The following is a 57,671-nucleotide window of genomic DNA, read 5'->3' as shown; positions in this document are numbered from 1 at the left end:
GCCGTCCTGGAGACCCTGGAGCGGGTCGGTGCGCCCGAGCGCACGGTCTTCCACTGCTTCTCCGGCGGCGCCGAGATGGCGACCGTGTGCGCGGAGCGCGGGTACTACCTGTCCTTCGCGGGCAACGTGACCTTCACCAATGCGCAGAACCTCCGCGACGCGCTCACGGTGACGCCCCGCGACCGGATCCTGGTCGAGACGGATGCGCCGTTCCTGACGCCCGCTCCGCACCGCGGTCGTCCCAACGCGCCGTACCTCGTCCCGGTGACGGTGCGCTTCGTGGCCGCGCAGCTCGAGATCGAACTCGACGAGCTCTGTGCGCAGCTGGCCGCCAACACCCTCGAGGTCTACGGGTCCTTCGCCGACTGAGGCGCTACCGGTCCTCGTCGTCGAGACGTTTCTGCTCCTCGGCCTCGAGGCGGTCCTTCTCCTTCTGCGCCGCCTCGCGCTCTTCGCGGACCTTCTCGTGCTCGGGCTTGTTGTTCGTCATGGGGGCCGCCCTCCCTCTCTATTTCGCAGCCTTCGGAGCCTTCATGGCCCTCGCGGGCTCCGTGTCGGTCATGGACTCGAGGGTGCGTCCCTTCGTCTCGCGCACGAACCTCAGCACGAAGAAGATCGCGACGAACGCGAAGAACGTGTAGACCCCGTAGGCGAGACCGAGTCCCACCGATGCGAGCGCCGGGAACGTGGTGGAGATGACGAAGTTGGCCGCCCACTGCGCCGCGGCGGCGACGGACAGCGCGACGGCGCGGATGCGGTTGCTGAACATCTCGCCGAGCAGCACCCACACCACCGGGCCCCAGGACGCGCCGAAGAAGACCACGTAGAGGTTCGCGGCCAGCAGCGCGGTGGTGCCCGCGGCGCCTTCGAGCATGGGCTCCCCGTTGACGATCGGCGCCGTGGCGAAGATGACGGCCAGCACGGCGAGGCACACGAACTGGCCCATCGCCCCGACGAGCAGCAGCGGTTTGCGTCCCACCTTGTCGATCAGCAGGATCGCCACGATCGTGGTGACGATGTTGGTCACCGAGGTGATGACGGTGATCGTGAGCGAGTCCTGCTCCGTGAAGCCGACCGCCTGCCACAGCGTGGTCGAGTAGTAGAAGATCACGTTGATGCCGGTGAACTGCTGCAGCACGGACAGTCCGATGCCGACCCACACGATCGGGAGCAGACCGAATTTCGACCCGCGCAGGATCGAGAAGCGCGGACGGTCGGGCTTGCCCTCGACGGTCTTGAGGATGTCGGTCGTCGTCTTCTCGACGTTGCCGCCCACGTAGCGAGTGAGGACCTCTTTCGCGCGCTTCATCTCGCCTCGCGCGATGAGATAGCGCGGCGACTCGGGGATCGTCAGCGCCAGCGCTCCGTAGATCACGGCCGGGACGATCTCGGACAGGAACATCCACCGCCATGCCTCCAGGCCCAGCAGCCACGGTGCCGTCGCGCTGCCGGCGACGGCGACGATCGCGGCATCCGTGAGCAGGGCCACGAAGATGCCGCTGACGATCGCCATCTGCTGCAGCGACCCGAGCCGGCCGCGATGCGCCGGCGGAGAGACCTCGGCGATGTACGCCGGTGCGATGACGGATGCCGCGCCGACGCCCAGGCCGCCCACGATGCGCCAGAACGACAGGTCCCAGATCCCGAACGCGAGGCCGCAGCCCAGCGCACTCGCCACGAACAGGATCGCCGCGATGATCATGACGCGGATGCGGCCGTAGCGGTCCGCGATGCGCCCGGCGAACCAGGCGCCGATCGCGCAGCCGATCAAGGCCGAGGCGACCGCGAACCCGAGGAGGAACGGACCGGCGGCGAACTGCTCGCCGATCGCGCTCACCGCGCCGTTGATGACCGCGGTGTCGAACCCGAACAGGAATCCGCCGAGAGCCGCGGTCGATGCGACGAGGATGACGCGCGCGATGGGGACGGAGATGTTGGGATCGGATGTCTGCGCCGAACTCACGGGGGGCCTCCTCGTTCGAACCTGCGGGGACGAGCACCCTCGCCCGCTTGCGCCCACACTTGCGTGCGCGGCGCGGCCCTGTCAAGGGTTGGCCGCCCGAGGCGTGCGCCGACGCCGGACTAGGCTGATGCACATGCCCGTGACACTTCTCGGCGCGGCCGAGATCCGCGTGCTCGCCTCCGAACTGGACCTCACCCCGACCAAGAAGCTGGGGCAGAATTTCGTCGTCGACGCCAACTCGGTCCGCCGCATCGTGTCCGTCGCGCGCGTCGCGCCCGGTGAGCGCGTGGTCGAGATCGGGCCCGGACTGGGCTCGCTGACGCTGGCGATCCTCGAGGCGGGCGCATCGGTGACCGCCGTCGAGATCGACCACCGCCTGGCCGCCCGGCTGCCGCGGACGGCCGAAGCGCACGGCGTCTCGGAAGGGATGCTCGAGGTCGTCGACGCGGATGCGCTGCGGGTCACCGCGCTGACCGGCGAGCCCACGGTGCTCGTGGCGAATCTGCCGTACAACATCTCCGTGCCCGTGCTGCTGCATTTCCTGGAGACCTTCCCGGGGATCCAGCGAGGCGTCGTGATGGTGCAGGCAGAAGTCGGCGAACGGCTCGCTGCGTCCCCGGGATCGAAGATCTACGGAGCGCCCAGCGTGAAGGCCGCGTGGTACGGGCCATGGCGGTTGGCGGGCACGGTCTCGCGTCAGGTGTTCTGGCCCGTGCCGAACGTGGACAGCGTCCTGGTCGCCTTCAGCCGCGACGCCGAGCTGCGGGGGACCGAGGCCGAGCGTCTGCGTACCTTCCAGATCGTGGATGCCGCCTTCCAGCAGCGCCGCAAGATGCTGCGGCAGGCGGTCTCGGGGGTTTTCGGTTCATCGGCCGCGGCATCCGCTGTTCTGGAGCGCGCCGGAGTGGCGCCCACCGCCCGCGGTGAGGAGCTGGGTGTGGAGGATTTCCTCCGCATCGCCCGGGCTTCTTAGATCTCGATTCGGAACTGTTCGCGCGCCGGTCCCCGGGTGTTCACGAAACATGCCGGTAACGTTTGCCTGGGTTCACCACGATGGTGGATGCGCCGTCGGCGCCGAGGGAGAGGTCCCATGCACACCGTGGAGTATCCGGCGCCCGAGCGCGTCCTGCTGCATCTGAGCGATACGCATCTCCGCGCGGCGGGGTCACGGCTGTTCGATGTGATCGATGCGACCGAACGGCTGACGCGCGCGCTCGGTGCCATCGAGGCATCCGGCATCGCGCCGGACGGCATCGTCTTCACCGGCGATCTGGCCGATCTCGGCGAGAGCGACGCATACTCCGCGCTGCGCGCCCTTGTCGAGCCGTTCGCTCAGCGTCTCGGCAGCCGGGTGTTCTGGGTCATGGGAAACCATGACGACCGTGCCCGGTTCCGGACTCGTCTGCTGGACGAGCAGCCGGGCACCGACCCGCTCCCCGTCGATCGGGTGAATGAACTCGACGGGTTGCGGCTGGTGACCCTCGACTCGACTGTTCCCGGCTTCCACCACGGTGAGATCAGCGACGCGCAGCTGTCATGGCTCGCCGGCGTGCTGTCGACCCCGGCGCCGCTGGGCAGCATCCTGGCCATGCATCATCCGCCCGTGCCCAGCGTGCTTCCGCTCGCCGGCAGCGTCGAACTGCGCGATCAGTCCCGCCTGGCCCGCGTGCTCCGAGGCACCGACGTGCGCGCCATCATCGCCGGGCATCTGCACTATTCGACGTTCGCGACCTTCGCGGGCATCCCCGTGTCGGTCGCCTCATCGACGTGCTACGCACAGGATCTGACCGTCCCCGTCGGAGGCACGCGCCCTCAGGACGGCGCGCAGGCATTCAACATGGTGCACGTCTACGACGACACCGTCGTGCACTCCGTGGTGCCGGTCGACGCGCCGCACACCCTCGAGCACATCGATGCGCTCGAGGCGCGGCGGCGCCTCGCCGACGCGGGTGTGGCCCCGTTCAGCGTGCGGCGGTCCGCTCCACCGACGGAGCCGATCCCCGTTCTGCGCTGACGTCCGTCCGCTCCCAGGGAGCGGGAACCGGGAACATGCGCTGCAGAATGTCGGTGAGAGTGCGTACCCGCAGCTCCTCCGGCATCTCCGCCTCGCCGCCATCGTTCAGGCAGAACATATCGATGTCGCGGCGGCGCGCCAGACGTTCCATCCCGGCCAGTGAGGCTGCCAGCGTCGTCTGGATGTAGCGCACGTGGGGTCGGGTGGTGGCGACCGCGCGCCCGGTGAACTGCGCGTAGTAGTGGTACAGGCTGTTGGTCACCGAGATGTCCGTGGCCGAACGGAAACGGGACGCGGCGGTGCGTGCGAAGTCTGCGGCGAACTCCCGCTCGAGCTCGGCGAGCACGCTACGGCGCAACGGGGTCGCGCAGTGCTCCAGGTCCCGCGTGATCGTGCGGCCGAACCGCCGCGCGAGCAGATCCCGGTTGACGCGAAGCGCATTGTCATGGCCGCTGCGGTTCGGTGACGTGCCTCCCGCACCGATGCGCACGCCGCACTCCACGAACCGGGTCAGGCCCGCTGCGGAGAAGAACAGCTCAGGATCGACGGGGCGGCCGAAGAACATGTCGTCGTTCGAGTAGAGGAAGTGCTCGGCGAGTCCGTCGATGCGGTGCAGCTGCGCCTCGACGGCGTGGGAGTTGTGGATCGGCAGCACCGACGTGTCGGCGAAGAACTCTTCGCTGCGCACGATGGTCACCTTCGGGTGATCCAGAAGCCACGCCGGCGCCGGTGAGTCGGTGGCGATGAAGATCCGCCGAACCCACGGCGCGTACATGTGCACGCTGCGCAGCGCGTAGCGGAGTTCGTCGACGTGACGAAAGCGGGCCGGCCCGTCGTCGCCCTCGCCGACCACGTACTCGGCCATCTGCGCCGCCCGTTGGCGCTGGAAGTCGCTCGAGGACCCGTCCACCCACGAGAAGACCATGTCCACGTCCTCGGTGACCTCAGCGGGGTGCACGTCGAACATGCCGCTGATCGTGCGCCACGACCGACCGCAGCGCTCCACGTCGGTGAAAGACAGGTCCGGCGTCGGGGTGAAGCGCCGGGTGAGTGCGTTGTCAAGCGGTGCCTCGACGACCTCGTCGCCGAAACGCCAGAACTCCAGGCGGATGCCGACCTCGTGGTTGTATCGCAGGTCACCGGTCGCGGTGATCCGTGGGCGATACACGCGGATCGAGGTCGGGGCCGAGGATGCGGCATCCAGATCCGCAACCAGCATCGGGCCCTGCGCCTTGCGCTTAACGTAGAGGGGCTCGGGGACGGTGCGCAGCGCTGCCAGTGCGTTCTCGGCATGGTCGAGGTCGACGACCAGCGCGAGGGTGCGCAGGTCGTGACGGATCAGCAGCACGGGGATGCCGGCGGCCTCGAGGGCCTCTGCGGTCAGCAGCAGGTCCGCGGTCCGGGCCTCCTGCGGGGTCGTGTGCTCATGGCGAAGCCGCAGCACGCCCTGATCCAGGACGATGTCGTCGCGCTCGAGCAGAGCGGTCCAGCTGCGGGGGTGAGCGGGCAATGCGGCCAGCGTCGCCATGGGGCCTCCTAGGGGAAGAGATCTACTCTAATCCGCTTCCGTTTCGGTGACGTTTCCGGCAGCAGGGCATTGACACGGCGGCTCCCAGCTGCTTTCGGTGCACGGTCGGGCAGACGCCGGCATCCCCTGACCGCATGGCACTGCCGGGGCTAGGCTCGGGGCGTGACCGATGCACCCCGCTTCCGCTCCGACATCCCGGACATCCACCGTCCCTACGCCGCGGCCGCAGACCGCTATTCCGGCATGGATTATCGCCAGGTCGGCTCGTCCGGACTGTACCTGCCGCCCCTTTCGCTCGGGCTGTGGTGGAACTTCGGCGACAACATCCCGTTCGACCGGCAGCGGGCGCTCCTGCGGCACGCGTTCGACATGGGCATCACGCACTTCGACCTGGCCAACAACTACGGACCTCCGCACGGCAGCGCCGAGACCAACTTCGGCCGCATGATGCGCGAAGACCTCCGGCCGTACCGCGATGAGCTGATCATCTCCTCGAAGGCCGGCTGGGACATGTGGCCGGGACCGTACGGCGACCTGGGCTCGCGCAAGTACATCCTCGCCAGCGCCGATCAGTCCCTGACCCGGATGGGCCTGGACTACGTGGACATCTTCTACTCGCATCGCGTGGATGCCGTCACTCCGATCGAGGAGACGATCGGTGCGCTGGACACGCTCGTGCGGCAGGGCAAGGCGCTGTATGTCGGCATCTCCTCGTACAGTGCCGAGCGCACCGCGACCGCAGCCGCCGTGGCACGCAGCCTCGGCACACCGCTGGTGATCCACCAGCCCGCCTACTCGATCCTGAACCGCTGGGTGGAGGACGGCCTCACCGGCGTGCTGAAGCAGGAGGGCATGGGGGCGATCGCCTTCACCCCGCTCGCGCAGGGCCTGCTGACGGGCAAGTACCTCGGTGACGGCACCGCCGATCGAGCGCAGAAGCGATCATCGCTGCCGCATGCGACGCTGTCCGAGCATGGCCTCTCGACCCTGCGCTCGCTGGATGTCATCGCGAAGGAACGAGGACAGACTCTCGCGCAGCTCGCGATCCAGTGGGTGCTGCGCGACCCGGTGGTGACATCGGCGCTGATCGGCGCCTCGCGCACCGAGCAGCTCGATGAGAACATCGCCGCGCTGGACGGGCCGGCGTTCTCGACCGAAGAGCTCGAGCAGATCGACATGCTCTCGGACGACATCGCCGTGGACCTGTGGGCGGAGTCGACCGAGCTGTGAGTTCCCCCGCCGTCGCCGGCCGCGTCCATGCACGCGCGCCGGGCAAGCTGAACCTCTTCTTCGAGGTGGGCGATGTGCAGGAGGACGGGTATCACGAGGTCGCCTCGGCCTATCAGGCCGTTTCGCTCTACGAGGACGTGTGGGCGGAGTCGGCTGAAGACTTCTCGGTGAGCGTCTCCGGCACGGTCGATGTCTCCGGCGTCCCGGCCGACGACCGCAATCTGGCGCTGCGCGCCGCGCGGCTGGTCGCGCAGAAGATCGGCTATGGCGGCGGCGTGCATCTGGACATCGTCAAGCACGTGCCGGTCGCCGGGGGAATGGGCGGGGGCTCGGCGGATGCCGCGGCCGCACTGGTGGCGTGCGATGCGCTGTGGGGGGCGGACCTCGGCGCCGCGCAGCTGCATCAGCTCGCCGCACGACTCGGTGCCGACGTGCCCTTCGCGTTGATGGGCGGCACGGCCATCGGCACAGGACGCGGAGACCAGCTGAGCCCGGCTCTGGCGAAGGGACGGTTCGACTGGGTCGTCGTCCCTACCGACGAAGGCCTGTCCACGCCCGAGGTGTACGCGCACTTGGATGCGCTGCGGATGAATCCCGACCTCCTTCGCGCCCCTCGGGCGCCCGTCGTGCCTCCGGGCATCCTCCAGGCCCTGCGCGCCGGCGATCCGGTCGCGCTGGCCGAGCGCGCCCGCAACGATCTGCAAGCCGCCGCGTTGTCGCTGCGCCCGCCGTTGCGGGACGCGCTCGAACTCGGCGAGGAAGCCGGAGCCCTCGTCGGCCTGGTCTCCGGGTCGGGGCCGACCCTGGCCTTCCTCGCGAGCGATCCGGAGTCCGCGCTGGAGCTGCAGGTCGTCCTCTCGGCGGCGGGGTACCAGGCTCTCCACGTGCACGGTCCGGTGCACGGCGCACGCCTCGCATAGGTCGCGCCGAGAGCGCGCGCCGGGGCCCCCGGGCCACGGCTCCTGTGCAAACCTGCGTCACTTCCGGCCCGGTGTCCGTGGGGTTCGCTACGCTCGAAGGCGGTCGGGACCCCGGCCGTTGTGACGAGCCACGAATCGCTGCTCCGCACGGAGCATGCGTTTCCCGGAAGGGATCCATGCAGGCGCGACTGAACGGCACCGTGATCGCCGAGGCCGAGGAGCACGAGCTCGCCCGCATCGAAGGCAACCGGTACTTCCCTCCCGGGGAACGAGCACCTCGATGAGACGAGCACCGTGATCGAGTTCCGATCCGCCTCGAAGGAGTTCCCGGACGGCACGCGCGCCGTCGAGGACTTCAACCTGGTCATTCCTTCCCGACGGACCACGGTCTTCGTGGGTTCCTCCGGCTGCGGCAAGACGACGCTCCTGCGCATGATCAATCGAATGGTCGAGCCCACGGGTGGGGACATCGAGATCGACGGTGACAGCATCCTGAAGCGGGATGCCGTCAAGCTGCGTCGCAGCATCGGCTACGTGATGCAGAATTCCGGGCTCATGCCGCATTTCACCGTCCTCGACAACGTCGCCACGGTGCCGGTGCTCAGCGGCGTGCCCAAGAAGCGGGCGCGCGAGCAGGCGCTCGCCCTGCTGGATACGGTCGGACTCGATCGGGACCTGGCCGGACGCTACCCGAGCCAGCTGTCCGGCGGACAGCAGCAGCGCGTGGGCGTGGCCCGGGGTCTGGCCGCCGACCCGAACATCCTCTTGATGGACGAGCCGTTCGGCGCGGTCGATCCGATCGTGCGCGCCGACCTGCAGCAGGAGCTCATCCGCCTCCAGCGCGAACTCGGCAAGACCGTCGTGTTCGTGACGCACGACATCGACGAGGCGTTCCTGCTCGGCGATCAGGTCGTCATCCTGCAGAAGGGGGCGCGCATCGCGCAGGTCGGCTCGCCCAGCGAGATCATCGAGAACCCCGCCGACGACTTCGTGGCCAGCTTCATCGGCACAGACCGCGGCAGGCGCGCGCTGACGCTCAAGCAGACCGAGCGCGGGACGGTGGTGGTCGACAGCGAAGGGCGCACCCAGGGGGCGATCGTGGGGGACCGAACGTGAACTGGGTCGCGGACAACCTCGATCTCATCGGCGAGCTGGCGCTGGTGCACCTGCGGCAGTCGGCGGTCGCGATCGTCCTCGGGTTCGTGCTGTCCGTCCCGCTGGGCTGGCTCGCCTGGCGCTACCGCGCTGCGCGAGGCGGCATCCTGACCGTGACCGGGCTGCTCTACACGATCCCTTCGCTCGCGCTGCTGCCGATCCTGCCCCTGCTGCTGGGGACGCCCATCTTCAGTGAGGTCAATCTCGTGGTGGCCTTGACGATCTATGCGATCGCGCTGATGGTGCGCTCGGTCGCGGACGGACTGGGGTCGGTCGATCCGTCCGTGCGTCTCTCGGCGACCGCAATGGGGTACGGCGGGGCGCGACGTTTCTGGGCGGTGGATCTGCCCCTCGCCGGTCCGGTGATCCTCGCGGGTCTGCGGGTGACCGCGGTCAGCACGATCGCGCTCGCCACGGTCGGCGCGCTGATCGGCGTCACCAACCTCGGGTACCTGTTCACGAACGGCTCGCAGCGCCGCATCATCCCCGAAGTGCTCGCCGGCATCGTCGCGGTCGTGGTCATCGCCCTCGTGATCGACGGGCTGCTGATCCTCGCCGGCCGGGCGCTGATGCCCTGGTCCCGCGTCCAACGGCGCCGTGCCCGCCGGGGGATCCTGCCGCTGGAGGTGAGCGTCGCATGAACCTCCTCGGGGACGCGATCGCCTGGATCTTCTCGGGAGACCCCGGGGCGGGGCTCGCGCCGGTCCCGATCGCGCTGCTGCAGCATCTCTTCTACACGTTCGTGTCCGTGGTGATCGCAGCCGTCATCGCGGTGCCGCTCGGCTGGCTGATCGGACACACCGGAAAAGGCCGCGACATCGCCGTCGCGATCTCCGGCGCCGCCCGCGCCATCCCCTCCTTCGGCCTGCTCATCCTGCTCTTCCTGCTCCTGGGCGTGCTCCGCACCGCGGAGGCGGCCGTCATCACATTCGTCCTGCTGGCGATCCCGTCGATCCTCGCCGGTGCCTACACCGGGTTCGAGGCCATCGACCGCAAGGTGATCGACGCCGCCCGGTCGATGGGAATGACGCAGTGGCAGATCCTGTGGCGGGTGGAGGTCCCGCTCGGACTGACGCTGCTGATCGCCGGTCTGCGTTCGGCCACGCTGCAGGTCGTCGCGACCGTCACGATCGCTGCGTTCATCAACCTCGGCGGGCTCGGGCAGTACATCCTTGCCGGCATCCCGCTGCGCCGCTTCGACATCGTTCTGGGCGGCGCCCTCCTGGTCGCCGCCCTCGCCCTGGTCCTGGATGGCGCGTTCGCGCTACTGCAGCGCGTCTCCGTTCCCGCCGGCATCCGCGCCGCCCAATCCGAGCACCGATCGGGTCCGAAGAGAACAGCAGCCCCGCGCACGGCGGCCCCTGCTCGCGCCTGACAACCGTCCCACCCATCCCCAGAGGAAGAGAATCCCATGTTCACAGCGAAGAAGTCCCGGCTCGCGCTCGCCGCGGCCGCACTCACCGGCATCGCGCTCGTCGCAGCCGGCTGCGCCTCCAACGACCCGCTCGCACCCGAGACCGACGCCCCCGCCGGCGACACGATCGTGATCGGTTCCCAGGCCTATTACTCGAACGAGATCATCGCGGAGATCTACGCCCAGGCGCTCGAGAACGCCGGGTTCGACGTGTCCCGGGATGCCTTCAACTCCGGACAGCGGGACGCCTACATCCCGGCTCTCGAGGCCGGCGAGATCACCCTGTTCCCGGAGTACTCCGGGAACCTGCTGCAGTTCTTCGACCCCGAGACGACGGCGCGCACGTCAGAGGAGGTGTACGCCGCGCTGCCCGACGCGCTGCCTGACGGCCTGAGCGTGCTCGACCAGTCCAGCGCGACCGATCAGGACTCGTACACCGTGACGGCCGCGTTCGCGGACGCGAACGCGCTGGTGCAGATCGGCGACCTCGCGAAGGTCACCACCCCGCTGACGCTGGGCGGACCGCCCGAGCTCGCCGAGCGTCCCTACGGCCCCAGCGGCCTCCTCGAGACGTACGGCGTGACCGTCGCGTTCTCGCCGACCGCCGACACCACCGTGGAGGCGCTGCTCGCGAACACGATCCAGGTCGCGAACGTCTACACCGCCGACCCGCGGATCCAGACCGACGACCTCGTCGTCCTCGAGGACCCCGAAGGTCTCTTCCTCGCCTCGAACGTGGTCCCCGTCGTGAGCGGCGAGCTCCCCGAGGGCGCGGCCGACGTGATCAACGCGGTCAGCGCGGCTCTGACGCCGGAGGGCTTGGTGGCGCTGAACGTCCAGAGCACGGTGGACGAGCTCGGCGCCGACGACATCGCGAAGCAGTGGCTGACCGAGAACGGTCTGATCTAGCGTCCGTCTGACCGCGAGACCGGATGGACGCCACGAGACAGAGGCGAACGCGCTCAGTCTCGTGGCGTCCATCCGGTCTCGCGGTTCAGGAACGGGTGCGGCGGCTCAGTGGCCGAGCGACTCGCCGACCTCGAGCCAGCGTTCCTCGAGAGCCGCGAGATCGGACTTCATCGTCTGCAGCTGGGCGTTCAGCGTGCCGATCGCGACGTAGTCGGAGTGGTCGTGGGTCGCCAGATCGGTGTGCGCTGCGGCGATCCGCTGCGTCAGCTTGGCCATCTGCCGGTCGATCGCGCTGAGCTCCTTCTCAGCGGTGCGCCGGTCCGCACCCGCCAGGCCGGCAGCCGCGACCGACGGCGCCGGACTGCCTGCGGTGGGCGCATCGCGCGCGGCCGCACGGCGGCGGAGGTACTCGTCGACGCCGCCGGGCAGGTGCCGCATGCCTTGGCCCTCGATCGCGTACTGCTGATCGGTGACGCGCTCGATGAGGTAGCGGTCGTGCGAAACGACCAGGAGCGTTCCGGGCCACGAGTCCAGCAGGTCCTCGAGGGCGGCGAGCATATCGGTGTCGAGGTCGTTGGACGGCTCGTCCAGGATCAGCACGTTCGGCTCGTCCAGCAGCACCAGCAGCAGCTGCAGGCGCCGCTTCTGACCGCCGGAGAGATCCCGCACCGGCGTGGACAGCTCCGACGAGCGGAAGCCGAGGCGTTCCAGCAGCTGGGTGGGCGTCAGCTCCTTGCCGCCGGTGACGTAGGAGCTCTTCTGCAGTGCCAGCACGTCCCGGACCCGCTCATCGGCGTACTGATCCAGTTCGGTCAGACGCTGACTGAGCACCGCCACCTTCACCGTCTTGCCGCGCTTGACGCGCCCCGAGGTCGGTTCGACGGCTCCGGCCACCAGCCCGAGCAACGTCGACTTGCCGACACCGTTCGGGCCCAGGATGCCGGTGCGCTCGCCCGGGGCGATGCGCCACTCGACGTCCTTGAGGATCGGACCGGCGCCGTAGTCGACTCCGGCGTCGAGCAGGTCCACGACATCCTTGCCGAGCCGGGCGGTGGCCAGTTTGGCCAGCTCGACGTTGTCGCGCGGCGGCGGCTCGTCCTCGATCAGCTGCGTCGCCGCCTCGATGCGGAACTTCGGCTTCGACGTCCGTGCCGGCGCGCCGCGGCGCAGCCACGCGAGCTCCTTGCGCAAGATGTTCCGGCGCTTGGTCTCGGCCACGTTCGACTGGCGCTGTCGCTCGACACGCTGCAGCACATACGCGGCATAGCCGCCCTCGAACGGGTCGACGGTGCCGTCGTGAACCTCCCACATGCGTGTGCACACGGCATCCAGGAACCAGCGATCGTGGGTGACCAGCAGCAGGCCGCCGGCGTTGCGCGCCCAGCGCTGTGCGAGATGCTCGGCAAGCCAGGCGATGCCCTCCACGTCGAGGTGGTTCGTGGGCTCGTCCAGGGCGATCACGTCCCAGTCGCCCACCAGCAGGCGCGCCAGCCCGACACGCCGGCGCTGACCACCGGACAGTCCGGACACGACGGTATCCAGCGGCACGTCGCGCAGCAGGCCATCGAGCACGTCGCGGACGCGCGCGTCGCCGAGCCACTCGTGCTCGGGACGTTCCCCGACGATCGCGTGGCGCACGGTCTCGTCGTCCGGCAGGTCGTCGTCCTGGGCCAGCATCCCGACCCGCACGCCGCCGCGCATCGTGACGCGACCCGAGTCGGGTTCGAGTCGACCGGTCAGCACCTTCATGAGGGTGGATTTGCCGTCGCCGTTACGGCCGACGATGCCGATGCGGTCGCCGCCGTCGATGCCGACGGTCACGTCCTCCAGGACGATTTTCGCGGGGAACTCGACGTGCAGGTGCTCGCCGCCGAGGAGATGGGCCATCCTCCCAGCCTAAGCGGGTGGCGCGCGTCAGCACGCCGGGGGTGGGGGCGGAGCCCCATTGGGTGGCGCGCGTCAGCACGCCGGGGGTGTGGGGCGGAGCCCCATTGGGTGGCGCGTCAGCACGCCGGGGGCGCGGGAGGGGAACGACGGGGTCGCGCGACCGGGGGCGGCGGTACCGCCTTGGCGGCGATCACGTCCGCCAGCGCGACGGATTCGAGCCCGCGCCGGGTCTCCACGACGATGTGCTCGGCATCCCTCGATCGCAGATAGCCCAGTGCATCCGTCGCGCGGCCGTCCTCCAGTAGGGAGCGGACCACGACGCGCGCGCCGATCGGTGCGCGCCGCAGGAGCTCCGCCGGGTTCACCAGCTGCCGACCGCGTAGTCCTTCAGGAAGACGCCGAAGATGTCTTCACCCGCCTCGCCGCGCACGATCGGGTCGTACACGCGCGCGGCGCCGTCGACGAGGTCCAGCGGGGCGTGGAAGCCTTCCTCGGCCAGGCGCACCTTCGTGGGGTGCGGCCGTTCGTCGGTGATCCATCCGGTATCGACGCTGGTCATCAGGATGCCGTCGGTCTCGAACATCTCGCGGGCGCTCGTCCGGGTGAGCATGTTCACGGCCGCCTTGGCCATGTTCGTGTGCGGATGCCCGGGGCCCTTGTATCCGCGGCCGAAGACTCCTTCCATCGCGCTCACGTTGACCACGTAGGTCCGCCGCGCCGGGCTGGCGGCCAGCGAAGGACGCAGCTGCGAGACCAGCAGGAACGGGGCGGTGGTGTTCGCCAGTTGCACCTCGAGCATCTCCAGCGGGTCCACCTGCTGCACGTGCTGGGTCCACGAGTTCGAGTCGTGCAGGTCGGGCAGCAGGCCCCCGGCGTCGATGGCGGTGCCGGCCGCGAGGCGGTCGAGCGAGCTGGAGCCGGCGGTCATCGCCTGCTCGGTCAACTCCTCGGCGCGGGTGGCCGCCGCGGCCAGGATCGGGTGCGCGCTGACGGACTGGGCGAGGGCGAGGGGGTGGGGGTCGTTCGTATGACCGAACGTCACCAGCTCCGGAAGAGGGCCGTCCGGCAGTGGGGCGAGCTCGGCGTCGACGAGCGGCTGGTACGCACCGGGCGAGCGGCGCACCGTCTGCGTGGCGTTGTTGATCAGGATGTCGAGCGGCCCCTGCGCGGCCACCGAATCGGCCAAGCCGATCACCTGGGCAGGATCGCGCAGGTCGATGCCGACCACCCGGAGCCGGTCGATCCATTCCGCGGAGTCGGGCAGGCTCGTGAAGCGGCGCACCGCATCGCGGGGGAAGCGCGTGGTGATCGTGGTGTGGGCGCCGTCGCGCAGCAGTCGCAGCGCGATGTACATGCCGATCTTGGCGCGACCGCCGGTCAGCAGAGCACGCCGCCCCGACAGATCGGTCCGGGCTTCCCGCTTGGCATGGCTCATCGCCGCGCACGTCGGGCACAGCTGGTGGTAGAACGCGTCGACGTGCGTGTACGGCTGCTTGCAGATGTAGCACGCCCGCGCCTTGATCAGCGTCCCGGCCGAGGACGCGCCGGACGTGATCGCGAGCGGAATCCCGCGCGTCTCGTCATCGATCCGGTCCGGTGCGCCGGTGGCGGTGGCCGCGACCACGGAGCGGTCCGCATCGGCGATGAGCGCACGCTTCTCCAGCCGCCGCACCTTCTTGGCGGACTTGAACATGTTCGCCGTGGCGCGGCGCACCGTCTTGTAGTCGGGGTGCTGCTGGTCGACCTCGTCCAGCTGTGCCAGGACCCGGAGGGCGATCTGCAACTCGACCGGGTCGACGCCGCTGGGACCGTGATCGACGGATTCGGGCTCGCGCGAGGCGGGTTGCTGATCGGAGATGGGCACACAGGATTCTACGCCCGGGCGCCTGTGCGTCCCCTCAGGTGCCTCAGGCGTCGAATCCCAGACTGAGCTTGCGCAGCAGCCCCGCCAGGCGCTCGCGGTCCGAACGCGACAGCGTCTCCAGCAGCAGGGCCTCCGCGTCGACGAGGCGGGTGATCGCGGCATCCACCCGAATACGGCCGTCCTCGGTGAGGGTGACCAGGATGCTGCGCCCGTCGCCCGGGTCGGCCTTGCGATGCACGAGACCGCGGCCGACCAGCCGGTCGATGCGGTTGGTCATGGTGCCGCTCGAGACGAGTGTCTGCTGGAGCAGCTGCTTCGGGCTGAGCTGGAAGGGTTCGCCCGCGCGGCGCAGGGCGGACAGCACGTCCCAATCCCACGGCTCGAGGTCGCTGCGACGGAACGCATCGCGACGGGCGCGGTCCAGATGCCGAGAGAGTCGGTCGACGCGGGAGAGGACCTCGAGGGGCGAGAAGTCGAGGTCGGGCCGCTGCGTCGTCCACGCGCCGACGATCCGGTCGACCTCGTCCGTCTCCTGAGCCATGTCCTCATTATCGTGGTCGGCCGTCGGCACGCCGCCCGACCACACGAGATCCGTCGAGGTGCGGGTCGGCTGCCGTCGAAACTCGGGGAGTTCCTGCGGCCGCGCGCGCCGCGGCTGCCGTGGCGGGCGATATCGCCCCGGCGTTCGACGTCGCGCGGCGCGCAGGCGCAGGACTGCGAAGGCGACACGCGGACGCCGAGCGGGCGTCTGGCAGACTTATCGGGCGGCCGCCCCCTCTGCAGGCGGGGGCCGCGGTCCGCCGTGGTGTAATGGCAGCACGACAGCCTTTGGAGCTGTTAGGTCTAGGTTCGAATCCTGGCGGCGGAGCATGTCCGAGAACATCACCGAACCCCAGCTGGCCGTCGTCATCCTCGCCGCAGGCCAGGGCACGCGGATGAAATCGAGCCTGCCGAAGGTCCTGCACCGGATCGGCGGGCGCCCGCTCCTCGGACACGTGCTGGACACGGCCCGCGCGCTGAACCCGCAGAGCGTCCTGGTCGTCGTGCGCCACGAGCGCGACCTCGTCGCCGACCTCGTCCTGGACATCGCACCGGAGATCGTCGTCGTCGACCAGGACGAGGTACCGGGAACGGGCCGCGCCGTCGAGATCGCGCTGGCGCAGGTGCCCGACTTCGCCGGGGACGTCCTGGTGCTCAGCGGTGATGTGCCGCTGCTGGATGACGACACGCTGGCCCGGCTCATCCGAACGCACCGCGAGAGCGGAGCCGCGGCGACCGTGCTCAGCGCCGTCGTGGCGGATGCGACCGGCTACGGCCGCGTCATCCGCGACTCCGCCGGGGGCGTTCAGCGCATCGTCGAGCAGAAGGACGCCACCGAGGATGAAGCATCCGTCACCGAGATCAACGCAGGTGTCTACGTCTTCCAGGCGGCGCCCCTGCGCCAGCACATCTCGCTCGTCGGCACGGCCAACGCCCAGGGCGAGCGCTACCTGACCGACGTCGTCGCGCTGCTGCGCGACTCGCGCCTCACGGTCGGCGTCTCGCAGGCGACGGATGCGACAGCGGCGCTCGGCGTGAACGACCGCGTCCAGCTCTCCGAAGCGGCGCGACTGCTCAATGCCCGCACGGTGCGCCGCTGGCAGCTCGAAGGCGCGATGATCCTGGACCCCGCCACGACCTGGATCGATGTGACCGCGTCGCTCGCACCGGATGTCACGGTTCTTCCCAACACGCACATCCTCCGGGCGACCACGGTCGCCGCGGGTGCCACCGTCGGTCCGGACACCAGCCTGGTGGACTGCGAGGTGGGCGAGAACGCGTCGGTCACGCGCACCGATGCCACGCTCGCCGTCATCGGCGCCGGTGCCACCGTCGGCCCGTTCGCCTACCTGCGTCCCGGCACCTACCTCGGAGACCGCGGCAAGATCGGCACGTTCGTCGAGACGAAGAACTCCACGATCGGCGAACGCAGCAAGGTGCCCCACCTGTCGTACATCGGCGACACCACGATCGGCACCGGCGTCAACCTCGGCGCCGGCGCGATCACCGCGAACTACGACGACCTGACCAAGCACCGCACCGAGATCGGCGACGAGGTCCACACCGGGTCGCATAACGTCTTCGTGGCGCCCGTTAGAATCGGAGCAGGCGCGAAGACCGGGGCCGGCGCGGTGATCCGCAAGGATGTGCCCCCCGGCGCACTGGCGCTCAGCGTGGCCCCTCAACGCAACGTCGAGGGATGGGTCGAGACCAACAGATCGGGAACCGGCGCGGCGCACGCTGCGGCCAAGGCCCGGTCGGCACAGAAGGCAGACGATGGCGCGCAAGAAGAAGACGGTTGATCTCGATCGCGAGCACGATATCGCCCCCGGACTTGTCGCCAAGACCAAGAAGCGCCTCGTGGTCGCCGGTGGGCGTTCGCACCCCACGCTTTCGGCGGACGTCGCCGCCGCGATCGGCACGGAGCTGGTGCCCACCGAGTACCGCACGTTCGCGTCGGGCGAGATCCTCACCCGGTTCGAGGTGTCGATCCGCGGCTGCGACTTCTTCCTGATCCAGAGCTTCGGCCCGCCGGTCAACGAGTGGCTCATGGAGACGCTCATCATGCTGGATGCCGCCAAGCGCGCATCCGCCAAGCGGATCACCGTCGTCGCTCCGTACTACCCGTACTCGCGGCAGGACAAGAAGAGCCGGGGCCGTGAGCCGATCAGCGCGCGTCTGGTCGCCGACCTGCTCAAGACCGCAGGGGCGGACCGCGTGATGAGCGTGGACCTGCACGCGGCGCAGATCCAGGGCTTCTTCGACGGCCCCGTCGACCACCTCTTCGCCAAGCCGGTGCTTCTGGAGTACTTCCAGCGGACGCTCTCCGCAGAGGACCGCGCGAAGCTCACGGTGGTCTCGCCGGACACCGGCCGGGTGCGGGTCGCCGACACCTGGTCCGACAGCCTCGGCGCTCCTCTCGCGATCATCCACAAGCGTCGCGACCCGAACGTCGCCAACCAGGTGACCGTGAATGAGATCGTCGGTCAGGTCGACGGTCGGGTGTGCCTCCTCGTCGACGACATGATCGACACCGGCGGCACGATCGTCAAGGCCGCGGAGGCCCTCAAGAAGAACGGCGCCGAACGCGTCATCGTCGCTGCCACGCATGCCATCCTGAGCGATCCGGCCGTCGAGCGCCTGCAGTGCGAAGCCATCGACGAGGTCGTCGTGACGGACACGGTGCCGATCCCGGACAGCAAGCTGTTCCCCGCGCTGACGATCCTGCCGATCGCGCCGCTGCTGGCCCGCGCCATCCGCGAGGTGTTCGAGGACGGGTCGGTCACGAGCATGTTCGACGGGGCCGCATAGCCGCGCGGATGCAGCCATGACTCTCCCGGCCGGCGCAACATCCCTCGTCGTCGATCGCCCGTTCGCGCGGGCGGTGCCGGAGGTGCAGAGCGCTCTGCGCACCGATGTCGGCGGCATCACCAGCGCCGAGGCGGCGGCGCGACTGCAGGCCGTCGGGCCGAATGAGCTGCCCCCGCCGCCGCGCAAACCCGCGATCCTGCGCTTCCTGGTTCACTTCAACGACACGCTCATCTACATCCTGCTCGGTGCGGCCGCGATCAAGGCGATCATGGGCGACTGGCTGGACTTCTGGGTGATCATGAGCGTCGCGGTCATCAACGCCGTGATCGGGTTCGTCCAGGAAGGCCGGGCGGAGACGGCGCTGGCCGGCATCCGCGGGATGCTGTCCGTCCACGCCCGCGCCCGCCGGGACGGCGGCTGGAACACCGTGCCCGCCGCGGAACTGGTGCCGGGCGATGTGATCCGCCTCGCGCCGGGCGACAAGGTGCCGGCGGATGTGCGGCTCTTCCAGGCGGCGCAGCTGCGCATCGACGAGTCCGCGCTGACCGGTGAGTCCGTGCCCGCGTCCAAGGGGGTCGACCCGGTCCCGGCCGAGGCGGGCGTCGGCGACCGGGCGTCCATGGCCTTTTCCGGGACGATCGTCTCGGCCGGGCAGGCTCGGGGAATCGTCACGGGGACGGGGGCCGCGACCGAGATCGGAAAGATCCAGGAACTCGTCGGCGATGCCGGCTCGCTGGAAACCCCGCTGACGAAGCAGCTGAACGACTTCGGCAAGAAGCTCACGCTGGTCATCCTCGGCATGGCCGTGCTCATGCTGGCGATCGGACGGTTCGGACATGGGATGCCGTTCGCCGAGCTGATCTCGGCGACGATCGGCTTCGCGGTGGCAGCCATTCCGGAGGGGCTGCCCGCGCTGGTGACCATCACGCTGGCGATCGGCGTGCAGCAGATGGCGCGACACAATGCGATCACCCGCAAGCTGCCGGCCGTCGAGGCGCTGGGCTCGGTGACCACGGTCTGCTCGGACAAGACCGGCACGCTCACCAAGAACGAGATGACGGTGCGTCGCATCGTGACACCCGTCGCGGCCTACCAGGTCACCGGCCTCGGCTACCAGCCCATCGGCGAGATCGTCGCCGACGACGGGCGGGCACCCGGTGCGGATGTCGCGGCGATCCTTTCGGTCGCGACGCTGTGCAACGACGCCCATCTGGTTCGCGACAGCGCCGAGGACGCGGCGTCCGGGGGCTGGAGCCTCGTCGGCGAACCTACCGAGGGCGCGCTCAAGGTCGTCGCGCGGAAAGGCGGGGTCAGTTCCGCCGGCGCGCGCCGGGTGGACGTGGTCCCCTTCGACTCGGCCCACAAGCTGATGGCGACGCTGCACGAGGCGGCGGACGGCTCGCGCGCCATTCTGGTGAAGGGGGCGCCGGACCGGCTGCTGGGGAGATCGACGACGCAACGGGGCACGGCCGGACGCGAGCCGCTGGACCCGGCCCGCTGGGACGCCGTGGTCGCCGAACTCGGCGGCACCGGACTCCGGGTGCTGGCAGCGGCCCGCTTGCCGGTGGACCGAGCCCGCGACCTCATCGCACTGGACGATCTGGAGGGCCTGGAGTTCCTCGGCGTCTGGGGCATCCTCGACCCGCCGAGGCCGGAGGCGATCGAGGCGATCGCGGACTGCCACACCGCGGGCATCCGCGTGAAGATGATCACCGGTGATCACGCCGGCACCGCCCTGGCGATCAGCCGTGAGATGGGCATCGTCGAGGACGCGGATGCGCGCGTGCTCACCGGCGGCGAGCTGGAGGCCCTGACCCAGGAGCAGCTCAAGGACGTGGTTCGCGATGTCGACGTCTACGCGCGCACCAGCCCGGAGCACAAGATCCGGATCGTGCGGGGCCTGCAGGCGCATGGCGAAGTGGTCGCGATGACCGGGGACGGCGTCAACGACGCACCCGCCCTCACCCGCGCGAACATCGGGATCGCGATGGGGATCAAGGGCACGGAGGCGACCAAGGAGGCCGCCGAGATCGTCCTCGCGGACGACAACTTCGCCACCATCCGCGGCGCGATCCGCGAGGGGCGGCGGATCTACGACAACCTGCGCAAGTCTGTCGTCTTCCTGCTGCCCACGAACGGCGCGCAGGCGCTGGTCATCCTCGTGGCGGTCGTCTTCGGGCTCGCCCTGCCTCTCACGCCGGTGCAGGTGCTCTGGGTCAACATGGTGACCGCGCTGACGCTCTCGCTCGCCCTCGCGTACGAGCCGGCCGAGAAGGGCATCATGTCGCGGCCGCCGCGCGCCCCCGGCGGGTCGATCGTGTCGGCGCGCGAGCTCGGCTTCGTCCTGCTCGTCTCGCTGCTGATCGGCGGCGCCACGCTCGGTGTGTTCTACGGCGCTGTGGCAGGCGGCACCGACATCGCCTACGCGCGCACCGAGGCGGTCGCGATGCTCGCACTCGGGCAGCTCGCGTACCTGTTCAACTGCCGCTTCCTGAGCCGGTCGAGTCTCACCCCCGATGTGCTGCGCGGCAACCCGGCGGTGTGGTGGTCGGCGCTGGCGCTGCTCGTCTTCCAGCTGATCTACACCTACGTGCCGTTCATGAACGACCTGTTCGGATCCCGGCCGCTCGCGGTCGGGTCGTGGGGCCCCCCGATCGCCCTGTCGATCGTCATCTTCCTGGCGGTCGAGGTTCTCAAGGCGCTCCGCCGGCGTGGACGGGCATGAGCTTTTCAGCCTGCGTTCAACGACCGCTCATAGGTTGGTCGGCGAGACTCGTCGCGCAGACACCGACATCGACACCACGACCGCCGCGAGGCATCGCAGGAGGACCATGATGATCCGCACCGCCGCCCGATCGCGCCCGATCCGAGTCGGAGCCACCGTCGTCGCCGTGGCGGGCGCCTTCGCGCTCGCCGCGTGCAGCCCGACGGATGCCCCGGCCGACGCCGAGACCGCCGCTCCCGAGCCGCGCAGCACGACCACCGCGGCACCGGTATCGCCGGATGCGGCCCCGTCGCCCGCCGACAGCACCTATGCGGACGGCACGTACACCGCAGAGGGTTCGTACGCCACGCCCGAGAGCGTCGAGACCGTCGTGGTCACGGTGTCGCTCGAGGACGATGTGATCACGGACGTCACCGTGGCGGGCGAGCCGCAGAAGCGGGAGTCCGAGGAGTACCAGGGGCGCTTCATCGGGGGGATCGCCGACGTCGTCGTGGGCAAGGACATCGACGAGATCTCCGTGAGCCGGGTCGCCGGATCGTCGCTGACCAGCGGCGGCTTCAACCAGGCGATCGAGACGATCAAGTCCGAAGCCGCGGGGTAGGCGAGCCACCGGTGCCCGCCCACACCGGCAGCCCGCCCGCGGTCTGGCGATTCGAAGCCATCGGCACCGGGTGGCAGGTCGAGACCCCCGAACCGCTGGGTGCGCGGCCACGGTCGGCAGTGTCCGAGGCGATCGCGGCGTTCGATCGGGAATGGTCGCGGTTCCGCACCGATTCGGTCGTCGCGGCACTCGCTGGTGGGGCGGCCACCCTGCCCGCGCCGGCCGATACCGCGGACATGATGGACACGTTCGTCGCCCTCAGCGCCGCGACGGACGGCGCGGTCAATCCGCTCGTCGGGGCGTCGCTGTCGGCACGCGGGTACGACGCCGACTATGGGCTCGTCGACCGCGGTGCGCTGCCGGCTCCTGCCCGCTGGCGAGAGATCGTCTCATGGACGGGCGGGATGCTGCGCCTATCGCAACCCGCGGTTCTCGACGTCGGCGCGCTCGGGAAGGGACGCCTGGTGGACCGCGTCGTCGAGGTCCTCGCGCCGTGGACCGCCGGCGGGGTGGTGGTCGATGCCGGCGGAGACCTCGCGGTCCGCGGCGCAGCGCAGCGCATCGGGCTGGAGCACCCGTATGACGCGCGTCGCGCGATCGGCGTCGTCGAGGTGACGGATGCCGCCCTGTGCGCCTCCGCCACCAACCGGCGTGCGTGGGGGGACGGACTGCATCATGTCCTGGACGCGCGCACCGGCGAGCCGGTGCGCGCGATCGCCGCCACCTGGGCCATCGCATCCACCGCGATGCGCGCCGACGCGATCGCCACCGCGCTGTTCTTCGACGGCGGCCCTCGACTCGCCGCGGACTGGGACGTGCAGTGGGTGCGCATGACCACGGACGGCCGCGTCGAGTGGTCGCCCGGCAGTACGGCAGAGTTGTTCGTGTGATCGGAACCTTCACCTCCCTGTGGAATCGCGTGTTCGCGGTACTCGGACGCGTCTCGATGTACCGGCTCGCGCTGCTCGCGCTGGGTGCACTCTCGTTCCTGGCGCTGGTCGCCTCGTTCTTCGGACTGGTGGTGCCCACACCGTGGGAACTGCTGGTCACAGCCGTCGTTCTGTCGGTCGTCTGCGTGGGTGTGGATGCCGCAGCCCAGGCGATCGTGCGCCTGCCGTGGCGGCTGGAGTCGTCGTTGATCACCGCGGCGATCCTGCTGTTCGTGCTGCGGCCGACGCTCGACCCGGCGGGGCTGGCCGGTGTTGCGCTCGCGGGAGCCGCGGCATCCCTGTCCAAGTACGTCCTGGCCTGGCGCGGCCGGCACATCTTCAACCCGGCGGCCGTGGGCGCGACGGTTCTGACGCTCGTGGGTCTCGCCGTCCCGAGCCTGGGCGCATCCTCGTGGTGGGTCGGCACGCCGGTTCTCGCGGGGCCGGTGATCGTCCTCGGCCTGGCGGTGCTGGTGCGCACCGAGAAGGTGCGCGTCATCACGGTGTTCGTCGTCGCCGCGGTCGCGGTGGGGGTGCTGCGCACCTCGGCGCAGTATCAGGCCGCGGGCCTGCCGGTGGAGATCGGCGACGTGCTCTGGCCGTTGCTGTGGTCGTCTCCGATCCTGTTCCTGGGCGCATTCATGCTCTCCGAACCCCTCACCCTGCCCCCGCGCCGCTGGCAGCAGTTCACCGTCGCCGGCCTCGTCGGTGTGCTGGTGGGGTGGCCGATCGATCTCGGCGTGATCAGCCTCGGCCAGGAGCGCGCCCTGCTGATCGGCAACCTGCTGGCGTTCGCGTTCGCGTTCTCGGCTCGGTCGGCGGTGAAGCTGGCGCTGGAGTCGCGTGCGATGCTGACCCCGACGGTGCACCTGCTCACCTTCCGTGCGCGTCGTCGCCTCGCCTTCATCCCGGGCCAGTACCTCGAGCTGGACGTGCCGCACCGGCATGCCGATGCGCGGGGGACGCGCCGCGAGTTCAGCATCGCGTCGGCGCCCGAGGACCTGCCGCTGCTGTCGGTGGCGTTCCGCGAGGTGCCCGGCGCCAAGTCGCAGAGCTCGTACAAGAAGGCGCTGGCCCAGTTGTCCACCGGCGATGCGCTGGCGGTGACCGGTGTGTGGGGCGATTTCATCCTGCCGAAGAAGCCGACCAGCTCCGTGCTCATGGTCGCCGCCGGCATCGGCATCACCCCGTTCGTCTCACAGCTTCGGCATCTGCGCCTCGCCGGCGAGGACCGCGACGTCGTCCTCGTGTACGTCGCGGCCGAGGCCTCGGAGCTTGCTTTCCGCGATGAGCTGGAGGCGTCCGGTGTGCCCGTCGTCGTCTTCACGCGGGACCGGCCGCAGGATCTGCCCCGCCACTGGTTGTGGGCGCGCGGCGTCCGGCTCGACGCGGAGGGTCTCCTGCAGGTGGTCCCGGACATCGCCGCGCGGCACGTGTACATCTCCGGCCCCGCGGGACTGATCGCCGACCTGGCTCCCGCCCTGGAACGCGCACGGTCCATCACGACGGACGCGTTCAGCGGCTACTGACCTCGGACGGGGGAGTGGACTCCGGGATGGGCAGCCGCACCTCGAACGTGGTGTCGCCGGGCCTGCTGCGCACCGTGAGAGCTCCGCCGTGCGCCGCCACGATCGCCCGCGCGATGGAAAGACCCAGGCCGGTGCCGCCCGTCTGCCGGGCGCGCGAACGATCCGCTCGCGAGAACCGCTCGAACAGCTCGTCCGCGATCGCCGGGTCGACCCCGGGCCCGTCGTCGTGGACGCGAAGCACGGCATCCGCTCCCTCGCAGGTCACGCTGAGGGTGACGTGGGTGCCGGCCGGCGTGTGCGTGCGCGCGTTGGCGAGCAGATTGCCGACGACCTGGTGCAGTCGCGAAGCGTCACCCCTGATCAGCACCGGCTCTTCTCCCACATCGAGCTCCCACCGGTGGTCCGGCCCGGCCGGCCGCACATCGGCGATCGCCTCGATCGCGAGCCGCGAGAGATCCACGGTGCCATGCACGAGCTCCTGCCCCTCGTCCAGCCTGGCCAGCAGCAGCAGGTCCTCGACGAGCCGGGTCATGCGGATCGACTGCGCCTGGATGCGCTCCAGCGACGTGACGGTGTTCTGATCCTCCGACACGGCATCCGCCTGGCGCAGCGCGCGCAGCGACAACTCGGAGTACCCGCGGATGGAGGCCAGGGGGGTGCGCAGCTCGTGACTGGCATCGGCGACGAATCGGCGCATCCGCTCCTCGTTGCGCTGGCGGGCATCGAGTGATTCGCCGACGTGGTCCAGCAGGGTGTTCAGCGCATGCCCCACGCGTCCGATCTCGGTGTGCTCGTCCGTTTCGTCGTCGGGCACGCGCTCGGTGATCGAGACGGCCCCCTCGGCGAGCGGCAGCGCGGCGACGCGCGTCGCGGTGTCGGCGACCGCGCGCAGCGGCTTCAGGCCGGCGCGGATCACGAACGCGATGGCCGCGGCGAGCAGGAGCAGACCTCCGGCGGTGACGAGGGCGATGGTGGTCAGGGTGGCGCCGATGGTGCTGCGCACCTCCGAGACCGGAAGCCCGGCGATGCCGATGAAGTTGTCTCCCTGCACCAGGCGGATGCGGTAGTCGCCGATGTCATCCCCCAGCGAGATGGTGGTGAACCCGCCGGCGTCGATCGCGCCCACCACGCCGGTGATCTGGTCAGCGGTGAGGCGAACGACTTCGCCATCGCCGCCGATGTACGCCCCGGATACCCCGCTGCTGGCCGACTGGACGACGAAGAGGAAGCCCGGCTCCTGGGGTCCTTCGGCCAGCACGTCGGACGCATCGCGTGCCGCCGGCGGGAACTGAGGTGTCTGCAGCGACTCGCCGGCCTGCTGGGCGGCGTTCTCCAGCCGCGTGTCGAGGTTCGCCTCGAGCACGCGGCCCAGGGCGGCACTGGTCGCGATCGCGACGATGACCAGGATGAGAGAGACGATGCCGATGACCGTCGCCATCAGCCGCGTCTGCAGGCTCCACCGAGGACGTGCGTGGCGCGGGGGGCGCGTCGACGCCTCTTCACGAACGTCGTCGTCGGCATCCGTCGTCGGCGCGACAGCCGGGATGGACCCCGTGGGGGGTGCTGAGGTCACTGCGGCGCCTTGATCATGTAGCCGACGCCGCGGACGGTGTGGATCAGCGGCTCACGGCCGTGATCGATCTTCTTGCGCAGGTATGAGATGTACAGCTCGACGACGCTCGAGCGTCCGCCGAAGTCGTAGTTCCAGACGCGGTCGAGGATCTGTGCCTTCGACACGACGCGGCGCTGGTTGCGCATCAGGAAGCGGAGAAGCTCGAACTCCGTGGCGGTCAGCTCGAACTGGTCGCCGCCGCGCTCGACCTCGTGGCTGTCCTCGTTCAGAGTGAGGTCTCCCACACGCAGGATCGGCTCCGCCTCCGCGGACTGGGCGGTCCCGGCACGCCGCATGAGTCCCCGAAGGCGCGCGACGACCTCCTCGAGGCTGAAGGGCTTGGTGACGTAGTCGTCCCCGCCGGCGGTCAGCCCCGCGACGCGGTCGGCCACGGCGTCCTTCGCCGTGAGGAAGAGCACCGGCACGTCGTTGCCCGAGTGGCGCAGGCGCTGCAGGACGGCCATCCCGTCCAGATCGGGCATCATCACATCCAGAACCATCGCGTCCGGCTCGAAGTCGCGGGCCGCCTGCAGCGCCTCGAATCCGGAGCCCGCCGTGCGGACCTCCCAGCCCTCCATGCGCAGCGCCATGGAGAGCAGATCGGTGAGCATCTGCTCGTCGTCGACGACCAGGACGCGAAGTGCGGAGCCGTCGGGACGGCGAAGTGCAGGGGCAAGAGCGGTGGCGGCCATGCTGCCATTGTGCTCCCGCACCTATGTGGTTGCTATGGAGCCGGCTATGCGCTTGCTGTGAGATCGGGGCAGCGGGCGTCAGCCCGACGAACGGGCGTACGCGGCCAAGCGGTCGAAGAGGGCGTCCCGCTCGGCATCCACGATCTGCTCGGCGGGATGGGCATCGAAGTGGGCGATGATGCGACGCGCGCCTTCGTCGAAGGTGATCGTGGTGCGGAACTCGGGAACGAGCGCCGTCACCTTGCTGACGTCGAAGACCATCGAATGGGACTTGTCACCGAGGAGGCCGGGGCCCAGCTCCGGCGAGCGGGCGGCGATCGCGTCCGACGCGACGTGCACGAAGTCCGCGTCCGGCGCTCCCGCGGCATCGGCGAGCCAGCCGTAGATCCGGTTCCAGGTCGGGGCGTGCGTCCCGGTGATCGTGAACGCTTCGCCGATCGCCGCCGGGTTGGCCAGCAGCCCGGTGAAGGCGACCGCGAAGTCCTCGCTGTGGGTCAGCGTCCACTGGCTCGTGCCGTCGCCGTGGATCACCACGGGCTTGCCCGCCCGCATGCGCGCGATGTCGGTCCACGCGCCCATCGTCGGAATCATGCGCTCGTCGTACGTGTGCGACGGCCGCACGATCGTGACGGGGAAGCCGCGGTCGCGGTACGCCTCGACCAGGACGTCCTCGCAGGCGATCTTCTCGCGGGAGTACTCCCAGAAGGGATTGCGCAGGGGAGTGGATTCGGTGACCGGCAGTCGCTGGGGCGGCTTCTGATAGGCGGATGCCGAACTGATGAACACGTATTGGCCGCAGCGTCCCTCGAACTGAGCGAGATCGGTGCGCACGTGCGCGGGCGTGAACGCGAGGAACTCCGCGACGACGTCGAACTGCTCCCCGCCGACGGCACGGCGCAGCGCGTCGGCGTCGTGCACGTCCGCAACCAGCTCGCGGACGCCGTCGGGGAGGGGCCGGCGCGCAGAGCCGCGGTTGAGCACTGTGACGTCGTGGCCGAGCGCCACGGAGCGTCGCACGCTCGCAGCGCTGATCGTGCCGGTGCCGCCGATGTACAGGATCCGTAACGGTGCCATGTCCCGACCCTAACCGCCGTCATGCGCGCTTATCGTGGCTGGCATGGCATTGATCGACACTGCGGTCTACGTCGGCGGCACCCGCATCGGCGAGGGTGCGGCTCCCGCCGATGCGGTCCGGCAGGCGCGCGCCGAGGGCGGCATGGTGTGGATCGGGCTGCGCTCGCCGGACGCCGAGGAGCTCGGCGAGGTGCAGACGCTCCTGGATCTGCACCCGCTGGCGGTGAAGGACAGTCTGCGAGGACACCAGCGCGCCAAGTTCGAGAGGTACGGTGCGATGTCCTTCCTCGTGGTGCAGCCCGCCCGCTATCTCGACGCGTCCGAGACGGTCGACTTCTCGGAGGTCGACTTCTTCGTGGGCGAGGACTTTCTGGTCACGGTCCAGGACGACGACATCGACGTCCATGGTGTCCGCGCGGAGCTGGAACAGCATCCGGCGATCCTCGCGAAGGGAACGTACGGCATCGTCTGGGCGCTGCTCAGCCGTGTGCTGGACGATTACGGACCCGTGATCGACGGTGTCGAGACCGACATCGACGAAATCGAACAGGAGCTCTTCTCGCAGGTGCCGGCGGTCTCCCGACGCATCTTCGGTCTCCAGCGCGAGGTGATCGACCTGCAGCACGCGACCTCACCGCTGATCGACATCTTCGACCGCATGCAGGCGGTGCTCTCCGAGCGGGCCGATGGGCGGGAATCGCCGGCGTTCCGCGAGCTCGGGGACCGCGCCGGCCACGTGGTCGACCGCGTGGACGCCTTCCGCCACACCCTCGACAACGCCCTCACCGTCCATGCCAGCCTCGTCGAGCAGGAGAACAACGAGGCCATGCGGCGGATGACCGAGACCGGGCTGCAGCAGAACGAGCAGGTGAAGAAGGTGTCCGGCTGGGCGGCTATCCTGTTCGCACCGACGCTCGTCGGCACGATCTACGGCATGAACTTCGACAACATGCCCGAGCTGCATTGGACGTTCGGCTATCCGCTGGCGCTGCTGGCCATGCTCGCCACGAGTCTGACCCTCTACGCGATTTTCAAGCGCCGCGGCTGGCTCTAGCGGTGCGCCGAGGGGTCTCGACGCACGTCGGTGGCCTCGGGTATCGTCTGTGCGATGCGAATCGATGGGCTGATTTCCGAACTGCCCGGACGCGCTCTCGCGCCGGGAGATGACGGGTGGGAGGCGGCGCGGCACTTCCACTCGGGCGTCGGCGAACCCGACGTGATCGTGCGTGCCGGATCGGTGGATGACGTCGTCGCGGCCGTGCGCTGGGCGTCGGCCGAGAGCGTGCCGATCGTGGTGCGCGGCGGCGGGCACAGCGCGTGGGGCGCGGTGCCCGGTGGTCTCGCGCTCGACGTCTCGGCGCTCAGAGAGGTGGAGGTCGACGGCACGCTCGTCCGCGTCGGCGGCGGCGCCACGTGGGGACACGTGGCCGCGGTCCTGGCGGAACGGGGTCTCGGCCTCAGCTCCGGCGACACCGCCTCGGTCGGCGTGGGCGGTCTCACGCTCGGCGGTGGGATCGGGTGGATGGTCCGCGCCTGGGGCCTGGCCGCCGACCAGCTGGTCGGCGTGCAGATCGTGAGCGCGTCCGGCGACGTCCTCGAGGCGACGGACGAGTCCCATCCCGACCTGATGTGGGCGCTGCGCGGCGGCGGCGGCAACTTCGGGGTCGTCACGCGATTCGACTTCCGCGCCCATGAACTGCGCTCGGTCGTGTTCGCCACCCTCGCGGTGACCGGCGACAGCCGGGCGGTGCTCCGTGCCCTGCGCGACGCCATGAAGGTCGCGCCGCGCGAACTCACCGTCACCTACATGCACGTCCCGCCGATGGACCCGAACGCGCCCGCCGGTGCGGGCATCACAGCGTGCTGGATCGGCGATGACGAAGCGGCCGCACGAGCCGCGCTCGCGCCGCTGCTCGCCCTCGACGGCGTCGAGGAGATGGAACTGGGCGCGCGGGCGTATCCCGGCATCCTGATCGAGGCTCCGGCCGCCGACCCGGACCAACCGATGCCCGGCCTGATCGGCGGCAACACGCTGCTGCACGAGCTGAGCGAGGACGCCCTGGAGAGACTCGTCGCGTTCCGCGAGACGCACGAGCCGTCGGCGTTGCTGCTGCGATCACTGGGCGGAGCGTTCGGCGACGTCCCGCAGGATGCCTCCGCGTTCCCCGCGCGCGACGCCACCTGGTTCGCGATGGCCTTCGCCTTCGACATTCCCGGGATGCTCGATGACGCCGGCCGGTCGCGGATCGCCGCGGACTGGGATGCGATCGAAGCGCTCGGCGAAGGGTTCTACGGCAACTTCACCATGTCGACCGAGCCGGGACTGGTCTCGCACATGTTCTCACCCGAGACGATGGCGCGCCTCGCGGCCGTCAAGCGCGACTGGGATCCGGGAAACGTGTTCTGCCGCAACCACAACGTGCGGCCCGGGTGAGGCTGCGCCCTGCTTGCTAGTGGGTGTCCTCGGCTTCGATCTCGGTGCGGTCGCCCGACCAGAGAGTGTGGAAGGTGCCGGGCTTGTCGATGCGCTTGTAGGTGTGCGCTCCGAAGAAGTCGCGCTGACCCTGGATCAAGGCCGCCGGCAGTCGCTTCGCGCGCAGGCCGTCGTAGTAGGACAGCGAGGACGAGAACGCAGGGGCGGGGATGCCGGCGCCTGCGGCCGTCGCGATGATCCGTCGCCACGCGTCCTGTGACCGCGTGAGCGCGTCGACGAAGTACGGCGCGGTCAGCAGGACCGGCAGGTCCGGGGTCTGGGCGTAGGCGTCGGCGATGCGATTGAGGAACTGCGCGCGGATGATGCAGCCTCCGCGCCAGATCTTCGAGATCGCACCCAGGTCGATCGCCCAGTCGTACTCCGCCGCACCGGCGCGGATCTCGTCGAAACCCTGCGAGTAGGCGACGATCTTCGACGCGTACAGGGCCAGACGGACGTCCTCGATGAACGCGTCGGGGTCCGCGACGGACAGCGACTCGGCCGGCCCGGGCAGGTCGCCGGATACGGCGCGCTGCTCGGGGTGGCTGGAGAGCGAACGGGCGAAGACCGCTTCGGCGATCCCCGAGACGGGGACGCCGAGGTTCAGCGCGGTCTGCACCGTCCACGCGCCAGTACCCTTGGCGCCGGCCTGGTCCAGGATCACATCCACCAGAGCCTTCCCGGTGTCCGCGTCGACCTGGCGCAGTACCTCCGCGGTGATCTCGATCAGGTAGGACTCCAGCTCGCCCTCGTTCCACTCGGCGAACACCTCCGCGATCTGCGCCGGGGTTCGCCCGGTACCGCGGCGGATCAGGTCGTAGGCCTCGGCGATCAGCTGCATGTCGGCGTACTCGATGCCGTTGTGCACCATCTTCACGAAGTGGCCGGCGCCATCGTGGCCGACGTGGGTCACGCACGGCTCGCCCTCGGCGATCGCCGCGATGGACCTCAGGATCGGCCCCAGGGTGTCCCACGACTCGTCCGACCCGCCCGGCATCAGCGAGGGACCCAGTAGCGCGCCCTCCTCGCCGCCCGATACGCCCATGCCGACGAAGTTGATGCCCGTCTCGCGGACCGCCTTCTCGCGGCGGATGGTGTCGGTGAACAGCGCGTTGCCACCGTCGACGATGATGTCGCCCGGCTCGAAGACGTCCACCAGCGCGTCGATGACCGAATCGGTGGCCGCCCCGGCCTTGACCATGATGATCGCGGTCCGCGGCTTCTGCAGGGACGCGGCGAACTCCTCGTAGTCGTACGAGGGGACGAAACCGGCCTCCGGGTGCTCGGACATCAGCGCATCCGTCTTTCCGCGGCTGCGGTTGTGGATCGCCACGGTGTTGCCGATCCGGCTGGCGAGGTTGCGGGCGAGATTCGAGCCCATCACGGCGAGACCGACCACGCCGATGTTCGCGGGCCCCACGCTCGGCACGGCGGACGGCTGCGCGCTCCCGGCCTGGCGTGGGACATCCTCGGGCGCAGGCGCCGCCGTGTGCTGCGGTGCCGAGTCGGGAGCGTCCTCCCGGTCGTGGGAAATGTTCGTCTCTGCCGACTTATCGTTCGAGGACACGCCTGCTCCTTAGGACCAGAGGGTTGTTAGCGAAGGTGCGGGCGGCACGGACACGAGCCCACCAGATCAGCATAGGGACGTCGGCGGGCGACGATCAGTCCTCGCGACCCGGAAATCGTGGGGGAGCCCGACCAGACCGGCTCCGTGACGGAGGCCCCGCCACCAGGGGTTTCTGTTTACGCGGTTAGCATCGAAGGATGCAGGGACAGTTCGACACCGCTTCGGTCGCGCCGGCGGTGACGCCCGGGATCCCACTCGTGTGCGTGATGGGGGTATCGGCTGCGGGCAAGTCGACGGTCGGGGCCGCGCTGGCCGACGCGCTGGGGCTGCCGTTCGTCGACGCGGATGACCTGCACTCGAGCGCCCACCGCGCCAAGATGGCGGCGGGAACCCCGCTGAGCGACCTCGACCGCTGGCCGTGGCTGGATGCCGTCGGCGAGAGGTTCGCCGCCCACCGGCGAACGGGCCTGGTGACGGCGTGCAGCGCGTTGCGCCGCGCCTACCGCGACCGCATCCGCGCCGTCGAGCCGGGCGTCGTCTTCGTGCACCTGGACGGCTCGCGCCAGCTGCTGGCCGACCGCGCCGGGGCCCGCGCCGATCACTTCATGCCGGCTGCGCTCCTCGACTCGCAGTTCGCGACGTTGGAGCCGCTCGCCGCGGACGAACCCGGCCTGGTCGCGGATGTGTCCGCACCAGCCGAAGAGCTCGTCGCCGACATCGCGGCCCGGCTGCGTCAGTCCTTGCGGTAGTTCGCGCGGCCGAGCGACCAGAAGGCGAGCACCGTGCCGATGAAGCCCAAGCCGGCGATGGCGGCGACCGTGCCGACGAGGATCGTGGTGGTGAGCTGCGTATCGAGCAATGGATCCTCCGGGTGGCGAAAAGGGGGCGTCCTCATCGTAGCGGGGCCGCTGGTAGACTGAGACCTTGAACTTCGGCGAGGGATACTTCGCACCGACCCTGACCGGCCGGGTGCGGCATCCGTGATCGACGCAGTGATGCAGGCTCACGGCTTTCCTCACGCGCTCGCGTTCGAGTCGAAATGCAGACCCCCCATACCTGGGCCCGTGGGCCCGAGATCAGACCGGGCCGCGTGCCCGCAAGGAGAAACCATGTCTACCGAGACCAAAGAGATCGACTCCAAGGTTCAGGCCGAGCTTCGCGAGAACTTCGGCAAGGGCTTCGCTCGCCGCCTGCGCGCTGCCGGCAAGATCCCCGCTGTCATCTACGGCCACGGCACCACCCCGGTGCACGTCGCGCTTCCCGGCCACCAGGTCTCGCTGCTGATCCGTCGCGCGAACGCGGTGCTGGAGCTCGAGGTCGAGGGCAAGCACCAGCTCACCCTCGTCAAGGACGTGCAGAAGGACCCCGTGCACCAGATCATCGAGCACATCGACCTCCTGGTCGTGCGCAAGGGCGAGAAGATCCAGGTCGACGTGCCCGTCTCGGTCATCGGCGAGCCTGCTCCCGGCACCATCGCCGCACAGGACGCGAACACCGTCCTGCTCGAGGTCGAGGCCACGCACATCCCCGAGCGTGTCGAGGTCGACGTCGAAGGCCTCGAGGAGGGCGTCCACATCACGGCGGCCGACCTCACGCTGCCCAAGGGCGCGTCGCTGGCCGTCGATCCCGAGACCCTGATCGTCGCCATCTCGGTCCCGTCGGCAACACTTGCCGCCGAGGACGAGATCGCCGAGGCGGATGCCGCCCTGGCCGCCGAGCAGGCGGAAGAGTCCGAAGAGACCAAGGAATCCGACTCCGAGTAATCGCGATGTCGGGGGAGGGGGGTGCGGCTTTCCGCGCCCCCTTTCCTGTACTCGGCGAACTTCGCTGCCCGTCCACCGCGGGCACGATCAGCGGCAGGATATGAGGCATGGCAGACACGTGGCTGATCGTCGGCCTGGGCAACCCCGGCCCGCGGTACGAACTCACCCGGCACAACGTGGGTCAGCTCGTCGTGGATGAGCTGGCGGCGCGTCGCGGCGAGACCTTCCGCGCCCACAAGGCGAACGCGCGCGTCGTCGAGACCTGGCTGCAGCCGGGGGGCGCGAAGCTCGTGCTGGCAAAGCCCAACACGTTCATGAACGTCTCCGGCGGCCCCGTCGCGGGGCTCGCCCGGTTCTACGGAGTGGATCCTGAACGAGTGATCGTCGTCCACGATGAGATCGACATCCCGTTCGACGCGATCAAGCTGAAGGCCGGCGGCGGGCATGGCGGTCACAACGGCGTGCGTGATGTCGCCAAAGCCCTCGATTCGACCGCGTTCTCACGGGTGCGGGTGGGGATCGGGCGCCCCACCGGCCGGCAGGAACCGGCGGACTGGGTGCTCGAGCCGTTCGGCGCCTCGGAGCGCAAGAATCTGCCCATTCTGCTGGCGGATGCCGCGGACGCCGTCGAGCAGCTCGTCGGTGAGGGGCTGCTCGCGGCGCAGCAGAAGCATCACGCCCCACGCGTCTGACCACCTCGGGCGTCAGAGCAGTGATGCTCCCGCGGCGAATCCGACCGCGAGGAAACCCTGGGCCCCGATGCCGAACGCGATCGGGCCGATCGCGGCGATCACGATCGCGGCGACGCCCCACCCGCGTCCGCGGGCCTTGACGGTCGCGACGATGCCCTGCACGATCGCCCAGATTCCCAGCGCCGTCCCGGCCCAGAACGCGAGTTCGCCGAGGAGCACCCACCCGCGCACCGGCGTGAGGATCGACCAGTCCCAGTCGATGTCGCCGGGGATGAGGGCGAGGTCGCGGCCGGTTCCGAGTCCGATGCTGTAGCCGGCGACCGAGCCCAGCACGGTCGCGCCGAGCACCGCGGCCACGGCGAGACAGAATGCGGCGATGCCGAGCCCGGGACGCCCGATGGGGCGGCTGCGCGGTGCCGCCGCCGCATACGGGCCATACCCCTGGGGAGGTGTCGCGTACCCCGACGGTGGGGCGAAGCCCTGCGGCGTCCCATATCCGTGCGCGGACGCCGGGTGTTCCGGTGAGGCGTACCCCGGCTGGCTCGCAGGCAGCGGCGTTGCGCGCGGAGCAGCGGTCTGCGCGGTCGGGGGGTATCCGGCGGCCGCGGCGTACGGCGGAACCGCCGGAGGGACGTACGGCGGAACCACCGGTGGTCCCGGAGGAAGCGGCGGCGCGCCGGCGGACGTCCGGGTGGGCGGGATCGGCTCGCCAGGCGTCGCGGGGGCGCTCACGGCATTCATCCTACGAGCCCTACGCTGACCCGCCCGGCCGCAGTCGGGCCGGACGGACACGTGCGGCGCCGCGTGGGCGGGCCCCGGGCCGTCGGGCACAGTGTCCGCTCTCACCCGTAGACTCGTCCGGTGACTGTTCCCGGGATTGTGCGCGCCCTCGAACAAGGGGAGTCGTTCCGGGATGCCGCGTCCGCAGCACCCGTCGATGCGGATTTCTCGCTCGTCGAAGGCCTCGGTGCCCCGCTGCTGGCAGCACTCCTCGAGAGGCGTCGTGCCGCCGGCCGCCCCGGTGCGCTGTTCGTCATCGCCCCGACTGGACGCAGGGCGGAATCGCTCGGCCCCGCGCTGGAGGCGCTCCTGCCCGGCGCCGACGTGCTGCACTTCCCCGCGTGGGAGACGCTGCCGCACGAACGACTGAGCCCGAGCCCCGAGACGGTCGGCCGCCGCCTCGACGTCCTGCGGCGCATCGCCCGGTGGAACGGCGAGACGCCGCTGGTGGTCACTTCCTCGGTCCGTGGCGCGTTGCAGCCCCTCGCGGCCGGCTTGGCGGATGCCGCAGAGGTGCATCTCGTCGTCGGCGAGCGGGGCCACGATCTCACCGAGGTTTCGGCGCGGCTGGTCGAGCTGGCCTATCACCGGGTGGACATGGTCTCGCGCCGCGGCGAATTCGCGCTGCGCGGCGGCATCCTCGACGTCTTCCCCCCGATCGCCGACCACCCCTACCGGGTCGAGTTCTTCGGCGACGAGGTCGATCAGATCCGTGCGTTCTCGGTCGCTGACCAGCGTTCGCTGCCGGGCGAGGTTCCGGCGGTCGACCTGCCGGCGAGTCGCGAACTTCTGCTGACCCAGGCTGTGCGCGATCGCGCCCGGCAGCTCCAAGACGGTTTCCCCGGCATCCGGGGGATGCTCGAGAAGATGGCCGAGGGAATCCCCGCCGAGGGCATGGAGTCGCTGATCCCCGCCCTGGTCGACGACATCGTCACCGTGGTGGATTATCTGCCGGAAGGATCGGCGATCGCGCTGATGGAACCCGAGCGGTCGGTCACGCGTGCGATCACGCTGCTGGAGACGAACCGCGAGTTCCTCGAGGCCGCGTGGAGCGCGGCGACGGCCGGCGCGGCCAGCCCTGTCGACATCGGCTCGGGGGACTTCGTCAGCCTGCCGGAGCTCCGCGCGGCAGCCGGGGACCACGGCATCGCGTGGTGGACGCTCAGCGCGTTCGACTCCGGTGCCGCCGATGCGTCCGCCGAGGGGCTCCTGGAGACCTCCGGCGTCGGCGCCGGTGCCGAGATCCGGGTGCGGGGAGCGTCGGTTCCCTCATTCCAAGGCAACGTCGACGGCGCCACCGCACACGTGGGCGAGCTTGTGGCCGATGGGTGGCGTGTGGTGGTCACGGCATCCGGCACCGGCCTCGTCGAACGCGCGCGCGACGTCCTGGCCGAACGCGGAATCGCCGCCCGACGCGTCGACGACGTGCTCGAGCCGCCCGAGCCCGGCGTGGTCCACGTGGTCCTCTCCACGCTCGAGCGCGGGTTCGAGTCCGCCGATGCCAAGCTCGCGGTGCTGACCGAGTCGGAGTTCTACGGGCGGACGATCAGCGGCGACCAGCGCCTGGTCAAGAAGCTCGCCTCGCGGCGTCGCAACGTGGTCGATCCCCTGCAGCTGAAGACCGGGGATTACGTCGTGCACGTGACCCACGGCATCGGGAAGTTCGTCGAGCTCACCCAGCGCGAGGTCTCCAGCGGCGGGCGCAACCCGGTCAAGAGCGTCCGCGAGTACCTCGTGCTCGAGTACGCGCCGGCAAAGCGCGGCTACCCCGGTGACAAGCTGTTCGTTCCGACCGATCAGCTCGATCTGCTCTCGAAATATGTGGGCGGCGAGGCGCCGACGCTGTCGAAGATGGGCGGCAGCGACTGGTCCCAGGCCAAAGGCAAGGCGCGCAGGGCCGTCCGTGACATCGCCGTCGAGCTGGTGAAGCTCTACTCCGCCCGGATGGCAGCGAAAGGCTATGCCTTCGGTCCTGACACCCCGTGGCAGCGCGAACTCGAGGAGGCCTTCCCGTTCGCCGAGACGCCGGATCAGCTGCAGACGATCGACGAGATCAAGGCGGACATGGAAAGGCCCATCCCGATGGATCGGCTCCTGTCCGGTGACGTCGGCTTCGGCAAGACCGAGGTGGCCGTCCGGGCCTCGTTCAAGGCGATTCAGGACGGCAAGCAGGTCGCGATGCTCGTCCCGACGACGCTCCTGGTCAAGCAGCACATCGAGACCTTCACCGAGCGCTTCGCCGGGTTCCCGGTGCAGGTGCGCGCACTGTCGCGGTTCCAGACCGACAAGCAAGCCCGCGAAACGCTTGCCGGCATCACGGACGGCACCGTCGACATGGTGATCGGAACGCACCGGATCCTCACCGAGGGCGTCGTCTTCAAAGACCTCGGTCTCCTCATCATCGACGAGGAGCAGCGCTTCGGCGTCGAGCACAAGGACAAGCTCAAGAAGCTGAAGACGAACGTCGACATCCTCGCGATGAGCGCGACCCCCATCCCGCGCACACTCGAGATGGCGGTGACGGGCATCCGCGAGATGTCGACCCTGCAGACTCCGCCGGAGGACCGGCATCCGATCCTGACCTACGTCGGGGCGCGCAACGACAAGCAGATCGCGGCCGCGATCCGCCGCGAGCTGCTTCGCGAGGGCCAGATCTTCTACGTTCACAACCGCGTCTCGTCGATCCAGCGCGTGGCCGCGGACCTCGCCGAGCTCGTGCCCGAAGCGCGCATCGCCGTGGCGCACGGTCAGATGGGGGAGCACGCCCTCGAGCAGGTCGTGGACGACTTCTGGGAGAGACGGGCCGACGTTCTGGTGTCGACGACGATCGTCGAGACCGGTCTGGACATCGCCAACGCGAACACGATCATCATCGACCGCGCCGACAAGTACGGCCTCTCGCAGCTGCACCAGCTGCGCGGTCGGGTGGGTCGTGCTCGCGAACGCGCGTACGCCTACTTCCTGTACGACGAGAACAAGCCGCTGTCCGAGACAGCGGCCGACCGCCTCGAGACCATCGCCGTGAACAACGACCTCGGCAGCGGCATGCAGGTCGCCCTGAAGGATCTCGAGCTGCGTGGTGCGGGCAATCTGCTGGGCGCCGAGCAGGCCGGGCACATCGCCGGCGTCGGCTTCGACCTCTACCTGCGCATGATCGGCGAGGCCGTGGCGACCTTCCGCGGCGAGGACACCGAGGGCCCGACCGAGCTGCGACTGGAACTGCCGGTGCAGGCCCGCATCCCGGAGTCGTACATCGACAGTGAGCGACTGCGGCTCGAGGCGTACCAGAAGCTGTCGGCAGCGGCATCCGCCGCCGCCAAGCACGACGCGATCGACGAGGTCGTGGATGAGCTGCGGGATCGGTACGGCGAACTCCCGGCCGAGACCGAAGGCCTGCTCGCGGTGGCCCGACTGCGACGACGCGCGGCTCAGACCGGACTGACCGACATCGTCGCGATGGGTCCCAACCTGCGCGTCGCGCCGGCGAACCTTCCCGATTCGATGCTGGTGCGCCTGCAGCGGCTGTATCCCAGCTCCAAGGTTCTCGCCGGCGGCGAGGCTCTCGTCATCCCGATGCCGCGGGTGGGTGGCGAGCGGGTCTCGGATGCCGATCTCGTCGCCTGGGTGCGTCAGCTGCTCGACCAGCTCTTCCCGTTGCCGGCGCCCGAGGCGCCCGCCGCGACGATCCCTGGCGCGGCCGCGGCCGCGGCCGCGGGCGCTCCGGCGGACGCCTGAGACGCGCGCGGTTCGAAGGCCGGGTCTCGTCGGAGCGCCCTCGGCTGCCCGCGTCGCGCGTGCGCTGGCCGTCACCGTCGGGCAGGCCCTAGAGTCTGCCCATGGGCCTCGGTGGGAGCCGCCGTCGGCTCCGCGAGGCCGCCTCCGCCTTCACGAGCAACTGGCGCAACCACAACCTGCGTCGCGCCCAGCTGAGCTTTCTCGGCGCATGGACCGCGGAGTGGGCCTTCACCGTCGCGCTCGGCATCGTCGCCTACAACGACGGGGGTGCGCTCGCGCTCGGGCTGGTGGGACTGCTGCGCATGCTGCCTTCGGCACTGCTCGCGCCGCTGCTGTCCCCGTTCGCCGATCGCGGACGCAGGGAGCGGGTGCTCGTCGTGGTGTCGACGTTGCGTGGGGTCGCGACGGGCGTCGCGGCAGTGACGGTCGCCCTGGCGGGTCCGATCCTTGTGGTCTACGCGCTGGCGGTGCTCTCGACGATCGCGGCAACGCTCTTCCGCCCCGCACACTCCGCGCTCCTGCCGACCCTGTGCCGGACCGGGCACGAGCTGGCCAGCGCGAATGTGGTTCGCGGTCTGCTCGATTCGATCGCGACGCTGGTCGGACCACTGCTGGCCGCAGTGCTGCTGGCGTTCACTGACGTGTCCGTCGTGTTCGCCGTGGCCGCGGCCGCCTCGTTCTGGGCAGCTCTGCTGCTGCTGCGGGTCCGCTACGACGCGCCGCCGCGCACGGCGGCGCCGCGGCGCCCGGATCTGGGTGGCGAGGCGCTCGAGGGCATTCGCGCGGTCGCGCAGAACCGCGATCTGGTCCTCATCCTCGGTCTGGCGGCGGCGCAGTCCCTCACGCGGGGCGCGCTGACCGTGTTCTCCGTCATCGTCGCGATCGAGCTGCTCGACACCGGAGATCCGGGCGTGGGCGCCCTCATGGCCGCGGTCGGAGTGGGAGCCGTGCTCGGGTCGCTCGGGGCCTCTCTGCTCGTCGGCACCGGCCGGCTCGGTGCCTGGTTCGCGGTCGGGGTCGGACTCTGGGGTCTGCCCATCGCGCTCGTGGGCGTCTTTCCCCAGGAGATCGCCGCACTGGGTCTGCTGGCCTTCGTCGGGGTCGGCAATGCCCTGATCGATGTCGCCGGATTCACCCTGATCGCAAGGCTCGCACCCGATGCGGTGCTGGCCCGCGTGTTCGGCGTGCTGGAGAGCCTCGTCGCCGTGTCCATCGGGCTCGGCGCCATCCTGGCATCGGCCGTGATCGCGTGGCTCGGGGTCGAAGCCGCGTTGATCGGGATCGGCCTGATCTGCCCCGTTCTCGCCGTGGCTTCCTGGTGGCGTCTGCGACGCCTGGACCGGTCCGTCGACACCCTGGATGTGGACATCGGGCTGCTGCAGCAGGTTCCGATGCTGGCGCCGTTGCCGCTCCCCGCGATCGAGCAGCTGGCGCGCGGGCTCGAGACCGTCACGGTGCCCGCCGGCCAGGCGGTGGTCACGCAGGGAGAGGTCGGCGACCGTTATTTCGTGATCGAGTCGGGTGAGGCGGACGTGGTCGGCGACGGGCGGGTCGTGGCCACGCTGGGCCAGGGGGACGGTTTCGGCGAGATCGCGCTGCTGCGGCGCACGCGTCGTACGGCGAGCGTGGTGGCCAGAACCGCACTCGCGCTCCACGCACTCGGCTCCGACCGGTTCATCTCGGTCGTGCTGGGCTACAGCCCGAGCGCCCGGGCGGCAGAGGCGGGAGTCCAGGACCGGCTGGACCGTTTCGCGCCGCGGGAGTCCTTCGATGAACCCCCGACCACGTCGTGAATCCTGCTGTTGAGATACGACGGCGTTGATGGGATTGTGAGGCATGACATCCGAGCGTGCGGCTCTGCTGATCGCTGACATCGGCGGGTACACCGAGTACATGGGCTCGCATCGGATGACGCTCGCACACGCCGAGGTCAATACGGCCCGGATGCTGGATCGGATGATCCGGGCGGCGCGCGGCTTCGATCTCGTCGAGATCGAGGGCGACGCCGCTTTCCTCTCGCGTCCGGCCGGCGCGCGCGATCCTGACACGACGATCACCGACATCCTCCAGGTCGCCGTGGCCATGCATCGTGCCTTCCACATCGAGCGCCAGTACGTCGCGACCAACCTCTGCCCCTGCGGGGGCTGCCGGGAGGCGGGCAATTTGACGCTCAAGGTCGTGGCGCACGTGGGCGAAGTGGCCACCCAGACCATCCGGGGGGCGGATCAAACTCGTCGGCATCGACGTGATCCTCGTGCATCGCCTGCTGAAGAACTCGGTGGAGATTCCGGAGTACGTGCTGATCTCCGAGGAGCTCTAAAGCACGGATGAAGCATCGCTCCCGGGGCCCGTGCGCGAGATCTCACCCGATCTCGAAGGCATCGGAACGGTCCGTGCGTACTTCGTCGACGTCGCGGACCTGGGCGGAACCCTGCCGCCGCCGCGCGCGGCATCCTGGCGCGCCCGGCTGGGGAGCACGTTCGCGGCGGTCGGCCAGGGGATGCCCTACATGCTCGGACTGAAGCAGCCGCGCAGAGTGCGCTGATCGCAAGCGGAGAGTGAGCGGGATTCGGGCGTGCCGAGGCGCGCCCATGGCCCATCGGCTCAGAAGGGCGGGGGAACGCCGTCGGGTGGCGCGAAAGCGGATTCCGGTACGAAGCTCACGCTGCTCGGCGGCCGGTCGGTGTAGCGACGCCGCGTCGGACTCGTCCACTCCAGTACGCCGCCACCGATCTGGGTGACCTTCCACTCCGAGGCGTGCTTGAGAGTGTGGTGCCGACGGCACAGGTTCGCCAAGTTCTGATGCCCGGTCACTCCGCCGCGTGCGGCGTCGGTCGTGTGGTCCACGTCACAGCGCCACACCGGCATCCGGCATCCGGGGAACCGGCAGTGCTCGTCGCGCACGGCGAGGAACCGGCGGAGTTCGGCGCTCGGACGGTAGCGGTCGACGGCGAGCGGCACGCCGGTGTGCGGGTGGATCATCACGCGGTCCCAGCCGGGAGCATCTGCGGCGAGACGTCGTGCCGTGGCGGAGTCGATGGGTCCCTGACCGGCGAGGAGTGCGGGCTCGTCGCTGAGACCGGCCGCCGTCAGAACGGGGACGGTCACCTGAACCCGGCCCCCGATCGCACCGAGCGCATCCCGGTCGCCGTGAGCGGTCGGCGTCGCGGTGAGGAGGATATCGGCGAGGATGTCGGCCCGCAGCTCGCCTATCGAGCGGGAGTCGGGCGGGTGCGGACTCGCCGGAGCGTTCGCGGTGCACACGTCGTCCGCGGAGATATCCGGCGTGGGGAGGCCCGCGTCGCGCACGGTGTGCGCCATCTGGGTGAGCCGGTCGCAGATCGCGTACGCGAGCGTCGACGGGACGTCCGCGAGAAGGCGCGCCATGCCGTCCTCGAGACCGATCACGCGCACGTCGCGATTCGCCCGCGCCACGCGGTGACGTTCATCGATGGAGGTCGGGTCGATGCGCGCCGCAACCACTCGTGCGAGAGCACGCAGCCGCGCAGGGCTTTCGTGTGCTGCCGCGTCCAGCAGCTGACGTTCGTAACGGACGCGTTCCGCCGCATCGCCGATCCCTGCCCCCGCGTCGCGAATCGCCGCCACGTGTCCCGCGTCGATCAGGCCCGCCCTCCATGCGTCGTGTGTCGCTCGGAAGGAGGTCAGGAGTGTGCTCGCGTCCCCGATCCGAGCCTGAACGGTTCGATCGCTCATCCGCATGGCGGAACCGAGTTCCGCGCAGATCTCGCGAAGCGGCAGGTCGTTGTCGGTCCGCAGGCGGCCCTCGACGCGGCGCTCTTCGGTGCGGGCGATCATGAGGTCGACGGCATCCGCCAGGAGTGACGCTTCGTCGGCCTGCAGCGCTGCGATGGCTGCACGATTCTCCACGACTCTGGTTACGAGGTCATCGAGATCTTTCCATACCCCGGGTCCGTCGCTGCCGACCGCGTGCCCCATCGGATCTCCGCATCAAATTCTGCCGATCAGCGCTCTTGGGCACGTGCGCTTCGTGGCTCCACAATAGCATAAAAAGACGAATTCGTGCGTCCGGTGGGCAAGTAAATGCTCATCGAGTCTCGAATAAAGAAGCTAACCGGCCCCGCCGGATGCCGCCGAGTCGCCGACACGGCGGCACTACGCTGGCACTGATCGAGGAGGACACGTGCAGTTCGAGCATCTCGGGGCCAAGCCCCGCATCCACCCTGACGCGGTCATCGCGCCGACGGCCGTCATCAGCGGCGACGTCCAGATCGGTGCGGACTGCCAGGTGCTCCATGGCGCCGTGATCACCGCCGAGGGCGGTCCGATCACCCTCGGTGTGAACGTCATCGTGATGGAGAACGCGCTGATCCGCGCGAGTGCCACCAACGCCGTCCACATCGGCGGCCACACCCTGGTCGGCCCGATGGCGAGCATCTCGGGCGCGACGATCGGCGACGAGGTCTTCCTGGCGACGGGCACCCGTGTCTTCAACGGCGCGCGGATCGGCGAGCGCAGCGAGGTGCGCATCAACGCGGTCGTACACCTGCGCTCCGTACTCCCACCGCAGAGTGTGGTGCCGATCGGATGGGTCGCGGTGGGCGACCCGGCGCTGATCCTGCCACCTGAGAGGCACGAGGAGATCTGGGCTGCGCAGAAGGAGCTCGACTTTCCCGGCTACGTGTTCGGCATCGACCGCGACACGCCAGACCTGATGATCCAGCTCACCGAGCGCTACGGGCGCAGCCTGGCCCGTCACGACCGCGACGTCCGGCTCGACTGACTCGCCGCTGCGCACGCTGCGGTGCACAGGTCGGGATGGCGCGAAGCTCAGCGCCAGTGCAAGCCGCAGGCGCGGCAGAAGAACTCCACGTCGACGTCCCCGCTCTCGCGGCGCACTTCATCCCCGCGGTCGAGCTCGAGCACGAACCAGTCACGCTCCCGCTCGCTCACCTCGGCCGATTCGCACGCCGGGCACGCCTCAGCGAGCTGCACGGCGCTGCCGGTGTCATCCCACGTCCTGGTCATGGCGCCCAAGGTACTCGCCTGAGCCGGCCCATCGGCCGGCGACGCGCCCGTCACCCGGTGTTCTGCAGTCCTGCCGCGACCCCGCTGACCGAGAGCAGCAGGAGTCTCTGCTGCTCGGGATCGGCCGGTGCGCCGGAGGCCGCGTCGGCGCGCAGCGCGCGGAGCGCACGCAGCTGAAGAAGCGAGAGAGCATCGACGTACGGGCTGCGCATCTTCACGGCGCGCTGCAGCACCGGCTTGTTGTCCAGGACGTCGGAGCCGTCGGTCACCCGCAGGACCCAGAGCCGGGTCAACTCCATCTCCTCCAAGACCAGCTCGGCGAGATCCTCGCGGTCGCCCAGGTCGAGGTAGCGCCGGGCGATGCGCGGATCGGCCTTCGCGAGACTCATCGCCACGTTGTCGACCATCGTGTGGAACAGCGGCCACTCCTGATACGCCCGCCGAAGCACATCCTCGTCGCCGACAGCATCCAACGCCGTGCCGAAGCCGAACCAGCCGGCGAGGTTGATGCGCGCCTGTGTCCAGGCGAACACCCACGGGATCGCCCGGAGGTCCTCGAGGGACTCCACCGAGAGCCCGCGGCGCGCGGGACGGGAGCCGAGCGCAAGCAGCCCGACCTCCTCCATCGGCGTCACCCGCGCGAACCAAGGCGCGAACCCGGGCGCCTTCACCAGTTCGAAGAACCGCTCGCGGGATGCCGCATCCATCGTTGCGGCGACGTCCGCGTAGCGCGCGGCGGCATCGCTGTTGCGGTTCTCGATCGAGGGTGCTGAGGCCATCAGCACGGCCGCGGCGACCTGGTCGATGTGCCGCATCGCGATCGCGGGGTCGCCGTAGCGGGCGAAAATGACCTCGCCCTGCTCGGTGAGCTTGAAGCGCCCGTCCACGGAGTGCGGCGGCTGGGCGAGGATCGCGGAGTTGGCGGGGCCGCCGCCACGGCCGAGCGCACCGCCTCGACCGTGGAAGAGCGTCAGTTCGATGCGGTTCTCGCGCGCCCACCCGGCGATCGCGGCCTGTGCCTCGTAGAGGGCGAGGTTCGCCGCGACGGGTCCGACATCCTTCGAGGAGTCCGAGTAGCCCAGCATGACCTCCAGGCGCCGCCCGGTCGTCTCCAGTCGTGCCGCGAACTCGGGGTGCCGGATGATCTCGGCGAGGATGCGCGGCGCGGCACGCAGGTCGTCGAAGGTCTCGAACAGCGGGATGACATCCAGCACGGGTGTCACCGCGCCCGGGCCCACGGCATACCTCGCCAGCCGATGGACGTTCGCGAGGTCCTCCGCCGACCGCGTGAACGACACGATGTACCGGCCCGCCGCACGGGGGCCATACCGCTCCTGCAGGAAGGCGACCGCGCGGAACACGTCGAGCACCTCCTCCGCGAGCTCGGTGCGCGCGGTGCCCGACTCGAGTTCTGCGAGCACCGTGGCATGGACGGCCGAATGCTGACGGACCTCGAGCTCGGTCAAGTGGAAGCCGAAGGTCTCGACCTGCCACAGCAGCTGCTGCAGATGCCCGTACGCCTGGCGTGGTGCACCCGCCTGCACCAGCGAGTCCTGCACGATCCGCAGGTCGACCAGCAGCTGCTCGGGGTCGCGGTAGGCAAGATCGGCGTTCCGCGCACGCGTCGCGGCGATCTTCCGCGCGATCAGCAGCAGAATCCGCCGATGCGGTTCGTTCGGCGACCGCTTCGCGATCTCGTCGGCCGCGTCCTCGTCGGGCGAGCGGAGCCGCTGCCACAGATTCAGAAGTGGGGCGCTCGGCGGGGTGGTGGCCGCATCCAGAGTCAGGCCCCGGCCGATGCGATGGGCCGTGCGCTCCAGCCCCAGCAGGACGTGCTCGCTCGCGATCGCGGCCGCCTTGCGAGTGACGGATGCTGTGACGAAAGGGTTGCCGTCGCGATCCCCGCCGACCCACGAGCCCACCCGCACGAAGGGGCGGACGACCGGCGCGCGGCTGCCTGCCGCCGCGCCTTGGAGCGCGTCATCGACGCGTCGGTACACGTGCGGGATGGCGGTGTACAGGGTCTCGTCGAACACCGCCATGACGGCGCGGACCTCGTCCGTCGGTGAGGGCTTCTCGGCGCGGAGGGGTGCGGTGCGCCACAGCGTATCGATCTCTTCGAGCATCCGGCGCTCCGAGCGACGCTGGTCGGCGCGTTCGCGCTCGGCATCCGGCGCCCGCAGTGCGTCGCGCTCGTCCAGCAGCGCCGCCAGGCGACGGATGCTCGTGGAGACGGCGCGACGACGTGCCTCGGTGGGGTGAGCGGTGAAGACCGGGTGGAAGCGCAGGCGCTGCAGACGCTCCAGCGCGGTCTCGTCGCCGACCTCGGCCGCCAGGCGCTCATATGCCGCGGCGACCGAATCCGCGGCATCCTCCCGGTCGGGCCGTCCGTCGCGTTCACGCAGGATGCGAACCCGCTGATGCTCCTCGACGAGATTCACGAGGTGGAAATAGCACGTGAAGGCCCTCGCCACCTCGTCGGCGCGTTCGATCGTGAACGAGTCCGCGATCTCGGCGGCACGTGCCACCGCCTCCGGAGCATCGTCGGTGTACGCGTGGATCGTCGCGACGCGGAGGCGCTCCACGTCTTCGTAGAGACCCGCGGATCCGCTCTCGCGGAGAACTCTGCCCAGGAGCGAGCCGAGCATGCGCACGTCTGCGCGCATGCGCTCGGGGATCTCCTGCCCCGCTTCGAATCTGCCGACGAGATCGATCGCCTCGGTCTGGGTGAGTTCCCGCATGCGCTCAACGGTAGTGCGGTTGTGTTTCCTGCTCGTCACACCGTCCCGGCCCGAAGACGGGACGCGGTCGCCGATAGACTCGGAGTCTGGAGTGCCGGGAAGTCTGGTCGGCGACGGTGCGCGCGCGCCCACCGACCACCTCGATGAAAGGACCCCCGTGTCCCTGCTTCGCTCGGCCCGCTTCCCCGCCATCGTGTTGCTCGTCGCCGCCGTCGCGGCGCTGCTGATCGCCAACTCTCCGCTCGGCCCGGGCGTGGTCGGGCTCAAGGACACGTACATCGGCATTCCGGGCGTCTTCGAGATGTCGGTCGGGCACTGGATCCAGGACGGCCTGCTCGCGGTCTTCTTCTTCATGGTCGCCGTCGAGCTCCAGTTCGAGCTGACCAACGGAGAGCTCAACTCCGCCCGCAAGGCACTCCAACCCGCCATCGCCGCGGCGGGTGGCGTGATCCTGCCGATCGCGGTCTTCCTGTTCTTCGCCGCGGGCTCGGACTCGGCGCGCGGCTGGCCGATCCCGACCGCGACCGACATCGCCTTCGCGCTCGGCGTGCTCGCGGTGTTCGGCAAGGGCCTGCCGTCCGGCATCCGCATCTTCCTGCTCGCGCTCGCCATCCTCGACGACATCGTGGGGATCGTGTTCATCGCCGTGCTGTTCACGGACGGCGTCAACCTCGCGATGCTCGCCCTCGCCGCGCTTGCAGTGATCGTGTTCGGAGTGCTCAGCAGGCAGCTCGATTCGCGGGCTCGGATCCCGGTCACGATCGCGCTCGTGATCGTCGGGATCGCGACGTGGGTGCTGGCTTACGAGTCAGGCGTCCACGCGACGATCGCCGGAGTCGCGCTCGGGCTCGCGATGGCCCAGCGACCGGCGCTGCGCACCCGCCACGCCCTCGAGCCCTGGGTCAACGGCGTGGTCCTTCCCCTTTTCGCATTCTCCGCCGCCCTCGTGATCATTCCCGCGGTGTCGCCGTCGCAGCTCGCTCCGGCGTTCTGGGGGGTGCTGATCGCGCTCCCGGTCGGAAAGGTCATCGGCATCACCCTGTTCGGCTGGATCTCGCTGCGTATCGGCAACCGCGGCGCGGCGCCGCACATGTCCCTCGCCGATCTGCTGGCGGCGGGCGCTCTGGGAGGAATCGGATTCACCGTGTCACTGCTCCTGTCGGAACTCGCGTTCGCGGCCGATCCGCTCCTGCGCGACGAGGCCACCCTCGGCGTGCTCGGCGGATCGCTCATCTCCCTTGTCGTGGCCGGAGCGCTCGTCGCGCAGCGGGCGCGCCATTATCGTCGCGTCGCGCGCACTGACGCGGGTGACGCGCAACCGGTGGCTCCTTCGACACCCACCGGAGGGCAGCTCGCATGACCTCGGGCGAGGATGAGAAGGAGTCGGGTTCCGACGCGCTGCGCGCCGCCGCGGAGACGATGCACCAGGTCCGCGACCGATGCGTCTGGACCCAGCGCGTCGATCATCGTGCGCTCGTGCCGTACCTCGTCGAGGAGAGCGCTGAGCTGATCGACGCCGTCGAGACCGGTTCGCGCGCCGAGCTGCGGGAGGAGCTCGGCGACCTGCTGTGGCAGGTGCTGTTCCACGCCGAGATCGCGTCGCGCGATCCGGACGACCCGTTCGACATCGACGACGTCGCGCGGAGTTTGACCGACAAGATGGTGCACCGGCATCCGCACGTGTTCGCCGGGGAAGTCGCCGAGACCCCTGAGCAGGTTCTGATGCTGTGGAACGCCGCCAAAGCCGCGGAGAAGCATGAGCGCACGAGCGTGCTGGACGGGGTCTCGGAGCGCATGCCTTCGTTGGCCCTCGCCCAGAAGCTGATCGGCAAGGCGTCCGCGGTGGGGGTCGATGCAGGCCGGACAGCAGCGGATGCCGTCGCCGCCGCGCCGCGCTCGGAGGCCGAGCTGGGTGAGGCGCTGCTGGCGCTGGTCGCCGTGGCGCGCGCGAACGGGTGGGACGCCGAACGCGCGCTGCGTGAGCGTCTGCGGACGCTGCAGTCCGCGGTGCGGGACGCCGAGGCGGACCTGGGACAATAGGGGCGTGGCATCGGTCAACCCTCCTCGCGGCATGCGCGACTTCCTTCCCGCCGAAAAAGCGCGCCGCGAGCGCGTTCTCTCCGTCATCCGGCAGCGCTATCGCGCGCACGGCTTCGACGAGATCGAGACCCCGGTGATGGAGGAGTACTCGCGTCTTCACGCCGGAATCGGCGGCGACAACGAGAAGCTCGCGTACAACGTGCTCAAGCGGGGTCTGGACGCCGACGCGATCCGAGCGGCGGCAGATGACCCCTCCGGTCTGGCCGACCTCGGGTTGCGCTACGACCTCACGGTGCCCCTCGCGCGGTTCTATGCGAGCCACCGCGCCGAGCTGCCCGCCGTGTTCCGCGCGATCCAGGTGGCGCCGGTGTGGCGCGCGGAGCGCCCGCAGAAGGGCCGTTACCGGCAGTTCATGCAGGCCGACATCGACATCATGGGGGATGCCTCGCCGCGGGCCGAGGCGGAGCTCATCGTCGCGACGCTGGACGCGGTCGACGCGCTCGGACTCGAAGGCGCCACCGTACGCATCAACGATCGCCGCGCGCTGGACTGGATGCTCGACAGCTTCGGGTTCACCTCCGACGAACGGCCCGGCGTGCTCATCACGATCGACAAGCTCGACAAGATCGGCCCGGACGGCGTGATCCGGGAGCTCCGCGAACGAGGCGCGACGCCGGCCGCGGTCGACGAGTTCTACGGATTCCTGCACCGTCCCCCGCTGCCCGAGTACGACCCGTACGGTGAACGGCCGATCCGCAGCGTGCTCCCCGACGGCGCGCCTGACGACGTCGTGGCGGACCTCGTGGCGATCGGCGACGCGGTATCGGCAGCCCGATCGGACGACGCCCGCATCCCCCTCGTCTTCGACCCGTTCCTCGTGCGCGGCATGGGGTATTACACCGGGACGATCTTCGAGCTGGCGCACCCGAGCGTGGAGTATTCGCTCGGCGGCGGCGGCCGCTACGACGGCATGATCGGCCGATTCCTCGGGCAGGACGTGCCGGCGGTGGGGTTCTCGCTGGGCTTCGAACGGATCGTCGATCTGGTGACGGATTCCGACCGGGCGACCGAGCGGTCGATCGTTCTGGTGCACGACCGCGACGTGCCGCTCGACGAGCTGATCGCCCTCAAGGCGTCGCTGACCGGCGGGGGAGCGCGGGTGCGGCTCGAGCAGCGCCCGAAGAACCTCAAGGCGCTCCTGGAACGTGCGGCATCGGACGGGTACATGTCCTTCGCCACGGTCGCCCCGGGCGCCGCCGTCGACGCACTGGAGTTCAAGCCCCTGGCGTGACCGGTGCGCAGCGCTCGCGCAAAGACGGCGCGGCAGTGGTCCGCACGGCGCGATTGCGCCCCTTGCGCGCGTGGGGGAGCCTCGCCAGGCTGGCGACATGGCCGATCCGACTCCCGATCTCTGGCGTCGCGTCGACGCTTACCTCACCGACACCCTCGTCGGGCATGATCCTGCGTTGGAGACAGCCGTGGCAGACCAGCATGCCGCGGGGCTTCCGCCGATCGAGGTGGCGCCGGTCAACGGCAAGTTCCTGCATCTGCTCGCCCGCATCGCCGGCGCACGGCGTGTGCTCGAGATCGGCACGCTCGGGGCCTATTCCACGATCTGGTTGGCGCGCGGCATCCCGGAGGACGGCGTGGTCGTGACGATCGAGGCGGAACCCGACAACGCGGCGGTGGCGCGCTCGAATCTCGACAGGGCCGGCATCGGACACAAGGTGGACATCCGGGTCGGACGTGCCGAGCAGGTGCTCCCGACGCTCGCGGGTGAGGGATCGTTCGATCTGGTCTTCATCGACGCCGACAAGGAGTCGAACACGATCTATCTCGACTGGGCGGCGCGCCTCGGGCATCCGGGCACCGTCGTGGTCGTGGACAACATCGGCCGCGGCGGCGAGGTGGCGAACCCCGCCACGATGAATCCGCAGGTGATCGGGACGCAGCGCGCACTCGAACTGCTCGGCCGCGATCCCCGGTTCGATGCGACGGCCCTGCAGACGCTCGACCTCAAGGGCTGGGACGGAGTCGCGATCGCCATCGTGGTCTGAGAGGGCCATCCCCTCCGGCGCGGACCTGTGTCGCGGCATCCCCGTCACTAGACTCGACTGCGGACCGACGACGCTCCGCCCCGCCCCCTCACGAACCAACAGGGAGTCCTCCGTGGCACTTATCGAGGCAGTCAACGCGCGCGAGATCTTGGACTCGCGCGGAAACCCGACCGTCGAAGTCGAGGTCCTCCTCGACGACGGCATCGTTCAGCGAGCGGCCGTCCCGTCCGGTGCGTCCACCGGCGCGTTCGAGGCCTACGAGCTGCGCGACGGTGACAAGACCCGCTACGGCGGCAAGGGCGTGCTGAAAGCGGTCGACGCCGTCATCGACGAGCTCGGCCCCGCCATCGAGGGTGTGGACGCCAGCGAGCAGCGCATCATCGACGAGATCCTCATCGAGGTCGACGGGACTGAGAACAAGGGGCGCGTGGGGGCCAACGCCATCCTGGGTGTCAGCCTCGCCGTCGCAAAGGCGGCCGCCGATGCGGCCGATCTGCCCCTCTTCCGCTACCTCGGCGGGCCGAACGCGCACGTCCTCCCCGTTCCGCTGTTCAACGTCATCAACGGCGGATCGCACGCCGACAACGGCATCGACATGCAGGAGTTCTTCCTCGCGCCCATCGGCGCCTCGACGTTCGCCGAAGCACTCCGCTGGGGCACCGAGACCTACCACGTCCTCAAGGGCGAGCTCCTGGCCGCCGGATACGCCACCGGCCTCGGCGACGAGGGCGGCTTCGCGCCCGATCTGCCGAGCAACCGCGAGGGCCTGGACTTCCTCATCGCGGCCATCGAAAAAGCGGGCTTCACACCCGGCACAGAGATCGCCCTCGGCATGGACGTCGCGGCCACCGAGTTCTACCGCGACGGATCGTACGTCTTCGAAGGCAAGAACTGGACAGCCGAGCAGCTCACCGAGTACTACATCGAGCTCGCCGACGCCTACCCGATCATCACCATCGAGGATGCCCTCGCAGAAGACGACTGGGATGCCTGGAAGCACCTGACCGACAAGCTCGGCTCGAAGATCCAGCTCGTCGGGGACGACCTCTTCGTCACGAACCCGACCCGCCTCGCGGACGGGATCAAGCGCGGCGTCGCGAACTCGCTGCTGGTGAAGGTCAACCAGATCGGCACCCTCTCGGAGACCCTCGACGCCGTGGACCTGGCGCACCGCTCCGGCTACACCACGATGTTCTCGCACCGCTCCGGCGAGACCGAGGACACCACGATCGCCGACCTCTCCGTCGCCGTGAACTCCGGTCAGATCAAGAGCGGCGCGCCCGCCCGCAGCGAGCGCGTCGCGAAATACAATCAGCTTCTGCGCATCGAGGAAGAACTGGGCGATGCGGCCGAATACGCCGGCCGCTCGGCATTCCCGCGGTACCAGGGATAGCCCACCGTAGACCGAGCCGCGCTGCGTGGCAGCGTGCGAATGAGAGGGGAGCCGTGGACACCTCGACGGCTCCCCCTTCTCGCAGCCCTCGGCAGGGGCGCGCTCCCCGGCGCAGGGCAGCGCGCCGACCGGTGGACGTGCGAGGGTGGCTCGGCGGCATCCGCCTGTCGGGATTCATGGTCATCATGCTCGGCCTGGTGGTGCTCGCCGCGTTCGTGCTGGTCCCCACGATCGGCACGTACGTGGACCAGCGCCAGCAGATCGCGGCTCTGCAGGCCGCGGTGGAGGTCAGCCGCGACGATGTCGCCGACCTCGAGGCGCAGCGCGACCGATGGACCGATCCGGCGTACATCACGACACAGGCGCGACAGCGCCTGTACTACGTGAAGCCCGGCGAGGTCGTGTACCTGGTGGACAATGATCTGCCCGCCGCCCTGGTGCCGCAGGAGCAGGCCCCCGTCAGCGACGAGGTCGAGAAGACCCGCACGGACTGGATGGCGCAGTTCGTCCGCTCCGTCACCGAGGCCGGGATGGCCCAGACCGTGAGGCCGCCGTCCATCGGCGTGCCCGATATCGCGCCGGAAGAGACCCCCGTCGGCACCCCATGACGTCGCCGGGCGTCGGCGACCAGCGTCGTCCCAGCCGTGGAACGGTACCCTGGGCGGCGTGACCACCCCGCCGTTCCCGCCCGTCAGCGAGACCGACCTGCGCGTCCTGCGCGCCCAGCTCGGACGACCCGCTCGCGGTGTCGTCGGCATCGCCGCGCGCTGCGTGTGCGGCAACCCCACCGTGGCCGCCACCGCGCCGCGTCTCGAGGATGGCACTCCGTTTCCGACGTTCTACTACCTGACTCACCCCGCGGCGACCGCGGCGATCTCGGGCCTGGAGGCCGGACAGGTGATGCGCGTGCTGAGCGACGAGCTCGCGGCGGATTCGGACCTCGCCGCCGCGTACCAGCACGCCCACGAGGCGTACCTCCACGACCGCGCGGGGTTCGGCGAGGTCGACGAGATCGTCGGGATCTCCGCCGGCGGCATGCCGACCCGGATCAAGTGCCTGCACGCGCTCGTGGGGCATTCCCTTGCGGCGGGCCCGGGCGTCAACCCGATCGGCGACCGCGCATTGGCGCTGTCCACCTGGTCGCCCGAGCGTTGCGTCTGTGCCGAGCCGGGAGCCGGTGCATGATCCGGCCGCTGCTGACCCTCTGTGCCACGGCGCTGGCCGTCGTCCTGCTGACCGGGTCGACCGCAGTCCCCATCGCGGCCGCAGAGGATCCGGTGCGGGCGGCCGAGTACTGGCTCGATGACTACGGGATCAAGACGGCATGGGCCACCACGCGTGGCGCAGGGGTGCGGATCGCCATCATCGACACCGGCATCGCACGCGGCCCGGTCGAGTTCGAGGGCGCCGTCGTCGGCGGGATCGACGTGTCGGGAACCGGAGCGTCGGACGGTCGCGCACCGGTCGGCGCCGTCGACTCCAACCATGGCAGCTGGGTCGCCTCGCTCGCCGCCGCGCGTGGCACCGGCCCCTCGACCGGGATGATCGGCGTCGCCCCGCAGGCGGAGCTGCTCTCGGTCTCCGTCGGTTTCGGCTCCTCCGCGAAGGTGCCGTTCACCCAGCAGATCGCCGAGGCGATCCGCTGGTCGGTCGACAACGGGGCCGACGTGATCAACCTCTCGCTGACCACGAACACGCCGGACTGGGACGCGAGCTGGGACTCGGCGTTCCTTTACGCCTATGAACACGATGTCGTCGTGGTGGTCGCCGCGGGTAACCGCGGCAGCGGCACGTCGCGCGTCGGTGCACCCGCCACGATCCCGGGGGTCCTGACCGTGGCCGGAGTCGACCCGGCCGGGCGGGCGAGTCTCGAGGCCTCCACCCAGGGCATCACCATCGGCGTCTCGGCGCCGAGCGAGGACCTGGTGGGCGTGTCGGCGGACGGCCGGCTCGTGCTGTGGAACGGCACCAGCGGCGCCGCGCCGATCGTCGCCGGCGTCGCGGCCCTCGTGCGCGCGGCGCACCCCGACCTGGACGCCGCGAACGTCATCAACCGCATCATCCGGACGGCGCGCCCGGTCGCCTCCGCCCGAGCTGTCCCCGACCCGCTGTACGGCTACGGACTGGTGGATGCCGGCGCCGCCGTGTCGGCCAACGTGCCCGCCGTGACCGCGAACCCCATGGGCAGCCTCGAGGAGTGGATCCGCCTCTACCGGCGTGCGGAGACCGACCCCGAGCCGGCGCCGACCGTGAAGCCCGTCGAGGTGGCGCCGCTTCCTCCATCGGATGCCGCGCGTCGTGTGCCCACGCCGCTGCTGCCCTCGACCGATACGCTGCTCTATGGCACTCTGCCGCTGATGGGCGGATCAGCCACCGCTATACTGGTGGCTCTCGGCGTCACCGCAGCTGTCCGACGTATCCGATTGGCGTCACGGGCGCCGAGCCGCTGACACCCCCAGGAGTTATTCCCACGTGAGCAACACCGTGCCAAAAATCCTCATAGTCGGTGGCGGCTACGCGGGCTTCTACACTGCCTGGAAGCTCGAGAAGCATCTCCGCAGGGGCGAGGCCGAGGTCATCGTCGTCGACCCGTTGCCGTACATGACGTACCAGCCGTTCCTGCCCGAGGTCGCGGCGGGCTCGATCGAAGCACGGCACTCCGTCGTCGCGCTGCGCCGCCACCTCAAGCGCACTAAGGTGGTCGCGGCCAAGGTGACCGGGATCAACCACGCGAACAAGGTCGCCACGATCACGCCGATCGCGGGTGAGCCGTACGAACTGGAGTACGACCAGATCGTGGTCACCGCCGGCGCGGTATCGCGCACGTTCCCGATCCCGGGCATCGCCGACAATGCGATCGGACTCAAGACGATCGAGGAGGCCGTCGCCATCCGCGACCGCCTCATGTCCAACTTCGACAAGGCCTCCACGCTGCCTCCCGGTCCCGAGCGGGACCGCCTGCTGACGGTCGTCGTGATCGGCGGCGGGTTCGCGGGCATCGAGGTGTTCGCGGAGCTGCGCTCGTTCGCGTCGGCGCTCGTCGCACGCTACCCGGAGATCACTTTCGACGACACGCACTTCCACCTCGTGGAAGCGATGGGCCGCATCATGCCCGAGGTGTCGCTGAAGACCAGCGAATGGGTGCTGAAGGACCTCGCCAAGCGTGCCGCATACGTGCACCTGGACACGCAGGTCACCGGTGCGGTCGGCGGCAACGTCGAGCTTTCCACCGGAGAGGTGATCCCGAGCGACCTGATCATCTGGACGGCCGGAGTCATGGCGAACCCGACCGTCGTCCGCGGAGGCGACCTGCCGGTCGAGGAGCGCGGTCGCATCCAGACCCGCGCCGACCTGCGCGTGGGGACCGATGACGAGATCGTCGAAGGTGCCTGGGCCGCGGGGGACGTCTCGGCCGTTCCGGACCTGTCCGGCGGGGGCGTGGGCGGATACTGCGTTCCCAACGCCCAGCACGCCGTCCGACAGGCGAAGCTGCTGGCGATGAATCTCGTGGCCGTGCTGCGCGGCGAACTGCCGCGCGAGTACTTCCACAAGAACCTCGGTGCGGTCGCCGGACTCGGCCTGTACAACGGCGTCTTCCAGTCCGGGAACCTCGCGCTCAAGGGTTTCGTCGCGTGGGTTGCGCACCGTGGGTACCACGGCCTGGCGATGCCGTCATGGGAGCGCAAGTTCCGAGTCGTGTGCGGGTGGTGGAACAACCTCTGGCTGGGTCGCGACCTGGTCAACCTGCAGGCCGTGCAGGACCCGCGGTACGTCTTCGAAGAATTCGCCGCACGCCCGCGTCCGCCCCAGCCCGTCGAGGCGGCACCCGCGAAGGTGGCTGTCGTGGCGGATGCGCCCAAGAAGGTCTCCGCGCGCGGCTGACCGGTACCGTGGAGGCGGCGCCGCGTGCGCACGCCCCCGTAGCCCAACCGGCAGAGGCAGGCGACTTAAAATCGCCCAAGTGTGGGTTCGAATCCCACCGGGGGTACGGTGCCGGGCGCCGTCCGCAGGACGGTGCGCGGCGCCGTTTCTGGCGCAGTGATTCGAAGCCTTGGGTGGGCCCCCGCCGCCGGAGGCTCCGTGCGCGGCGTAGCCGCGAGCGGAGGGGCGGTGGGGACGAATCCCACCGGGGGTACGGTGCCGGGCGCCGTCCGTAGGACGGTGCGCGGCGCCGTTTCTGGCGCAGCGGCGCCGTTTCTGGCGCAGCGGCGCGCGGGTGCGGCCATCGACGGCTGTGGCGCGCCGGAGCCTTAGGCTTACGCCATGTGTGTCCCTTCGCCGCAGACCATGATGCGATGACGATCGACCTGCTCGCCGGTGCTGACTCGGCAACGCCGTGGACGGACCCCGCTGCCTACTGGACGTCGATGGGCCACGCGGTCGAGGGACTCTCTGGGCCCGTGGCCGCACTGAACCTCGCCGCTCTGCGCTACAACGCCCTCGACATGCTGGTGCGGGCCGCCGGAGTGCCGATCCGCGTCGCGAGCAAGTCCGTCCGGGTACGCGAGGTGATCGACGCCGCGCTCGCGCTGCCGGGGTACTCCGGCATCCTGGCCTTCACCCTTCCTGAAGCGCTCTGGCTGGCCGAAGATCATGCGGACGTCGTGATCGGGTACCCGACCGCGGACCGAGCCGCCCTGGCCCGGCTGGCAACCGATGAGCGGGCTGCCGCGCGTGTGACCCTCATGGTGGACGACCTGAGCCAGCTCGATCTCGTCGATGCGGTCGCGGCCCCCGCCACACGGGAGACGATCCGCGTCGCCATCGACGCCGACGCGTCGTGGCGCGCTCCGGGACTGGGTCACATCGGCGTGCGGCGCTCACCCGTGCACGAGCCGGGCGAAGTGGCGAGCCTCGCCCGCGCGATCGCTGCTCGCCCCGGCTTCCGTCTCGTCGGTCTCATGATGTACGAAGCCCAGATCGCAGGGCAGGGGGATGCCACCGGCGCCGGCGACGGCGTCATCCGTTGGATGCAGCGCCGGTCTGCGCAGGAGCTCCTCGACCGGCGTGCCGCGATCGTCTCGGGGCTGCGGGACATCGCGGCCTTGGAGTTCGTGAACGCCGGGGGAACGGGCTCGCTCGAGCTGACGGCATCCGATCTCGCCGTCACCGAGCTCACGGCGGGAAGCGGTCTGATGGCGGGTCATCTGTTCGACGGCTATCGCGCCTTCGACCCGGCCCCGGCGGCTGCCTTCGCTCTCGAGGTGGTGCGCAAGCCGATCCCCGAGATCGCAACGGTCCTCGGCGGCGGCTGGATCGCGTCTGGGCCGCCGCTGGCGTCGCGCCAGCCGCTGCCGGTGTGGCCCGCAGGGCTGGCCACGCTTCCTCGCGAGGGCGCCGGCGAAGTGCAGACGCCGCTGCGAGGCGAATCGGCGCGGACGCTCACCGCGGGCGACCGGGTGTGGTTCCGTCACGCCAAGAGCGGCGAACTGGCCGAGCGGGTCGATCGCTACCACCTCGTCGAGGGCGAACGGCTGATCGGCGACGCGGCGACCTACCGGGGCGAGGGGAAGACCTTCCTGTGACCCGTCTCGGTGGAACGTGGCAGAACTGGAGTCGCACGGAGTCGGTCCGGCCGCAGCGCATCGAGCTGCCCGCATCGACCGCTGCCGTGCAGCGCGCCGTCAACGCTGCCGCAGCGCGCGGCATGCCCGTCAAGGCGATCGGCGCCGGTCACAGCTTCACCGGCATCGCCGTTGCGGTCGGCGTGCTGCTGGATCTCACCGACCTGACCGGGCTGGTCTCCGTGGACCGCGACCGCGGACGGGTCACGCTGCGCGCCGGCACGCGGCTGCACCAGGTGCCGAAGCTGCTCGCACCGTACGGACTGGCCATGCAGAATCTCGGCGACATCGATCGCCAGTCCATCGCCGGGGCGATCTCGACCGGCACGCACGGCACGGGAGCGCGGTTCGGCGGCCTCGCCACTCAGGTGACCGGCGCGACCCTGGTCACGGCCGACGGGCAGCTGCTCACGGTGGACGAGAACGAGAACAGCGAACTGCTCGGGGCCGTCGCGCTCGGTC

51 protein-coding genes and 2 tRNA genes (2 of these 53 cut by a window edge) are annotated in these 57,671 nt (G+C 69.9%); 38 read left to right on the top strand and 15 right to left on the bottom strand.

Annotated features, from left to right (window positions below):
- A protein-coding gene (locus ABD655_RS12160; protein WP_344714266.1) for a TatD family hydrolase crosses the window boundary here: on the top strand, positions 1-369 show its 3' portion. Its footprint begins 525 nt before the window's first position; the window shows 369 of its 894 coding nt (coding positions 526-894); the start codon falls outside the window, past its left edge; it ends in the stop codon at positions 367-369.
- 139 nt (positions 370-508) lie between these two features.
- Here ABD655_RS12160 and ABD655_RS12155 read toward each other — a convergent pair whose 3' ends face one another.
- Complete coding sequence (locus ABD655_RS12155) at positions 509-1,963, bottom strand: sugar porter family MFS transporter (protein ID WP_344714265.1); 1,455 nt, start codon at positions 1,961-1,963, stop codon at positions 509-511.
- A 133-nt stretch (positions 1,964-2,096) separates the two neighbouring features.
- On the opposite strand from ABD655_RS12155, the gene rsmA reads away from it, so the two are divergent.
- The gene (gene rsmA / locus ABD655_RS12150) at positions 2,097-2,936 is read left to right on the top strand and encodes a 16S rRNA (adenine(1518)-N(6)/adenine(1519)-N(6))-dimethyltransferase RsmA (RefSeq protein WP_344714263.1); all 840 of its coding nucleotides are present in this window, start codon (positions 2,097-2,099) and stop codon (positions 2,934-2,936) included.
- A gap of 117 nt (positions 2,937-3,053) precedes the next feature.
- Positions 3,054-3,977, top strand: coding sequence for a phosphodiesterase (locus ABD655_RS12145; RefSeq protein ID WP_344714262.1), 924 nt, complete (start codon positions 3,054-3,056; stop codon positions 3,975-3,977).
- Here the strand turns inward: ABD655_RS12145 and ABD655_RS12140 are convergent.
- On the bottom strand, positions 3,925-5,505 hold the full coding sequence (locus tag ABD655_RS12140; RefSeq protein WP_344714261.1) for a stealth conserved region 3 domain-containing protein: 1,581 nt from the start codon (positions 5,503-5,505) through the stop codon (positions 3,925-3,927). The genes ABD655_RS12145 and ABD655_RS12140 overlap by 53 nt on opposite strands.
- A 162-nt stretch (positions 5,506-5,667) precedes the next feature.
- On the opposite strand from ABD655_RS12140, the gene mgrA reads away from it, so the two are divergent.
- The 6 genes from mgrA to ABD655_RS12110 all read left to right on the top strand — a co-directional run bounded on the left by mgrA (position 5,668) and on the right by ABD655_RS12110 (position 11,133).
- On the top strand, positions 5,668-6,735 hold the full coding sequence (gene mgrA / locus ABD655_RS12135; RefSeq protein ID WP_344714260.1) for an L-glyceraldehyde 3-phosphate reductase: 1,068 nt from the start codon (positions 5,668-5,670) through the stop codon (positions 6,733-6,735).
- On the top strand, positions 6,732-7,655 hold the full coding sequence (locus ABD655_RS12130) for a 4-(cytidine 5'-diphospho)-2-C-methyl-D-erythritol kinase (RefSeq protein ID WP_344714259.1): 924 nt from the start codon (positions 6,732-6,734) through the stop codon (positions 7,653-7,655). Before mgrA ends, ABD655_RS12130 begins: the two co-directional genes overlap by 4 nt.
- A 294-nt stretch (positions 7,656-7,949) precedes the next feature.
- A complete protein-coding gene (locus tag ABD655_RS12125; RefSeq protein ID WP_344714258.1) occupies positions 7,950-8,771 on the top strand; it encodes an ABC transporter ATP-binding protein in 822 nt (273 codons plus the stop codon).
- The gene (locus tag ABD655_RS12120; RefSeq protein WP_344714257.1) at positions 8,768-9,451 is read left to right on the top strand and encodes an ABC transporter permease; all 684 of its coding nucleotides are present in this window, start codon (positions 8,768-8,770) and stop codon (positions 9,449-9,451) included. Before ABD655_RS12125 ends, ABD655_RS12120 begins: the two co-directional genes overlap by 4 nt.
- Positions 9,448-10,185 (top strand): ABC transporter permease, encoded by a 738-nt coding sequence (locus tag ABD655_RS12115; protein ID WP_344714255.1) that lies wholly within the window; start codon positions 9,448-9,450, stop codon positions 10,183-10,185. Before ABD655_RS12120 ends, ABD655_RS12115 begins: the two co-directional genes overlap by 4 nt.
- 36 nt (positions 10,186-10,221) lie before the next feature.
- Positions 10,222-11,133, top strand: a complete 912-nt coding sequence (locus ABD655_RS12110; RefSeq protein ID WP_344714253.1) for an ABC transporter substrate-binding protein — start codon at positions 10,222-10,224, stop codon at positions 11,131-11,133.
- A 105-nt stretch (positions 11,134-11,238) separates the two neighbouring features.
- On the opposite strand, the gene ABD655_RS12105 is transcribed toward ABD655_RS12110, so the two are convergent.
- The 4 genes from ABD655_RS12105 to ABD655_RS12090 all read right to left on the bottom strand — a co-directional run bounded on the left by ABD655_RS12105 (position 11,239) and on the right by ABD655_RS12090 (position 15,425).
- On the bottom strand, positions 11,239-13,020 hold the full coding sequence (locus ABD655_RS12105; RefSeq protein ID WP_344714251.1) for an ABC-F family ATP-binding cassette domain-containing protein: 1,782 nt from the start codon (positions 13,018-13,020) through the stop codon (positions 11,239-11,241).
- 116 nt (positions 13,021-13,136) lie between these two features.
- Positions 13,137-13,337, bottom strand: a complete 201-nt coding sequence (locus ABD655_RS12100; protein WP_344714249.1) for a hypothetical protein — start codon at positions 13,335-13,337, stop codon at positions 13,137-13,139.
- Positions 13,338-13,381: 44 nt separating this feature from the next.
- A complete protein-coding gene (locus ABD655_RS12095) occupies positions 13,382-14,884 on the bottom strand; it encodes an SDR family NAD(P)-dependent oxidoreductase (protein ID WP_378721100.1) in 1,503 nt (500 codons plus the stop codon).
- A gap of 43 nt (positions 14,885-14,927) precedes the next feature.
- Positions 14,928-15,425, bottom strand: coding sequence for a MarR family winged helix-turn-helix transcriptional regulator (locus ABD655_RS12090; RefSeq protein ID WP_344714247.1), 498 nt, complete (start codon positions 15,423-15,425; stop codon positions 14,928-14,930).
- A 255-nt stretch (positions 15,426-15,680) separates the two neighbouring features.
- Here ABD655_RS12090 and ABD655_RS12085 point away from each other — a divergent pair.
- The 7 genes from ABD655_RS12085 to ABD655_RS12055 all read left to right on the top strand — a co-directional run bounded on the left by ABD655_RS12085 (position 15,681) and on the right by ABD655_RS12055 (position 24,019).
- Positions 15,681-15,752, top strand: a tRNA-Gln gene (locus ABD655_RS12085).
- A 1-nt stretch (position 15,753) separates the two neighbouring features.
- Positions 15,754-17,226 carry a bifunctional UDP-N-acetylglucosamine diphosphorylase/glucosamine-1-phosphate N-acetyltransferase GlmU gene (gene glmU, locus ABD655_RS12080; RefSeq protein ID WP_344714245.1) on the top strand — a complete coding sequence of 491 codons (1,473 nt, stop codon included), beginning with the start codon at positions 15,754-15,756 and terminating at the stop codon, positions 17,224-17,226.
- The gene (locus ABD655_RS12075) at positions 17,201-18,235 is read left to right on the top strand and encodes a ribose-phosphate diphosphokinase (protein WP_344714243.1); all 1,035 of its coding nucleotides are present in this window, start codon (positions 17,201-17,203) and stop codon (positions 18,233-18,235) included. The genes glmU and ABD655_RS12075 overlap by 26 nt, the downstream gene beginning before the upstream one ends.
- A gap of 16 nt (positions 18,236-18,251) precedes the next feature.
- Positions 18,252-20,960: a cation-translocating P-type ATPase gene (locus ABD655_RS12070; RefSeq protein WP_344714241.1), complete on the top strand. Its 2,709-nt coding sequence runs from the start codon at positions 18,252-18,254 to the stop codon at positions 20,958-20,960.
- A gap of 109 nt (positions 20,961-21,069) precedes the next feature.
- Positions 21,070-21,561, top strand: coding sequence for a hypothetical protein (locus ABD655_RS12065; RefSeq protein WP_378721212.1), 492 nt, complete (start codon positions 21,070-21,072; stop codon positions 21,559-21,561).
- 11 nt (positions 21,562-21,572) lie between these two features.
- Positions 21,573-22,451, top strand: a complete 879-nt coding sequence (locus ABD655_RS12060) for an FAD:protein FMN transferase (RefSeq protein WP_344714237.1) — start codon at positions 21,573-21,575, stop codon at positions 22,449-22,451.
- The gene (locus ABD655_RS12055) at positions 22,448-24,019 is read left to right on the top strand and encodes an FAD-dependent oxidoreductase (RefSeq protein ID WP_344714236.1); all 1,572 of its coding nucleotides are present in this window, start codon (positions 22,448-22,450) and stop codon (positions 24,017-24,019) included. The genes ABD655_RS12060 and ABD655_RS12055 overlap by 4 nt, the downstream gene beginning before the upstream one ends.
- On the opposite strand, the gene ABD655_RS12050 is transcribed toward ABD655_RS12055, so the two are convergent.
- The 3 genes from ABD655_RS12050 to ABD655_RS12040 all read right to left on the bottom strand — a co-directional run bounded on the left by ABD655_RS12050 (position 24,006) and on the right by ABD655_RS12040 (position 27,397).
- The gene (locus ABD655_RS12050; RefSeq protein ID WP_344714234.1) at positions 24,006-25,592 is read right to left on the bottom strand and encodes a sensor histidine kinase; all 1,587 of its coding nucleotides are present in this window, start codon (positions 25,590-25,592) and stop codon (positions 24,006-24,008) included. The genes ABD655_RS12055 and ABD655_RS12050 overlap by 14 nt on opposite strands.
- Entirely contained in the window at positions 25,589-26,323 is a 735-nt protein-coding gene (locus ABD655_RS12045) for a response regulator transcription factor (RefSeq protein WP_344714232.1), read from the bottom strand. Before ABD655_RS12045 ends, ABD655_RS12050 begins: the two co-directional genes overlap by 4 nt.
- A 78-nt stretch (positions 26,324-26,401) precedes the next feature.
- Positions 26,402-27,397 carry an NAD-dependent epimerase/dehydratase family protein gene (locus ABD655_RS12040; protein ID WP_344714231.1) on the bottom strand — a complete coding sequence of 332 codons (996 nt, stop codon included), beginning with the start codon at positions 27,395-27,397 and terminating at the stop codon, positions 26,402-26,404.
- A 43-nt stretch (positions 27,398-27,440) separates the two neighbouring features.
- Between ABD655_RS12040 and ABD655_RS12035 the strand changes: the two genes are divergently transcribed.
- Together ABD655_RS12035 and ABD655_RS12030 are read left to right on the top strand one after the other, a co-directional pair.
- Positions 27,441-28,451, top strand: coding sequence for a magnesium and cobalt transport protein CorA (locus ABD655_RS12035; RefSeq protein ID WP_344714229.1), 1,011 nt, complete (start codon positions 27,441-27,443; stop codon positions 28,449-28,451).
- Between the two features lie 54 nt (positions 28,452-28,505).
- Positions 28,506-29,831: an FAD-binding oxidoreductase gene (locus ABD655_RS12030; protein ID WP_344714228.1), complete on the top strand. Its 1,326-nt coding sequence runs from the start codon at positions 28,506-28,508 to the stop codon at positions 29,829-29,831.
- 16 nt (positions 29,832-29,847) lie between these two features.
- Here ABD655_RS12030 and gndA read toward each other — a convergent pair whose 3' ends face one another.
- Positions 29,848-31,299: an NADP-dependent phosphogluconate dehydrogenase gene (gene gndA / locus ABD655_RS12025; RefSeq protein ID WP_378721210.1), complete on the bottom strand. Its 1,452-nt coding sequence runs from the start codon at positions 31,297-31,299 to the stop codon at positions 29,848-29,850.
- Between the two features lie 335 nt (positions 31,300-31,634).
- On the opposite strand from gndA, the gene ABD655_RS12020 reads away from it, so the two are divergent.
- Positions 31,635-32,186: a gluconokinase gene (locus ABD655_RS12020; RefSeq protein ID WP_344714225.1), complete on the top strand. Its 552-nt coding sequence runs from the start codon at positions 31,635-31,637 to the stop codon at positions 32,184-32,186.
- Here ABD655_RS12020 and ABD655_RS12015 read toward each other — a convergent pair.
- On the bottom strand, positions 32,171-32,296 hold the full coding sequence (locus ABD655_RS12015) for a hypothetical protein (RefSeq protein WP_344714223.1): 126 nt from the start codon (positions 32,294-32,296) through the stop codon (positions 32,171-32,173). The genes ABD655_RS12020 and ABD655_RS12015 overlap by 16 nt on opposite strands.
- A 250-nt stretch (positions 32,297-32,546) precedes the next feature.
- Between ABD655_RS12015 and ABD655_RS12010 the strand changes: the two genes are divergently transcribed.
- Positions 32,547-33,200: a 50S ribosomal protein L25/general stress protein Ctc gene (locus tag ABD655_RS12010; protein ID WP_344714221.1), complete on the top strand. Its 654-nt coding sequence runs from the start codon at positions 32,547-32,549 to the stop codon at positions 33,198-33,200.
- 107 nt (positions 33,201-33,307) lie between these two features.
- Complete coding sequence (pth, locus tag ABD655_RS12005; protein ID WP_344714219.1) at positions 33,308-33,892, top strand: aminoacyl-tRNA hydrolase; 585 nt, start codon at positions 33,308-33,310, stop codon at positions 33,890-33,892.
- 12 nt (positions 33,893-33,904) lie between these two features.
- Here the strand turns inward: pth and ABD655_RS12000 are convergent, their stop codons facing one another.
- Positions 33,905-34,624 carry a hypothetical protein gene (locus tag ABD655_RS12000; RefSeq protein ID WP_344714217.1) on the bottom strand — a complete coding sequence of 240 codons (720 nt, stop codon included), beginning with the start codon at positions 34,622-34,624 and terminating at the stop codon, positions 33,905-33,907.
- A 129-nt stretch (positions 34,625-34,753) separates the two neighbouring features.
- Between ABD655_RS12000 and mfd the strand changes: the two genes are divergently transcribed.
- The 4 genes from mfd to ABD655_RS11980 all read left to right on the top strand — a co-directional run bounded on the left by mfd (position 34,754) and on the right by ABD655_RS11980 (position 40,952).
- Positions 34,754-38,407, top strand: coding sequence for a transcription-repair coupling factor (gene mfd, locus ABD655_RS11995; protein WP_344714216.1), 3,654 nt, complete (start codon positions 34,754-34,756; stop codon positions 38,405-38,407).
- A 101-nt stretch (positions 38,408-38,508) separates the two neighbouring features.
- Positions 38,509-40,200 carry an MFS transporter gene (locus tag ABD655_RS11990; RefSeq protein WP_344714214.1) on the top strand — a complete coding sequence of 564 codons (1,692 nt, stop codon included), beginning with the start codon at positions 38,509-38,511 and terminating at the stop codon, positions 40,198-40,200.
- A 115-nt stretch (positions 40,201-40,315) separates the two neighbouring features.
- Positions 40,316-40,738, top strand: a complete 423-nt coding sequence (locus tag ABD655_RS11985) for a DUF2652 domain-containing protein (protein ID WP_344714212.1) — start codon at positions 40,316-40,318, stop codon at positions 40,736-40,738.
- Between the two features lie 19 nt (positions 40,739-40,757).
- The gene (locus ABD655_RS11980; protein WP_344714210.1) at positions 40,758-40,952 is read left to right on the top strand and encodes a hypothetical protein; all 195 of its coding nucleotides are present in this window, start codon (positions 40,758-40,760) and stop codon (positions 40,950-40,952) included.
- A 59-nt stretch (positions 40,953-41,011) separates the two neighbouring features.
- Here the strand turns inward: ABD655_RS11980 and ABD655_RS11975 are convergent, their stop codons facing one another.
- Positions 41,012-42,295: an HNH endonuclease signature motif containing protein gene (locus ABD655_RS11975; RefSeq protein ID WP_344714209.1), complete on the bottom strand. Its 1,284-nt coding sequence runs from the start codon at positions 42,293-42,295 to the stop codon at positions 41,012-41,014.
- A 274-nt stretch (positions 42,296-42,569) separates the two neighbouring features.
- Here ABD655_RS11975 and ABD655_RS11970 point away from each other — a divergent pair, with 274 nt between their 5' ends.
- Positions 42,570-43,169 carry a gamma carbonic anhydrase family protein gene (locus ABD655_RS11970; protein ID WP_344714207.1) on the top strand — a complete coding sequence of 200 codons (600 nt, stop codon included), beginning with the start codon at positions 42,570-42,572 and terminating at the stop codon, positions 43,167-43,169.
- 47 nt (positions 43,170-43,216) lie between these two features.
- On the opposite strand, the gene ABD655_RS11965 is transcribed toward ABD655_RS11970, so the two are convergent.
- Positions 43,217-43,414 carry a hypothetical protein gene (locus tag ABD655_RS11965; protein WP_344714206.1) on the bottom strand — a complete coding sequence of 66 codons (198 nt, stop codon included), beginning with the start codon at positions 43,412-43,414 and terminating at the stop codon, positions 43,217-43,219.
- A gap of 50 nt (positions 43,415-43,464) precedes the next feature.
- On the bottom strand, positions 43,465-46,155 hold the full coding sequence (locus ABD655_RS11960) for a phosphoenolpyruvate carboxylase (protein ID WP_344714204.1): 2,691 nt from the start codon (positions 46,153-46,155) through the stop codon (positions 43,465-43,467).
- Between the two features lie 157 nt (positions 46,156-46,312).
- On the opposite strand from ABD655_RS11960, the gene nhaA reads away from it, so the two are divergent.
- The 12 genes from nhaA to ABD655_RS11900 all read left to right on the top strand — a co-directional run.
- On the top strand, positions 46,313-47,515 hold the full coding sequence (gene nhaA, locus ABD655_RS11955; RefSeq protein WP_344714202.1) for a Na+/H+ antiporter NhaA: 1,203 nt from the start codon (positions 46,313-46,315) through the stop codon (positions 47,513-47,515).
- On the top strand, positions 47,512-48,195 hold the full coding sequence (locus tag ABD655_RS11950; RefSeq protein ID WP_344714200.1) for a nucleoside triphosphate pyrophosphohydrolase: 684 nt from the start codon (positions 47,512-47,514) through the stop codon (positions 48,193-48,195). The genes nhaA and ABD655_RS11950 overlap by 4 nt, the downstream gene beginning before the upstream one ends.
- 31 nt (positions 48,196-48,226) lie before the next feature.
- Positions 48,227-49,486: a histidine--tRNA ligase gene (gene hisS, locus ABD655_RS11945; protein WP_344715840.1), complete on the top strand. Its 1,260-nt coding sequence runs from the start codon at positions 48,227-48,229 to the stop codon at positions 49,484-49,486.
- 97 nt (positions 49,487-49,583) lie between these two features.
- On the top strand, positions 49,584-50,252 hold the full coding sequence (locus ABD655_RS11940; RefSeq protein ID WP_344714198.1) for an O-methyltransferase: 669 nt from the start codon (positions 49,584-49,586) through the stop codon (positions 50,250-50,252).
- A 112-nt stretch (positions 50,253-50,364) separates the two neighbouring features.
- Positions 50,365-51,645: a phosphopyruvate hydratase gene (gene eno, locus ABD655_RS11935; protein ID WP_344714196.1), complete on the top strand. Its 1,281-nt coding sequence runs from the start codon at positions 50,365-50,367 to the stop codon at positions 51,643-51,645.
- Positions 51,646-51,776: 131 nt separating this feature from the next.
- Positions 51,777-52,253, top strand: a complete 477-nt coding sequence (locus tag ABD655_RS11930) for an FtsB family cell division protein (protein WP_344714194.1) — start codon at positions 51,777-51,779, stop codon at positions 52,251-52,253.
- 58 nt (positions 52,254-52,311) lie between these two features.
- Entirely contained in the window at positions 52,312-52,830 is a 519-nt protein-coding gene (locus ABD655_RS11925) for a DUF501 domain-containing protein (RefSeq protein ID WP_344714193.1), read from the top strand.
- Positions 52,827-54,095 (top strand): S8 family serine peptidase, encoded by a 1,269-nt coding sequence (locus tag ABD655_RS11920; RefSeq protein WP_344714191.1) that lies wholly within the window; start codon positions 52,827-52,829, stop codon positions 54,093-54,095. Before ABD655_RS11925 ends, ABD655_RS11920 begins: the two co-directional genes overlap by 4 nt.
- Before the next feature lie 34 nt (positions 54,096-54,129).
- On the top strand, positions 54,130-55,527 hold the full coding sequence (locus ABD655_RS11915; protein ID WP_344715838.1) for an NAD(P)/FAD-dependent oxidoreductase: 1,398 nt from the start codon (positions 54,130-54,132) through the stop codon (positions 55,525-55,527).
- Positions 55,528-55,559: 32 nt separating this feature from the next.
- Positions 55,560-55,633, top strand: a tRNA-Leu gene (locus ABD655_RS11910).
- Between the two features lie 307 nt (positions 55,634-55,940).
- Positions 55,941-57,170: an alanine racemase gene (locus ABD655_RS11905; protein WP_344714189.1), complete on the top strand. Its 1,230-nt coding sequence runs from the start codon at positions 55,941-55,943 to the stop codon at positions 57,168-57,170.
- Positions 57,167-57,671, top strand: partial view of a D-arabinono-1,4-lactone oxidase gene (locus tag ABD655_RS11900; protein WP_344714188.1) — the start only. It continues 806 nt past the right edge of the window; 505 of the gene's 1,311 nt are visible here — the first part of the coding sequence; the start codon lies at positions 57,167-57,169; its stop codon lies off the right edge, out of view. Before ABD655_RS11905 ends, ABD655_RS11900 begins: the two co-directional genes overlap by 4 nt.

Origin of the sequence: Microbacterium terregens, assembly GCF_039534975.1 — a bacterium.
Classification (GTDB): domain Bacteria; phylum Actinomycetota; class Actinomycetes; order Actinomycetales; family Microbacteriaceae; genus Microbacterium; species Microbacterium terregens.
The sequence above is the reverse complement of the archived record's forward strand: the minus strand, read 5'-3'. Positions and strand labels throughout refer to the sequence as shown.

What these genes read in the sequence shown, in the direction of transcription:
- ABD655_RS12035 (WP_344714229.1), top strand. Translation starts at nt 27,441, where the DNA reads ATGGCATTGATCGACACTGCGGTCTACGTCGGCGGCACCCGCATCGGC.
- ABD655_RS12030 (WP_344714228.1), top strand. Translation starts at nt 28,506, where the DNA reads ATGCGAATCGATGGGCTGATTTCCGAACTGCCCGGACGCGCTCTCGCG.
- ABD655_RS11960 (WP_344714204.1), bottom strand. Translation starts at nt 46,155, where the DNA reads ATGCGGGAACTCACCCAGACCGAGGCGATCGATCTCGTCGGCAGATTC.
- ABD655_RS12090 (WP_344714247.1), bottom strand. Translation starts at nt 15,425, where the DNA reads ATGGCTCAGGAGACGGACGAGGTCGACCGGATCGTCGGCGCGTGGACG.
- ABD655_RS12020 (WP_344714225.1), top strand. Translation starts at nt 31,635, where the DNA reads ATGCAGGGACAGTTCGACACCGCTTCGGTCGCGCCGGCGGTGACGCCC.
- ABD655_RS12040 (WP_344714231.1), bottom strand. Translation starts at nt 27,397, where the DNA reads ATGGCACCGTTACGGATCCTGTACATCGGCGGCACCGGCACGATCAGC.
- hisS (WP_344715840.1), top strand. Translation starts at nt 48,227, where the DNA reads ATGCGCGACTTCCTTCCCGCCGAAAAAGCGCGCCGCGAGCGCGTTCTC.
- ABD655_RS12070 (WP_344714241.1), top strand. Translation starts at nt 18,252, where the DNA reads ATGACTCTCCCGGCCGGCGCAACATCCCTCGTCGTCGATCGCCCGTTC.
- ABD655_RS12065 (WP_378721212.1), top strand. Translation starts at nt 21,070, where the DNA reads ATGATCCGCACCGCCGCCCGATCGCGCCCGATCCGAGTCGGAGCCACC.
- ABD655_RS11940 (WP_344714198.1), top strand. Translation starts at nt 49,584, where the DNA reads ATGGCCGATCCGACTCCCGATCTCTGGCGTCGCGTCGACGCTTACCTC.
- ABD655_RS12110 (WP_344714253.1), top strand. Translation starts at nt 10,222, where the DNA reads ATGTTCACAGCGAAGAAGTCCCGGCTCGCGCTCGCCGCGGCCGCACTC.
- ABD655_RS12145 (WP_344714262.1), top strand. Translation starts at nt 3,054, where the DNA reads ATGCACACCGTGGAGTATCCGGCGCCCGAGCGCGTCCTGCTGCATCTG.
- ABD655_RS11950 (WP_344714200.1), top strand. Translation starts at nt 47,512, where the DNA reads ATGACCTCGGGCGAGGATGAGAAGGAGTCGGGTTCCGACGCGCTGCGC.
- ABD655_RS11985 (WP_344714212.1), top strand. Translation starts at nt 40,316, where the DNA reads ATGACGCTCGCACACGCCGAGGTCAATACGGCCCGGATGCTGGATCGG.
- ABD655_RS11920 (WP_344714191.1), top strand. Translation starts at nt 52,827, where the DNA reads ATGATCCGGCCGCTGCTGACCCTCTGTGCCACGGCGCTGGCCGTCGTC.
- ABD655_RS12105 (WP_344714251.1), bottom strand. Translation starts at nt 13,020, where the DNA reads ATGGCCCATCTCCTCGGCGGCGAGCACCTGCACGTCGAGTTCCCCGCG.
- pth (WP_344714219.1), top strand. Translation starts at nt 33,308, where the DNA reads ATGGCAGACACGTGGCTGATCGTCGGCCTGGGCAACCCCGGCCCGCGG.
- glmU (WP_344714245.1), top strand. Translation starts at nt 15,754, where the DNA reads ATGTCCGAGAACATCACCGAACCCCAGCTGGCCGTCGTCATCCTCGCC.
- ABD655_RS11905 (WP_344714189.1), top strand. Translation starts at nt 55,941, where the DNA reads ATGACGATCGACCTGCTCGCCGGTGCTGACTCGGCAACGCCGTGGACG.
- ABD655_RS12140 (WP_344714261.1), bottom strand. Translation starts at nt 5,505, where the DNA reads ATGGCGACGCTGGCCGCATTGCCCGCTCACCCCCGCAGCTGGACCGCT.
- ABD655_RS11965 (WP_344714206.1), bottom strand. Translation starts at nt 43,414, where the DNA reads ATGACCAGGACGTGGGATGACACCGGCAGCGCCGTGCAGCTCGCTGAG.
- ABD655_RS11990 (WP_344714214.1), top strand. Translation starts at nt 38,509, where the DNA reads ATGGGCCTCGGTGGGAGCCGCCGTCGGCTCCGCGAGGCCGCCTCCGCC.
- rsmA (WP_344714263.1), top strand. Translation starts at nt 2,097, where the DNA reads ATGCCCGTGACACTTCTCGGCGCGGCCGAGATCCGCGTGCTCGCCTCC.
- ABD655_RS12115 (WP_344714255.1), top strand. Translation starts at nt 9,448, where the DNA reads ATGAACCTCCTCGGGGACGCGATCGCCTGGATCTTCTCGGGAGACCCC.
- ABD655_RS12075 (WP_344714243.1), top strand. Translation starts at nt 17,201, where the DNA reads ATGGCGCGCAAGAAGAAGACGGTTGATCTCGATCGCGAGCACGATATC.
- ABD655_RS12010 (WP_344714221.1), top strand. Translation starts at nt 32,547, where the DNA reads ATGTCTACCGAGACCAAAGAGATCGACTCCAAGGTTCAGGCCGAGCTT.
- ABD655_RS12045 (WP_344714232.1), bottom strand. Translation starts at nt 26,323, where the DNA reads ATGGCCGCCACCGCTCTTGCCCCTGCACTTCGCCGTCCCGACGGCTCC.